Annotated in this window: 40 protein-coding genes (2 of these 40 running past the window's edge); 15 read left to right on the forward strand and 25 right to left on the reverse strand. The window is 44.8% G+C overall.

Annotated features, from left to right (window positions below; translation table 11 throughout):
* From EMP01_RS15650 to EMP01_RS02370, 3 genes are all read left to right on the forward strand, one after another.
* Nucleotides 1-258, forward strand: the 3' portion of a protein-coding gene (locus tag EMP01_RS15650; RefSeq protein WP_237559451.1) for a phage tail protein. The gene continues 387 nt to the left of window position 1, outside the view; only the last 258 of its 645 coding nucleotides appear in the window; its start codon lies beyond the left edge, outside the window; it ends in the stop codon at nucleotides 256-258.
* Nucleotides 259-451: 193 nt separating this feature from the next.
* Nucleotides 452-1,096, forward strand: a complete 645-nt coding sequence (locus tag EMP01_RS15655) for a phage tail protein (RefSeq protein ID WP_237559452.1) — start codon at nucleotides 452-454, stop codon at nucleotides 1,094-1,096.
* Between the two features lie 17 nt (nucleotides 1,097-1,113).
* Complete coding sequence (locus EMP01_RS02370) at nucleotides 1,114-2,535, forward strand: T9SS type A sorting domain-containing protein (RefSeq protein ID WP_129019886.1); 1,422 nt, start codon at nucleotides 1,114-1,116, stop codon at nucleotides 2,533-2,535.
* Nucleotides 2,536-2,599: 64 nt separating this feature from the next.
* Here EMP01_RS02370 and EMP01_RS02375 read toward each other — a convergent pair whose 3' ends face one another.
* The 5 genes from EMP01_RS02375 to EMP01_RS02395 form a co-directional block, all read right to left on the reverse strand.
* Nucleotides 2,600-5,737: an efflux RND transporter permease subunit gene (locus tag EMP01_RS02375; RefSeq protein ID WP_129019887.1), complete on the reverse strand. Its 3,138-nt coding sequence runs from the start codon at nucleotides 5,735-5,737 to the stop codon at nucleotides 2,600-2,602.
* A 72-nt stretch (nucleotides 5,738-5,809) separates the two neighbouring features.
* Nucleotides 5,810-6,913 carry an efflux RND transporter periplasmic adaptor subunit gene (locus EMP01_RS02380; protein ID WP_129019888.1) on the reverse strand — a complete coding sequence of 368 codons (1,104 nt, stop codon included), beginning with the start codon at nucleotides 6,911-6,913 and terminating at the stop codon, nucleotides 5,810-5,812.
* Between the two features lie 29 nt (nucleotides 6,914-6,942).
* Complete coding sequence (locus EMP01_RS02385) at nucleotides 6,943-8,226, reverse strand: TolC family protein (RefSeq protein ID WP_129019889.1); 1,284 nt, start codon at nucleotides 8,224-8,226, stop codon at nucleotides 6,943-6,945.
* Nucleotides 8,227-8,328: 102 nt separating this feature from the next.
* Nucleotides 8,329-8,709, reverse strand: a complete 381-nt coding sequence (locus EMP01_RS02390; protein ID WP_129019890.1) for a hypothetical protein — start codon at nucleotides 8,707-8,709, stop codon at nucleotides 8,329-8,331.
* A 463-nt stretch (nucleotides 8,710-9,172) separates the two neighbouring features.
* On the reverse strand, nucleotides 9,173-15,484 hold the full coding sequence (locus EMP01_RS02395; protein ID WP_129019891.1) for a T9SS type A sorting domain-containing protein: 6,312 nt from the start codon (nucleotides 15,482-15,484) through the stop codon (nucleotides 9,173-9,175).
* A 595-nt stretch (nucleotides 15,485-16,079) separates the two neighbouring features.
* Here EMP01_RS02395 and EMP01_RS02400 point away from each other — a divergent pair.
* Together EMP01_RS02400 and EMP01_RS02405 are read left to right on the forward strand one after the other, a co-directional pair.
* Complete coding sequence (locus tag EMP01_RS02400; RefSeq protein ID WP_129019892.1) at nucleotides 16,080-17,948, forward strand: sensor histidine kinase; 1,869 nt, start codon at nucleotides 16,080-16,082, stop codon at nucleotides 17,946-17,948.
* 51 nt (nucleotides 17,949-17,999) lie between these two features.
* Nucleotides 18,000-18,671, forward strand: a complete 672-nt coding sequence (locus tag EMP01_RS02405) for a response regulator (protein WP_129019893.1) — start codon at nucleotides 18,000-18,002, stop codon at nucleotides 18,669-18,671.
* A 74-nt stretch (nucleotides 18,672-18,745) separates the two neighbouring features.
* Here EMP01_RS02405 and gldC read toward each other — a convergent pair whose 3' ends face one another.
* From gldC to EMP01_RS02420, 3 genes are read right to left on the reverse strand one after another with little or no spacing between them, the layout of a single operon-like run.
* Nucleotides 18,746-19,102, reverse strand: coding sequence for a gliding motility protein GldC (gene gldC, locus EMP01_RS02410; protein ID WP_129019894.1), 357 nt, complete (start codon nucleotides 19,100-19,102; stop codon nucleotides 18,746-18,748).
* 47 nt (nucleotides 19,103-19,149) lie between these two features.
* On the reverse strand, nucleotides 19,150-19,902 hold the full coding sequence (locus EMP01_RS02415) for a tetratricopeptide repeat protein (protein ID WP_129019895.1): 753 nt from the start codon (nucleotides 19,900-19,902) through the stop codon (nucleotides 19,150-19,152).
* A complete protein-coding gene (locus EMP01_RS02420) occupies nucleotides 19,899-21,740 on the reverse strand; it encodes a BatD family protein (protein WP_129019896.1) in 1,842 nt (613 codons plus the stop codon). Before EMP01_RS02420 ends, EMP01_RS02415 begins: the two co-directional genes overlap by 4 nt.
* Before the next feature lie 183 nt (nucleotides 21,741-21,923).
* Between EMP01_RS02420 and EMP01_RS02425 the strand changes: the two genes are divergently transcribed.
* Nucleotides 21,924-23,084, forward strand: a complete 1,161-nt coding sequence (locus EMP01_RS02425) for a M28 family metallopeptidase (RefSeq protein WP_129019897.1) — start codon at nucleotides 21,924-21,926, stop codon at nucleotides 23,082-23,084.
* Between the two features lie 131 nt (nucleotides 23,085-23,215).
* Here the strand turns inward: EMP01_RS02425 and EMP01_RS02430 are convergent, their stop codons facing one another.
* The 6 genes from EMP01_RS02430 to EMP01_RS02455 all read right to left on the reverse strand — a co-directional run bounded on the left by EMP01_RS02430 (nucleotide 23,216) and on the right by EMP01_RS02455 (nucleotide 37,545).
* On the reverse strand, nucleotides 23,216-23,854 hold the full coding sequence (locus EMP01_RS02430; protein ID WP_129019898.1) for a hypothetical protein: 639 nt from the start codon (nucleotides 23,852-23,854) through the stop codon (nucleotides 23,216-23,218).
* A gap of 124 nt (nucleotides 23,855-23,978) precedes the next feature.
* The gene (gene smc, locus EMP01_RS02435) at nucleotides 23,979-27,506 is read right to left on the reverse strand and encodes a chromosome segregation protein SMC (protein WP_129019899.1); all 3,528 of its coding nucleotides are present in this window, start codon (nucleotides 27,504-27,506) and stop codon (nucleotides 23,979-23,981) included.
* Between the two features lie 704 nt (nucleotides 27,507-28,210).
* Nucleotides 28,211-30,844, reverse strand: a complete 2,634-nt coding sequence (locus tag EMP01_RS02440; protein ID WP_129019900.1) for a tetratricopeptide repeat-containing hybrid sensor histidine kinase/response regulator — start codon at nucleotides 30,842-30,844, stop codon at nucleotides 28,211-28,213.
* 155 nt (nucleotides 30,845-30,999) lie between these two features.
* Entirely contained in the window at nucleotides 31,000-35,184 is a 4,185-nt protein-coding gene (locus EMP01_RS02445) for a GEVED domain-containing protein (protein WP_129019901.1), read from the reverse strand.
* A 296-nt stretch (nucleotides 35,185-35,480) separates the two neighbouring features.
* Nucleotides 35,481-36,839, reverse strand: a complete 1,359-nt coding sequence (locus tag EMP01_RS02450; RefSeq protein ID WP_129019902.1) for a peptidylprolyl isomerase — start codon at nucleotides 36,837-36,839, stop codon at nucleotides 35,481-35,483.
* A 46-nt stretch (nucleotides 36,840-36,885) separates the two neighbouring features.
* Entirely contained in the window at nucleotides 36,886-37,545 is a 660-nt protein-coding gene (locus EMP01_RS02455) for a porin family protein (protein WP_161971192.1), read from the reverse strand.
* Between the two features lie 114 nt (nucleotides 37,546-37,659).
* Here EMP01_RS02455 and EMP01_RS02460 point away from each other — a divergent pair, with 114 nt between their 5' ends.
* From EMP01_RS02460 to EMP01_RS02475, 4 genes are all read left to right on the forward strand, one after another.
* Nucleotides 37,660-40,278 carry a valine--tRNA ligase gene (locus EMP01_RS02460; protein ID WP_129019904.1) on the forward strand — a complete coding sequence of 873 codons (2,619 nt, stop codon included), beginning with the start codon at nucleotides 37,660-37,662 and terminating at the stop codon, nucleotides 40,276-40,278.
* Between the two features lie 102 nt (nucleotides 40,279-40,380).
* On the forward strand, nucleotides 40,381-40,863 hold the full coding sequence (locus tag EMP01_RS02465) for a hypothetical protein (RefSeq protein ID WP_129019905.1): 483 nt from the start codon (nucleotides 40,381-40,383) through the stop codon (nucleotides 40,861-40,863).
* A 7-nt stretch (nucleotides 40,864-40,870) separates the two neighbouring features.
* Nucleotides 40,871-41,326, forward strand: coding sequence for a protein-disulfide reductase DsbD domain-containing protein (locus tag EMP01_RS02470; RefSeq protein WP_129019906.1), 456 nt, complete (start codon nucleotides 40,871-40,873; stop codon nucleotides 41,324-41,326).
* A 162-nt stretch (nucleotides 41,327-41,488) separates the two neighbouring features.
* Complete coding sequence (locus EMP01_RS02475) at nucleotides 41,489-43,315, forward strand: T9SS type A sorting domain-containing protein (protein WP_161971193.1); 1,827 nt, start codon at nucleotides 41,489-41,491, stop codon at nucleotides 43,313-43,315.
* A 50-nt stretch (nucleotides 43,316-43,365) separates the two neighbouring features.
* On the opposite strand, the gene EMP01_RS02480 is transcribed toward EMP01_RS02475, so the two are convergent.
* Together EMP01_RS02480 and EMP01_RS02485 are read right to left on the reverse strand one after the other, a co-directional pair.
* Nucleotides 43,366-44,211 carry an isoaspartyl peptidase/L-asparaginase gene (locus EMP01_RS02480; RefSeq protein ID WP_129019908.1) on the reverse strand — a complete coding sequence of 282 codons (846 nt, stop codon included), beginning with the start codon at nucleotides 44,209-44,211 and terminating at the stop codon, nucleotides 43,366-43,368.
* 3 nt (nucleotides 44,212-44,214) lie between these two features.
* On the reverse strand, nucleotides 44,215-45,123 hold the full coding sequence (locus EMP01_RS02485) for a cyanophycinase (RefSeq protein WP_129019909.1): 909 nt from the start codon (nucleotides 45,121-45,123) through the stop codon (nucleotides 44,215-44,217).
* Nucleotides 45,124-45,343: 220 nt separating this feature from the next.
* Here EMP01_RS02485 and cphA point away from each other — a divergent pair, with 220 nt between their 5' ends.
* Nucleotides 45,344-47,974: a cyanophycin synthetase gene (gene cphA, locus EMP01_RS02490; protein WP_129019910.1), complete on the forward strand. Its 2,631-nt coding sequence runs from the start codon at nucleotides 45,344-45,346 to the stop codon at nucleotides 47,972-47,974.
* Nucleotides 47,975-48,018: 44 nt separating this feature from the next.
* On the opposite strand, the gene EMP01_RS02495 is transcribed toward cphA, so the two are convergent.
* Together EMP01_RS02495 and EMP01_RS02500 are read right to left on the reverse strand one after the other, a co-directional pair.
* A complete protein-coding gene (locus tag EMP01_RS02495) occupies nucleotides 48,019-48,279 on the reverse strand; it encodes a hypothetical protein (RefSeq protein WP_129019911.1) in 261 nt (86 codons plus the stop codon).
* A gap of 3 nt (nucleotides 48,280-48,282) precedes the next feature.
* Nucleotides 48,283-49,494, reverse strand: a complete 1,212-nt coding sequence (locus tag EMP01_RS02500) for a DegT/DnrJ/EryC1/StrS family aminotransferase (protein ID WP_129019912.1) — start codon at nucleotides 49,492-49,494, stop codon at nucleotides 48,283-48,285.
* A 132-nt stretch (nucleotides 49,495-49,626) separates the two neighbouring features.
* Here EMP01_RS02500 and EMP01_RS02505 point away from each other — a divergent pair, with 132 nt between their 5' ends.
* Complete coding sequence (locus EMP01_RS02505; RefSeq protein ID WP_129019913.1) at nucleotides 49,627-51,084, forward strand: aldehyde dehydrogenase; 1,458 nt, start codon at nucleotides 49,627-49,629, stop codon at nucleotides 51,082-51,084.
* A gap of 71 nt (nucleotides 51,085-51,155) precedes the next feature.
* Here EMP01_RS02505 and EMP01_RS02510 read toward each other — a convergent pair whose 3' ends face one another.
* A complete protein-coding gene (locus EMP01_RS02510; RefSeq protein WP_129019914.1) occupies nucleotides 51,156-51,644 on the reverse strand; it encodes an FKBP-type peptidyl-prolyl cis-trans isomerase in 489 nt (162 codons plus the stop codon).
* 3 nt (nucleotides 51,645-51,647) lie between these two features.
* A complete protein-coding gene (locus tag EMP01_RS02515) occupies nucleotides 51,648-52,133 on the reverse strand; it encodes an FKBP-type peptidyl-prolyl cis-trans isomerase (protein WP_129019915.1) in 486 nt (161 codons plus the stop codon).
* Nucleotides 52,134-52,277: 144 nt separating this feature from the next.
* Here EMP01_RS02515 and lptB point away from each other — a divergent pair, with 144 nt between their 5' ends.
* Nucleotides 52,278-53,039 carry an LPS export ABC transporter ATP-binding protein gene (gene lptB, locus EMP01_RS02520; RefSeq protein ID WP_129019916.1) on the forward strand — a complete coding sequence of 254 codons (762 nt, stop codon included), beginning with the start codon at nucleotides 52,278-52,280 and terminating at the stop codon, nucleotides 53,037-53,039.
* A 3-nt stretch (nucleotides 53,040-53,042) separates the two neighbouring features.
* Here the strand turns inward: lptB and EMP01_RS02525 are convergent, their stop codons facing one another.
* The 4 genes from EMP01_RS02525 to ccsA all read right to left on the reverse strand — a co-directional run bounded on the left by EMP01_RS02525 (nucleotide 53,043) and on the right by ccsA (nucleotide 56,123).
* On the reverse strand, nucleotides 53,043-53,600 hold the full coding sequence (locus EMP01_RS02525; protein ID WP_129019917.1) for an OmpA family protein: 558 nt from the start codon (nucleotides 53,598-53,600) through the stop codon (nucleotides 53,043-53,045).
* Between the two features lie 114 nt (nucleotides 53,601-53,714).
* The gene (locus tag EMP01_RS02530) at nucleotides 53,715-55,136 is read right to left on the reverse strand and encodes a Glu/Leu/Phe/Val family dehydrogenase (RefSeq protein ID WP_129019918.1); all 1,422 of its coding nucleotides are present in this window, start codon (nucleotides 55,134-55,136) and stop codon (nucleotides 53,715-53,717) included.
* 28 nt (nucleotides 55,137-55,164) lie between these two features.
* On the reverse strand, nucleotides 55,165-55,404 hold the full coding sequence (locus EMP01_RS02535; RefSeq protein ID WP_202615972.1) for a CcmD family protein: 240 nt from the start codon (nucleotides 55,402-55,404) through the stop codon (nucleotides 55,165-55,167).
* 50 nt (nucleotides 55,405-55,454) lie between these two features.
* Nucleotides 55,455-56,123, reverse strand: a complete 669-nt coding sequence (gene ccsA, locus EMP01_RS02540; protein WP_129019919.1) for a cytochrome c biogenesis protein CcsA — start codon at nucleotides 56,121-56,123, stop codon at nucleotides 55,455-55,457.
* 168 nt (nucleotides 56,124-56,291) lie between these two features.
* Between ccsA and EMP01_RS02545 the strand changes: the two genes are divergently transcribed.
* Nucleotides 56,292-56,792 carry an NADPH-dependent FMN reductase gene (locus EMP01_RS02545; protein WP_129019920.1) on the forward strand — a complete coding sequence of 167 codons (501 nt, stop codon included), beginning with the start codon at nucleotides 56,292-56,294 and terminating at the stop codon, nucleotides 56,790-56,792.
* Nucleotides 56,793-56,896: 104 nt separating this feature from the next.
* On the opposite strand, the gene EMP01_RS02550 is transcribed toward EMP01_RS02545, so the two are convergent.
* Nucleotides 56,897-57,361: a hypothetical protein gene (locus tag EMP01_RS02550; RefSeq protein ID WP_129019921.1), complete on the reverse strand. Its 465-nt coding sequence runs from the start codon at nucleotides 57,359-57,361 to the stop codon at nucleotides 56,897-56,899.
* Between the two features lie 242 nt (nucleotides 57,362-57,603).
* Between EMP01_RS02550 and EMP01_RS02555 the strand changes: the two genes are divergently transcribed.
* Nucleotides 57,604-57,671, forward strand: the 5' end (the start) of a protein-coding gene (locus EMP01_RS02555) for a hypothetical protein (RefSeq protein WP_129019922.1). Its footprint extends 229 nt past the window's final position; the window shows 68 of its 297 coding nt (coding positions 1-68); its start codon is at nucleotides 57,604-57,606; the stop codon falls past the right edge of the window.

Genomic DNA, 57,671 nt, shown 5'->3' on the forward strand with positions numbered 1-57,671 from the left:
TTTTACATTTGTGTAGCAGGTATTTTTCCAACTTATGACGACCTGGCTTATGAATCTCATTCTATGGGTGAAATCATTATGCATGGCGGCAGCTTTAACAGCACCGGAAGCTGGTTGCCTTGTAACGGACAGATCCTGAGCATTGCACAGAATCAAGCACTGTTTGCTATCCTGGGCACAACATATGGTGGTAACGGACAAACTACTTTTGCCCTGCCTAATCTGAATAACCCATCTAAGATCCCTACTGGTCGATAACCTTATACAAAAGAACCTATGAATTTCAAATCTAAACAAACACTGGACCTTGGTATTGTCGGTGCGGATATGCCCATACAATTACAGCCTTTGCAGGTTAGGTTTTACAGGCATCATCAAAGCAACTGTTTCGTCTGATTCAGTGCTTGTCCATCTTCATCAGGTCTTTTTCACTAATTAAACTTAAAACAAAATGAACAAAACAAATACGCTCATCAAGCAGATAATCTGCACACTGGTATTTATGCTGAGCGCATGGACCATCCAGGCACAAGATAACGTTGGTATCGGTACCACAAGTCCGTCAAGCAGTGCGAAGCTGGAAGTAAACAGTACCACACAAGGTATGCTGATTCCACGCATGACTGCTGCACAAAGAGTCGCTATCAGCAGTCCGGCAACCGGATTGATGGTATATCAGACCGATGGTACTGCAGGCTTTTATTTCTACAACGGTGGTAGCTGGGTTTCTCTGAGTACTTATACACTGCCTTCTCAACCAGGTAATGCCGGCAAAGTGCTGAAAACAGATGGCGCCAATGCAAGCTGGCAGAATGCTGTAGCTACTGAGGGTGTTAAATTCTACATTTGTGTACAAGGTATTTTCCCAAGCTATGATCACCTGGGCGGAGAATATCATTCCATAGGTCAAATTATCATGCATGGCGGCAACTTTAACAGCACCGGTAGTTGGTTACCTTGTAACGGACAGATCATGAGCATTGCACAGAATACAGCACTGTTCTCTGTCCTGGGTACCACTTATGGTGGTAACGGACAAACTACTTTTGCCCTGCCCAATCTGAATAACCCATCTAAAATCCCTACCGGTCGATAATCTTAAAAAAAGAAATTATGAACTCCAAATCTATAAAAACATTGGGCCTTGGCCTTACGGGTGTATGTATGGCACTTACTGCATCGGCTCAGGTGTTCTATAACAACGGTGCAGAAATATTCGTCAACACCGGCGGTGCTATGCAGGTAAATGGTGATATGACCAATGCCTCCGGCAGTACCTTTACCAACAATGGTACGGTTACCGTAACCGGCATCCTGACCAATAACCAGACGATGGTTGCACCAACTACAGGTACACTTACCTTTAATGGTACCGGTGCACAAACCGTAAACGGAAGTGCACCCTACCTGGCCAAAGATGTGGTGATCAATAACCCTGCAGGGGTAACCCTGAATACACCATTGGTAGTATCGGGTAATATGACCTTTACCTCCGGTGATATCGTTGCTGCCAGTACAACTACGCCAGTAACCTTTACCAGTACAGGAACGTACTCGGGTGCCTCTAACAGCAGCCACGTAAATGGCTATGTGGTTAAAGAAGGTACGGGTACCTTCAGCTATCCGGTAGGAAATGGTACAAATCTGCAAAAAGTAGATTTAAATCTTTCTGCCAACGGAACGGGTATGCGTGTTAAATACAACACGGGCAGCGCCGGTGGTAATAACTACACTACTACAGGAACAGATGCCACTCCCCTGGCGGTTTACAATACTGGTGAATACTGGGATATGACTCCGCTGACTACCGCAACCGGTGCAGTAACTATTTACTGGGATAATGTAAATAATATTACCATCACCAGCACTTCAAGCCTGCGTGTAGCACATAAAAGTGGTGCAAACTGGCTGAATGAAGGTGGCCTGAATATTACGGGTAATACTACTGCAGGTAGTGTTACGAGTAACCCTGTAAGCACCTGGAGTCCGTTTACTTTAGGCGCGACTTCTATTACTGCCCTGCCGGTACACTTACTGGATTTCACCGCAAAAGCAACGGATAAAGGTAGCCTGCTGGAATGGAATACTGTTTCTGAAGAGGAACAAACCCGCTATACTGTTGAACGCAGTGCTGATGCAAAAACATACAGCAGCATCGGAACGGTACAAGGTCTGGGAGAAAGCAAGAACAGCTATTCTTTCCTGGATGAACAACCGTTAAGCCCGGTTAACTATTATCGTCTGCGCATTACAGAACCTGGTGCTGATGCAACATACAGCCCGGTACGCCTGGTTCGTAATGAAGGAAAAGGCAGCTTAACTGTTAGCCCCGTTCCTGCACATGACTACATTATGCTGACGAACAGCAATACAGCACTCAATGGCAAAGCTGCCTGGATCAGTGACCTGCAAGGTAGATCTGTATTGAACTTTACAATAGCAGAGCAGGTACGTCTGTCTACAGATCACCTGGCTGCAGGTATGTACATTGTACATCTTCCTGATGGTCAGAATCTGAAGATTATTAAAGATTAGTCCACTAAAATTCAAAACAAAAAAGGCCATGCATCATTGCATGGCCTTTACTTTTATAATCAGATTATCCCTGTATCAATCCTGCTTTTTTGAGCAGTTTACGATTCTTGCGTTTATGGATTAAGTTATAGGCATAGCTATAAATAATCGGTAGAATCAACAGGGTAAGGATGGTGGAGGTCACCAGACCACCGATCACTACAATAGCCAATGGCTTCTGTGTTTCAGAACCCACTCCGGTGCTGATCGCAGCTGGTATCAGACCAATAGCCGCCATCAGGGCAGTCATTACAACCGGACGTATACGTGAGGCCACGCCCTGATGTATTGCTTCGTCCAGGTGCATTTTAGCCTCCAGGTTTTTACGGAATTCGGTAATCAGGATTACCCCGTTCTGTATACATACCCCAAACAGGGCAATGAAACCGATGCCGGCAGAGATACTGAAGTTCATATGGGTAACATGCAGGGCCAGTATACCTCCGATCAATGCGAATGGTACATTCATAATCGTCAGCAAGGCATCTTTTGCATTACCGAAAGTGACGAACAGGATCATAAAAATAGCGAGTAAGCAGAGTGGTACTACATTACTCAATGTATTGCCTGCTCTTTGTGCATTTTCAAATTCACCATTCCAGGTCATAGTATAGCCCTGTGGTAGTTTAATGTTTTTAGCCACAAGTGCCTGTGCTTCTTTAATCGTACTACCCAGATCACGACCACGGATAGAGAACTTAACCGGAATATAGCGGGAGTTATTATCACGATACACGAAACTCGCACCAATCAAGGATTTGGAGGTACTGATCTCGCTGATCGGGATCTTGGCACCATCCTGTGTTGGTACCATCAGGCGGGCAATTTTATCATCCGCATCACGGAACTCTTTGGCATAGCGTACCCGGATATCAAACTTACGTTCTCCCTCATACAGTTGGGTAGCGGCTTTACCCCCGATTGCCATTTCAATCACCGAGTTGGCATCCTGGATATTCACACCATACATGGCCATTTTTTGCTGATCCAGTTCTATGCGGTACTCGGGCTGTCCGAGGTTACGCAATACGCCCAGGTCTTCGATACCTTGTACCTTCTTTAACTGATCCATTACCTTATTGGATAAGGAGTCGAGTGTATTGAAATCCTGACCGAATATTTTAACTGCAAGAGAAGCCGGAACACCCGCCACTGCCTCATCTACGTTATCACGGATCGGCTGAGAATAGTTGTATAATACGCCCGGGATTTTGCTGAGCTGATCATTCATCTTATCTACCAGCTTATCGGTAGTTACCCCTTTAGGCCAGTCTTCTTTTTGTTTAAGGTCTACGGCAATCTCTACATTGAAAAACCCTTTGGGATCGGTACCATCTACGGTACGGCCTACCTGTGCCAGAGTGTGATTTACTTCCGGAAATTTCTCAATAATTTCCATCATTTTACGTGCCACCTCATTGCTCTGATCTAATGACGAGCTCATGGGCAACTGTGCTTTTACCCACAAGGCACCTTCATCCAGCTCCGGCAGGAACTCAGAACCCAGGAATTTGGCAGACCCAAAAGACAGGGCCATAAATACCAGTGCGGACAGGAAGCTCACTTTTGGATGCGAATAGGTCCAGCGGAAGGCACGTCCTATATACTTTTCAAAGAAATGTACAACCACATTATGCTTCTCTTTTACATTCTTACGCAGCAGTACACTGGACAATGCAGGTACCAGGGTAAGGGTGTACAAAAGCGCACCCAGCAGGGCAAAGCCCAGGGTAAAGGCTAATGGAGAGAACATCTTACCTTCTACTTTCTGAAAGGCGAAAATCGGAATCAGACAGGTAATGATAATCAGTTTGGAGAAGAAGATGGACTTACCCATTTCTGTACCCACCTGCTTGAACAAACCTAGCTTAGCCAGTTTATTAAAGCGTTCCATACCGACTTCTCTCGACTTATGATCGAGGGCTACAAATATACCTTCGACCATAACGACGGCACCATCGATAATAATACCAAAGTCTACCGCTCCCATCGATAGTAAGTTTGCAGACATGCCCCGCATGCGCATGAGCATAAACGCAAATAATAAAGAAAGCGGTACAATGATGCCTACAATAAGCGTAGTGCGCCAGTCGGCCATAAAGATGAGTACAATCAGCGTTACCAGTACAATACCCTCTACGAGGTTATGCAGCACCGTATGTGTTGCATACTCCATCAGATGGGTACGATCATAGAAGGGTACGATCTTTACATCTTTGGGCAGGATATTATTATTCAGTTCATCTACTTTGGCATGGATCAGGTCCAGTACCTCTTTTGCGTTTTCACCTTTACGCATCACAACAATACCTTCTACGACATCGTCATTATTATCGAGATGAACCTGCCCCAGGCGCGGCTTTTCGGTCTCTACAACCTTAGCCACATTCTTTACCAGGATAGGTACACCATTGGCTTTGGTGACAATAATATTATTGATCTCATCAATATTGTTCAGCAAACCAATACCACGTACGATATAGCTCTGTCCGTTCTTTTCGATGACATCGCCACCGACATTGATATTACTTTTATTCACCGCTTCATACACATCCAGGGCAGATAAACCATAGTTGGCAATATCCTGCGGGTCTACCCTTACTTCGTAAATTTTCTCTCCGCCACTGAATGTATTTACATCAGCAACACCTGGTATGGATTTGAATTTGCGGTCCAGTACCCATTCCTGTATGGTGTTGAGCTCACGGATGTTGCGTGTTTTGCTCTTCAGTATATAACGGTATACCTCTCCTGTAGGACCGTATGGCGGCTGCACATCCGGCGACGCGCCATCGGGCAGATCGGCCCCTCCTATGCGGCTCATGACCTGCTGACGGGCAAAGGCATCATCTACATGATCATCAAAGATGAGGCGGATATAGCTCAGACCAAAGGAAGAGGTGGAACGCAGGTTGATCTTGCTTTGCACCGAATTTAACTGTGTTTCCAGTGGTATGGTTACGAAGCGCTCTACCTCTTCTGCACTGCGGCCGGGCCACTGTGTGATGATAATGATCTGGGTATTGGTGACATCGGGAAATGTCTCGATGGGTGTTTTGGTATAACTTACATACCCGATTACAGCCATGACTGCTGTCAGGAAAAACACCAGGTATCTGTGTCTGAGGGAAAAGTGTATGACCCCCTTAATTACTTTATTCATGTGGAAAATATTTTTAAACTGCCGCAGGACTCATGTACCGGGCATTGTTTGTGATAGATACTATATGGTACCTTAATATTTCTGTAGTTCTTCAAAAAGCAGGGACTGGTATTTAGTCACTACTTTCTGTCCTAATTTCAGGTCTTCTGCCTGGATGAATGTGAGATCATCTGCCTTCTTGATCACATGCACTTCTACAATCTGCAGGTCATCTTTGGCATTAAATACCACGACATAGTTTTTACTGTCGACAGATATCAGGGAACTGGTAGGAATACAGGTAGCCATACTGCCTTCTGTATTTTCCACAATTACTTTTACAAACATTTCCGGTTTCAGCAACAGGTCTTTATTGGCCAGGCTTATTCTTACCGCCATAGATTTATTTTCGGGGTCCAGCACATCGCCTACTTTTTCAATCTTGCCTTCAAACACTTTATCCGGGTAAGACATCGGTATGATCTTTACGCTATAGCCTTGTTTTACTTTCGGAATGTCGGACTCATACACATTCGCATTTACCCAAACATTGCTCAAGTTTGATACGGTGAAAATATTCTTACCATCATCAGAACGGATGAAAGCACCTGTGGTAGCGTTTTTAGCCACTACATAACCGTCAATCGGGGAGGTCAGAGTATAGTTACCACTCTGCGTAGCACCGCTACCGCCGTTAATGCTGATCTCCGCTTTGATGCGATTGGCCTGTGCCAGTGTTTTCTGGTAGTTTTGCTTTGCTTCTACATACTCCCGTTCGCTGCTGATGCCGTTTTTATACAGGTTCTCTGCACTTTCCATTTCTCTTTTAGCAATCGATATATCGGCATTGGCGCTGTTCAGGTCACTATAGCTACCGGCTACATCGGCACTTTTGATTACGGCCAGTACCTGGCCTCTGTGTACAAAATCGCCCAGAGAAACCGTAGTAGAAACGATCTGCCCGCTGCTGCGGGGAAATATATTCACTACATTATTCTCATTGAAACTTACGCTACCGGTAAGGGCCAGCTGATCCACTTCCGTACTGGTGCGTACAGAGTCCAGCGTTATCATGTTCATCATCGTATCACTGATGACGTATTTTTTATTGGAATTATCCTGTGGTTGTTCTTTACTGCCGCAGGCGGTAGCCCATACCAGCATGCATAATACGGGAATGCTTATCTTAAAATTCATGGTTATTATTTTGTTTTGGGGGAAATAAATTATTTAACAAGATCCGCACCGGACTGGAAGTTCAATTCTTCCTTGGCCAGTTGCAATTGCAGGGCCAGATTGGATTTCTGGCTCATTACATCCAGGTATGCCTGGTGGTAATCGATAAACTCTACAAGGCTCAGTTGACGCTGCTTATAGCTCTGCACGATATTGTCATACAAGGCATCATAGTCTTTGTAGAATACATCCTGGTTATCGGCATTCATCTTCTGTACCGCGACCAGTTTGTTGTATGCTGCTGCAACGTTGTTCTGCAGTGCAATACGCTTATTATCGACCACTGCCTGCTGAGACCTGATCTGGAATTGAGCGGCCTTGATATTACCCTGGTTACGGTTGAATACCGGTATAGGAATACTCAGTCCCAGCCCCCAGTAATTAGGTGTATAGTTACTATTCTGATCAAAATTGGGAGAGATGGTCAGATCCGGTACCGCCATGGCTTTCTGTACTGCCAGGTTTTGAGTAGCACCGGTCAGCCGGTAGTTCTCGATTTTATACTCCGGATTATACTCGATTGCAGTAGTCATGGCATCCTGTAGCGGAGGGAGTACCACCTTATTATTCATCTGCTCAGATGGGATCAGTACGCTTTGCGGGCCGGTCTGCAGTAAGGTGCGCAGACTAGCCTCCAGGTCTTCGATCTGCTGGTGGTTATCTGCTATTTTCTGGTGCAGTGTCAGTTGTAAAGCCTGCAGCCGAAGCAAGTCTTTACGGGCAATATTACCCGCCTGTAATTGTGCCTGCATCCCTTTGACCAGCTGGTCCAGGTGGCCATCTTCTTCTGCATATAAACGGGAGAGGTTCAGTGCCTGAATCAGTGTATAATAGTTATTCCGTAACTCCAGTTTCAGCGTACGCATAAGGTCGATGAACTGCCAGTAGGTAATTGTTGCATTGGTACCTGCCAGCGCTACATTTTTGGATCTTTTACCACCCAGTTGTATCAGCTGCTCTACCTGTACCAGGAACTGGCCTCTTGGTGTACCATCGGGGTTGACACCATGCTCGAAAAAGCGGCGATTGGCATATACATTCTGGTCTGTGCTCAGCACCGGATTATCCCATAGCCTGGCCTGTGTGATCAGGGCGCTGTCCGCATTAACCTGGTAATGCTGTGCCAGCAGTAATAAGTTTTTTTCTAAGAAGGTCTGCTCAACCTCGTTCAGGTTGACGCGAAGGGTATCGCTGGTTTGGGCATAGGTACGCGCACTGCATACCCACAGAATGAACATTGCTATAGCAAAGCTCATAAATGATGTGTGTTTCATTTAATTTAATCGTATTAATACAGAATACTGGCCTGCCTCTGGTTGGAGACAAACATGAACAGAAAGGCATACGCAATGCGCGGCCTTCAATATCAGATTAAATTAAGCTTTGGGAGGGGGAGGATTGATCTCTTTGTAGTAAAGGAAATCGTATTTATCGGTATACTCTGTATATTTTACAGGAGCATGTTCCGGTATAGATTGTAATTCAAATTTTCGGATTTCCTGTATGGCTACATCAAAGAACTTGGCTGTCTTGGTGATGTGCTTGATAGGATGATGGTGGCCCGTATCTTGTTCAGGAAAAGCATTGACCTGACCGAAAGTGATCTCCACAAGATACTCCAGTACAGAGTCGATCTGGTTGAACATAGATACCTTATGTCCTTTGCCGTCTTTGACTTTAATATAAAACCCAGAACTATAGACGCTCATATTCATGATCTGAAGCGCCAATAGCATCACGATGAACTTCTTGCTCAATATGTGGAATTTCCTGGTCAAGTTCGGAATGGGCTTTTGGTAATTTTGGTACAAATGTAGAAACAGTTCGGGCTAATTCCTAGTTAACACACTGTTATGTAACATTTTGATTTTTTTAATAGTCAGCAAATATAACAGTTTAACTCAAGTATGCATACAGAATGCTCTTTTTAACAAAAAAAATATATGGGCAGGCTAAAAACAAACAGGCCAGATGCGCTGCTCTGGCCTGTTAAGGTACACTCCTCTACTATTTGAAACAAATCAAACACTAAAACTAGAATCCTCCTTGTTTTAATCTTTATGTAAAAAAAAGATTTATTTATACCGGCGCCAAAAAGTACCGTATTACATGAATATAGCATAAGAACTTTCCGCAGTGCTGTCCATAACAAACCCGCCTGCGATACGCAGGCGGGTTGTCTTTGTGTGCATTAAAGTATGTGCAATCTCAATGTATAGCTTATTCTTTAATCACTTTATAACTGCTCCTCATACCATTCTCTTTCACTACGGAGATGATGTATAAGCCTGGTGCATAGTGACCCATGTTGACCATATGGCTGGCTACATTATCCGTTTTAATTGTTACCATAACCTGTCCGGTAGCATTGGTAATTACAATCTTGTTGCTGCCATTCAGTCCCTGAATCCATAACTCGCTGCGTACAGGGTTAGGCAGGATGCGGATCGCACTTTCGGTTTGTGCAAAGCCGACCATTCTAACCGGGCTGTATACATAGTTACCATCAAAGTCTGTTTGCTTCAGGCGATAGAAGTTATTACCGTTCACCGGTTCTTTGTGCGTGAACGCATAGTTTAAGGTTATGTCACTGTTACCAGAAGCAGCCAGACTATTTACAAAACCGATAGTATTCCAGTTGCGGGCATCAGTACTGTGCTCTACAGCAAAACCTTTGTTATGTTGCTCGCTGGCAGTAGTCCAGTCTAATAAAACCTTACCTTGCCCTTTGGTTGCCGTAAAGGTAGTGAGCTGAACCGGTAACACAGTCTGTACATTTTCTGTAGAAGACAGGTATACAAAGCTGGAGAAAGAATTGATGTTATGGAACTCTACATAATTCACGCCATTTTCTACCCCGGTTGCATCAGGTGTAATCGCAATGGCTTTACCCGCCAGGAATACACCATCATTATATACATCTGCCAGAACAGAATCGGCATTACCTTCATACTTAAACCAGCTGTTGGTTACAGCACCCGGTACAATAGTTGCATTCATTTCACTGGTACTGTAGTAAACCCTTACTTTACCTGTTGATATTGCTCCGGCATTACCGTTTAAGACGGTAGTGATACGAGGCATCAGGTTGGTTGTGCGGGTACCATCGTCGTAGCCTATACCTTCTGGCGTAATCACTACATCAAAATTGTTCAATTCTGTAGTGGTATATCCTGCCATACCCAGCAGTCTCTGTGTTGGATTACCCATCTGGTTAAACATTACCCACTCTCCTACGCCACAGTTATTGTTATACTGGTCTGTAGTTTCAGTTACCGCAGGCAGGTATACCACGCCGTTAGCCAGTGGAGTCAGTTTCGCAAATGTAAAGAAGCTGGTTCCGTTAGGGAAAGCATGCGTTACATCATAATCTGTTCCGTTTACCGTAAGTGGCACAACCGTCAGGTTGCTGGTGAATGTACTATCGCTGGCAAATAAGATTGCATAGCTGCCGCAAGCATCACCTAATGGCAGTGTAGTGGTACCTACTGAAGCCACAGGGAAGCGGATCAGCATTTCGTTAGCCACATTGGTATTCTGTACTTTCCATACACGGTTCATGCGACGGGCATTATTGGTACCACCTGAATAGTTAAATGCAGTATAGGTACTTGCAGTATTAGTCATCGCTTGCGTATTGCCATTGTCACCCCATAACAGGAACTGACCATCTGCAAGTGTTGCCGGGTTCAGATCATTAGTTGAATCAATTTCACCCAGACCCATGATCACCTGTCCGTTGGCATTGGCCATCTGACTGCGGCTTTGTTTCTGCAGCAGCGCTGAGATATAATCATAACCCACACCAGCCACATTGTTGTAATAAGTCGCATTAGTTGCTGCATTCCATACCACTACATTCTGTGAAGTAGTATAGTTGTTGCTGTTGTTCAGGGTAATACCATACTTGATAGCCAGATAAGATTCTACTTTGTTTCTTTCTGCCGGGCTGATATTTCCGTTACCATAAATGATTACCTCACCCAGGTCGCCGGTAAAGCCGGCATTATCACTACCATTGCTGGAGAATTGTGTAGAACCGAATGCATGACCACCGTTGAACTGGCCTCTTGTCGTGTTGGTACCGGCAGTACCATTTGCGGCTCCGTTCAATCCTTTGGACACATCGAGATCACTGAATTTATTGTACATGATACTCGGATTATTCGTAGCATACAGGATATTGCCCGGATTAGCAAGGTATCTGTTGTTATATGCAGTATTCATACGCTCGATGCGCTGATCTGCCATGATACCAATACCATCCCAATAGTTAATGCTTCCACTCTGGTCTGCATTATTCACCAGGGAGCTGAAGATCCTGCCATTACCTCCTGCTACTACCCCTTCCTTGGTCAGGGTGAAGATATCGTAGTTCAGGTTGGTAACGGTTTGCACATTCAGGTTACCCAGTGATTGGTTTGCGTTAGTAAACTTGATACCAGGGTTGTAGTTAAAATATGTACTGCTTCCTTGTGCAGAAACAGGTTGTGCATTATCTCCTAATTGTGCAGAAACCGTACCGGAAGTAAAGTCGGTCCATGAAGTCACACTTGAGCCTACCGCATTTGCTTCTGCAAATTTATCGGCTCTGTACCAGTAGCTAAGGTTATTGGTCACCCCACCCGGTGCCTGAATGAAGGCAGCAAAAGTGAAGTATTCGCCATTGGCAAGTGTAACATCTGCATAGTTATATTCTACGCCATTCACTACCTGGCTGTTGGTCATATCCGTGATCACATCAGAAGAAGTGATGGTCGCATCAGTACTCTGGATCAGCTTCAGGTTGGCGTATCCTTTAGGCCATGCCACACGTACAGTTCCTACAGCACCAGTATTCTGTACTTTCCAGATCGATCCGAAACGATAGTTAATGCCTGAGATACCGGCAATAGATACAGTTGGCGCTTTAGCCAGGTTGTTATCGCCCCAGATCAGGAATTGACCGTTGGTCATTAATCCGGTATTAGCTGCGTTGGTACTTTCCAGACCGGTAGTACTTACCAGTACCTGCTGACCTGCATTGACACTTTTCGATTGTTTTTGGTTTAAAGAACCCACGTCATCTCTACCAATACCGGCAATATTAGAATTATAGCCAGCATTTGCAGTAGTAGCATCCCATATTACTGCACTGGAAGAGTTCACATAATTCTGTGCAGTAGTCTGATCCAGCGTAATACCATACTTAAGTGCCAGATAACTATGAATTCTGGACAGATCTGCATTGGTCATATCACCACCGGTAGGGTTATGATACAATACGACTTCTGCAATATCACCGTTGAAGTTATCTCCGGTAGTACCGTCTGCCCCCATATACGCACCGGTAGTCGGCAGCGAATAGTTACCTCCGGTATAAGGATATGGTGATGGGTACACTTTCATCAGGCCATTGTAGAACCCTCTCTGATTGGCAGGGCTGCCGGTCTTTGGTAATATTGCTGAATAGATACCAAAGTTATTCGGAGTGGCTATCGCTGCAGCGGCTGTATTGTAGTTGTTACCGATTGCAGGGATTGCTGTATTGCCACCTGCTCCGGAATAGAAGAAGCCATCATCATTACCTGCTACAGCAAAAAGACTGCGGGTAACCGTATTACGCTGAGGATTTCTGGCCACCACAATATAGTGCACAGAGCCGGCAGTATTTAAGTAAGCAGTAGTATTGTTACGTAAGTAATTGTTTGTACCATCAAAAGTAACGGTAGGGTTAAAGTTCCAGGTGCTGGTATAAGTTGTCTGATCATTGTAAGGCAGTACCGCAGTACCACTTGGTGTCAGATTCACCGCATTGGTAGTGGTGGTAGCCCATTCAGTAACCATTTTATTCGCATCTGTGGTCACACCGTTATCGGCTTTATACCATAAAGACAGATCAGTACCAACGCCACCCGGACCAGCGATATAGCCTCCGAAAGTGAAGTACTGACCATTGGCAAGGGTTACGTCTGCATAGTTATATACCACACCGTTTATGGTCTGTGTATTCACGCTCATGTCCGTACTTACATCACTTGCATCGAATACGGCATCTGTACTTTGTATCAGTGACAGGTTTACAATACCAGCAGGCCATGCTACACGCACAGTACCTACAGCATTGGTGTTCTGTACCTTCCAGATGGCCGCAAAACGCAGGTTTAGTCCTGATATGCCGGTCAGTGGTGCCGACAGTGCTTTAGTCAATCCATTGTCTCCCCATACCAGGTATTGACCATTGGTCAGGGCTGTATTGTTCGATGTATTAGTATTGGCCAGACCTGTAGTACCGATCAGGACTTGCTGTCCGCTAACGTTACTGCGCGATTGCTTCTGGTTTAAGGCACTATTCTCATCATTAACCAGACCGGCAATACTGTTGTTATACCCATTATTAATAGTGGTATCCCAAACTACTACAGAAGTACTGCTCAGGTAATTTGTAGTACTGGTACCGGCATCATTTTTTAAAGTAATACCATATTTAAGCGCGAGATAAGAATTGATTCTCTGCTTTTCATCACCACCCGAATTCTGATGGTCTGTACTGTAGGCAAATACTTCAGACATGGCCCCCTGGTATTGCTCATACCCGGTTGCAGTAAGGTTATACCCTTCTGAGCCGATTGAAAAACTCGCCGCAGTGTTAATACCCCCAACATTGTATGCAGTAGTAGAGAACAGCTGTCCGTCTATGTTCATATACATACCATTGGTACTGCCACGCCAGGACATACCACCGATATGGGCTGGTTTGGTATTCAGGGTAACGGTACCATTGGTAACCAGTACGGTTCCGTTATCGCGGGTCAGATAGTAGGCATTATCTCCTCTTACCAGATTAGGATCATCATCGCCCCAACCGTATGGTGTACGCCATCCGCCTACTGTGGAGTTGAACATTACCCCATAAACCGAACCCGGGCTATTGGTCGCCGGGAAATAGTTATCATTAAGTCTGTAGAAGAAATCATTGGTTCCGTCGAAATAGTAGAACGGATTGAAGTTAAAGTTATAATCTTTGTTATTAGCCGTATAGCTGGCATTGGTTACCAGTGCAGGTTGGTAAGCAGTATTATTGGTCTGTATCACATCTCTGCCATTACCAGATATATCTTTCCAGATATTTTTCTGTCCTGCAGTAGCCGTGCCATCATCTGCTTTATGCCACATGAGCAGTCCGGTAGTCACCCCACCAGGTCCGGCCAGTTTTGCACCGAAGGTAAAGTACTGACCGTTGGTCAGGGTTACATCTGCATAATTGTACACCACCCCGTTTATAGTAGTGGTATTAGCCGTCATACCGGTAATCGTATTGCCGGTAGCAAACGTTGCATCTGTACTCTGGATCAGGCTCAGGTTAGTCAAGCCTTGAGGCCATGCTACTCTTACTGTTCCTACAGTGCCCGTATTCTGCACCTGCCATACGGCCGCAAAGCGATGACTGAGGCTACTAGCGGTAAAGGAAACCGTAGGCACCTTGGCCAGTCCGTTATCGCCCCAGATCAGGTATTGACCATTACTCAGTCCGCTTGCATTAGCAACGTTGGTATTGGCCAGGCCGGTAGTACCAATCAGCACCTGTGTACCGGTATTAGTGCTCCACGATTGCTTTTGATGCAATGCACCATTATCGTCACGGGCTATACCGGCAATATTGCTTTTATAACCAGTGTGAGCTGCCGCAGTCCATACGGTAGCACCCGCTGCATTTTTATAATCTTTCGTACCACTTGCATAGGTAGTACCGTATTTGATAGCCAGGTAAGTCTCCAGCTGATCCATCTGAGCAGTGGTAAGCCTGTCTTCAAAAACCAAAATCTCATTCAGCTGACCGCTGAATGAACCATAGTTATCGTCGGCGCCGATACGCAGATTGCGCGCGCCGGTACTCTGGTTGGCATTATTCAATTGAGATCCTACATAATCGGCACGATCCCCGTTCATAGAGACCGTAGCAGCAGCATAGTTGACATTGGTGCCTCCACCGTTCTGCCATCCGGATCCTGCATTAAAATACATATTTGCTTTCAGGGCATTGGGACTCAGCCCCTGGTATCCAGGCCCTCCGGTAAAGAACAATACCTGATTCGTGTTGGCGAATAGGTGCAAGCCCGGATAGTCCATAGAAGAATGGAACCCGAGGAAACCATTTCTTTTCAGGACATTTACATAACCGGCGGCATACAAGGTTCCGTTGACCCGGTCAATAACATTTACACCGGTACCGGCATTGAACTGCATCCAGTCATTACTGCCGTCAAAGGTAACCGTAGGGTTAAAGTTGGCCAGTGTGGTGGATGAGGAAAATACCGGTCGGCTCCCGGCTGTAGACTGAATCAGGTTAAACCCTGTGCCCTGGAATTCGTTCCATTGCTGTACGGTCGCGTTATTCCCGGCAGTGGTGATGCCGGCATCCGAAAACAGGCTGGATGTTACATCCGCACGATACCATGCCGTAACCGGTACGCCACCAGGATTCTGCGCCAGTGCCGGCAAACCGAATGCGAGGTTAGCCGCCAGTACGCTCCAAAGTAGATTTTGTTTCATAGAAAAAAATTTGAGTAATGCGTAAAAGGTGAATACAAGCACAGCAGCGGTTTACTGATACATAGATGCAGTCTGAAAAGACGGTTATCATCACATTTTTATGCGGAGCCACTGTGTATTTTTCAAGGTGTTATACATCAAAAGTAGAGCGGGAAACGAAGGCGGTTAAAAACTTACGGACAAGTCGAATTAACTTATTGAACATTCCGCACCCAGCTATTGACCCTATACGCAAAACCACTTGTCCGGCATTTAGAGCAGACTAAAACAGGCACCGGATCAGTAGGAATATGATTAGTACATAATATTTTAATTATTGAATCAGATCGAATTATTATACTTTCGGACATTACAATATGGAGAAAATGCTTCGGATTTGTATCTTTCGTCCACTATTAGCCTAAATCATACTGTACTTGTTCAATAATTATATTCAGAAAACACAATCGGATTCTTCGGAAAAACCCCGAGTGCTTACCTTTAGTGTCTGAATGTGAGTTTGAATAGTTACCATACTTCAATTCATATACACGATTTTATGTTTGCAATAGCAAGAATAACTCAAAACAAAAAAAACGAAAGCGGAAATGTCTATATGCGTACCAGTAGGTTCACATGTATCCTTAAAATCTTACTGGCAAGCCTTATATGCCTTATTGCAGATACCGACAAGGCATTCGGCAAAAGTGTAGAAGATTCTGCAACACAGGTTATTGCTGGTTTTTACACCCGCTATAAGCAAGGTACACTGACAGAAAAAGCCTACCTGGATACTATGGGTAAGACGATGCGGCGGCTACTGTCAAAACATATTTTCTTCGAAAACAAGGACCTCCTGGTAATGCTTAGCCCTTACCGGAAAGTAATCTGGGATCATCATCATGGTGAATTATACAAACAGGAATATTATGCAATCCTGAGTAACCAGGCCAAAATGTCGGGCAGAGACGGGGAGATGTTATTCTATGCTGAAAAAATGATGAGCGAGGTAAAAGGACACAAAGGCAATAGCTTTATAACGCCGCTTACTTTTCTTGTTGATTACTATAACAGTAAAAATGCCTTTGATCGCACACTGGAATTATACCGTAAAAACAGAGCATCTATACTAAGCTTGCCGGAAGCTGTAAAAAACCGTGAGCTGGATAGTGTGCTGTTGACAAGAACGAGCAATTTATTGACTTACATTGGCAATGCTGCTTATCGTAACAAAGATATGGCTATTGCTGCTGAAATAGATTCCACTGTTGCAAGGGAACTAGCGTATGCACAGGTGATAAACAGTACTAACCTGGATGCCATTTACCGCCTTAAGGACACACGTATACAGTTGCTTTACAGGAAAGGAATAGCGCTGAATTCGCCTTCTGTCATATGGGATGCGATTAGGCAAATGGAAGCCTTATCTCAGGATCCTAAAACCCCGGAGTACCTTAGGGATTATATGAAATTTTCATTGATTGATTATAAAACCATTTTCTTCCTGGAACAGCGTAATATAGACAGTGCCAATTATTATGTAAACCTTATAGCACAACAGTTCAACCAAACCACGAATCCTTATGATGCGTACATGGTTACTAAATATAAGGCGCGAGCTCTGTACAACCAGGGAAAATACAAGGAGAGCACAGATACGCTGCGCAAGGCAATTGAACTTATTGAGGAATTTGTGGGTAATTCTGCATCAGATGCCAGCGATATGATGTATGCCCGGGCCAAAGTAGAGGATCAGCAGATTGTGCTGGCTGAAGCTGAGGCTAAGCAAAAGAGAACAGATCAGCTACTATTATTGATCGGGGCCGGCGCTGTACTGCTGCTGCTGGCAGGTGTTTCTGCTTTTGTGATTATACGCCAGCGCCAACAGGCCAGGTTCCTGGAGTTTAAACTTAACCTCGCACGGAATATACATGATGAGGCTAATCCTGCACTGCTTTATGCCAAAACTCTGGCCAAGGCAAAGCGCGCGGGAGAAGGACTTACAGACAAGAGCGAACTGGAAGAACATATAGATCATACGATGGAACTGATACGCAGCCTGGCACATGATCTGAAATCGGATAAGCAGTATTCGGTTGCTGATCTGATCAGCAATATAAGACAGACACTGGAAAAGCTGAGCCTGATTGGTGAGTTTCACTTCCAGATACATGAGAAGGTAGATGATAAAAGGTTTCTGAGTCACTATCAGTACACCCAGCTTAAAGCAGTATTGCAGGAGTGCATTACCAACACGCTGAAGCATGCGCAGTTCAGCAGGATCGACCTCTTTTTCAGTAATCTGAAAGATAAACTGAATATCATTTATAAAGACAATGGAAGCGGCTGGTCGGAACAATCATCCAATGATGGTATCGGGCTTGACAATATGACGCAGCGCATTCAAAAACTGAATGCAGATGTTACGATAGACAATCAGTATCCTGAAGGATATCAGATTGACCTTTCCGTGAAATTACATTAAACAGACCGGAGCTCCGCAGGGGATCATGACCGGGACCGTAAACAATAGACAATGGAACCCTCAAAATATAATAAAGTGCTGGTGATCGATGATCACAAAATGGTAGCTAATGGTATAAAGCTGGTGATCGGCGACTTGTATAATCATTTTTATATGGCGTACGAAGGGGCCACAGGTATGAGCCTGGCCCTGCAACATTTTCCTGACCTCGTTATCGTTGACTATAGCCTGCCGGATACGACAGGTGATCTGCTGGTAAGAGAGCTGAAGTATAAATTACCCGAAACCAAGATACTGGCGTACTCTTTCTCATATGCCCCGGATGCAATCCTGCGCATGTTACAGGCTGGTGTAAACGGCTATGTGATCAAGAAAGAGGATGATGAGGAATTTATTAAAAGTGTGCACCTGCTCATGAGCGGCAGAGATTATTTCTGCAAAGAAGCCCGCAACCATATCATTAACCGTTTTTCGGATGCGAATGATGAGCTGGCGATGAAGCACCTGATTGCCAACACTAAGTTTTCCGGCAAGGAACTGGAACTGATCAAGCTGCTGTGCCGGCAGATGACGACAAAGGAAATAGGAAATCACCTGTTTTTATCAGAGCGAACAGTGGAGCAATACAGGAGTAATATCTCTAAACGTATAGGAGCCCGGAATCTGGCCGGCATCATTAAATTCGCACTGCAGAACGGTATTGTGCAACTGGACGAATTATAAAGAGCATCCTCCCCAAAAGAATAATGCTGTTGTAATATTAACCTTATGGTCTTATTACAACAGCATTAATTATTTTACTTATTCTTAGCCTCGTCGTCCATCAGGGCCTGGTCGGCTTTCTTCTTAAAGTTACGGGCAAATTCTTTGAATTCTGTAGCCAGCGCTTCGTTGCGTGTTGCACGGGTAAAGGTATCGGCCAGCGTCATCATTGTCTGGAAGAAGAAGTCATTCATCTCATCTACCATCATACGCTTGGTCCACAAGTCAATGCGCATTGCCGTTTTCTCCTGGCCATCCCATAAAGACAGGAACATGGCTTTGGCCGGGGTAGGCTCTCCGCTTGTACCAGATGCATGCCATTCTATATGCTCCGGCATTTTCTCATTATCCAATACTACATTTATATTGATGTTGTGCTTGTTGTTACTCATAATTTACTGTGTTTTGCGCTGCAAAGTTGCTATTTTTTTTTCAGTTTTCAGACAATTTCTACATCCGCCTGATCAATCCAGCCTTCCGTACCATTTGCCAGGCGCACCAGCACCTTACCTTCTTTGGGCTGGCCTATTAGGTTCAGTATGGTACCTTCCGGCACACTCATCCGGGGTTTGGTCATATCGCCTGATTCATACAGGAATGCCTGTGAGGAGAGTACTACCGCTTCGGTATTCACTTTTCCCTGACGATAGCCGGTGAAAGCAAAGCTGATGATCAGTAACCATACAATGGCACTGAGGCTTAACCAGCGGTAACCAAAGCGGATCTTGCCTGTAATCATGCGATAGATCACAAAGAGTACAAGAAGGAAGCCGATCAGGGCAGCAATAGCCCAGGTATTGGCCGGGATCTTATACAGTATGGCATGATACCAGCGCATAAAAAAGATATCTTTTAATACAACCGGTGCGCCCGGTGTTTTGCTGTGGATAAAGGATATGTTTTCCCTGGCCTGCTTATTTGAGGCATTCAGTTTTAAAGCCCTTTTATAGTTCAGTACGGCCTTGCCCCGTTCACCGTTTTTATAATACGCATTTCCGAGGTTGTAATACACGACATCACTGGCCTCATGCTTTTTTACAATGGCTTCATAATGTTCCGCAGCATTACGGTACTGATGTGCCGCGTAAGACCTTGTCGCTTCATTCCAGTCCTGCACAGCAGCCTCATCCTGCGCCCATCCTATGATACAACCTAATAGCAGCAGTACAGATAATATTGCTTTCCTCATCATTTCTTTTTAAAATAGGTTTCATAAATACCAATCAGGTTTCCGGCTTCGTCTAATGTAGCCTGTCTTTGCTGTTGCCCACCTTCAGGACTATACAGGGCCATTTCACATTCGGTAATCAAGGCAAGTGTTTTTTGCACCTGCTCTTCTGCAATACCCCTAAAACGCAGTTTCTGTACTATATTCTCTTTGCTGAGGCTGCTGATCGGCATGGCTAGTTTATCGCTCAGGTATAGCCATATAGCTTTCGACACCTCTTCGTAGAATATGGTATTGCTGCTATGCTGCAGGGCATTTCTGGCTGCGGCCAGGCGCTTCCAGGCTTCTTTATTGGCCTGTCGGGAGCGAAAGACATCTGCGTGCTGTAGCCTATGCTGTTTGCGGCGATGCTGTACGGCCAGGAAACCAAACCCGATCAGTACTGCTATATACAACAACCAGTAGTAAGGCTGTTGCCATAGCAGCGTATGCTTATCTTTAAACGCCGGCATTTGACTAACCGGTCCATGTATATCTTTCATCTGCTCCACACCGCTGCCCTGGCTGCCTGCAGTTTTTGTACCCTGCGATACCGATAGGGTAAACGATCCGGTCTGCAATGTTTTATAAGTACCCGAACCGATGTCAAAATAACTGATCTGAATAGGGGCAATGGTATAATTACCGGCACTGTCGGCACTGATCTGGTACAGAAATTTTCTGGAACCCAGCAGTTTCGGCATGAGGTCTGAAATAGAATCGCGGGACTCCGGATCGGTTGTATGTAATCCAGAAGGAAGGTTCAGCACCGGGGCATTGATCAGTCCTATGTTTCCACTACCATTTATCGTTAACACCAGTTGGGCCACATCATCGGTTGACATGCTGCTGCGGCTGAGTGATGCAGATAAGACAAACTGCCCTACACCACCAGAGAAATCTGCAGGTTTACCGGCAGGCAGCGGCTTTACATCAATATCTACAGCGGGGCTTTCAATCTCGGCTTGTATGGTCTGTGGTATATAACGGTTACCGCCAACTGCAGCAGCCACTTCTACCATACCTTCTGCCTTGGCAGGGTCCAGTCGCAGGAGGCCACTCTGCTGGGGAAACAAAGCTGTTTTCCGCAGCACAAATACATTATATCGCTTCCCGTTAAAGTTTTCCTGTACCGGATTCATATCCGGTTCTCTCTGCTGATCCTGAGACCAGAAGCCATTCAATACCGGCAGGGAGGTTGGTGACAGTGACATACGCAGGCGGGTATATAGTTTATACACCACATTGATCTGTTGACCCAAATAAGGGTTTTTATTATCTACTTCTGCACGGATAAAAATATTGTCTTTAAGGTGCGCTTCTGTCAATCCGGCTACATCTACGGAAGGGAGCTCCTGCCGTGGCTCCTCCTCTTCTCCGAATGACTGCTGTAACATTTGCTGTCGTCGGCTGCCTTGAGAGGCGACCAATATACGTACAGGGCTCGTCCTCATCTCCTGGCCGCGCTGTGTGCGGATGCCTGCAGAGCCGATGGTAAAGGTTCCTTGCCTCAAAGGTTGCAGCACATAGGTATAGCTCACCATATTTTCCTGGGTGGTATGCCCGTTAATGGTGACTACATTGTTACTATAGCTTTCTCCGGGCCCATCCAGCACCCTAAAATCCCTGAGGGACGGCTCCAGGAACGTAAACCGCTCTGTAGGATTAGAGATCGTAATTGTGAGCAGGAACTGCTCCTGAACCCCTACAGTATTACTGCTTACCTGTGCGGAGACGGTGGTGCCCTGAGCAACAGCATTAATACTGCTGAGCAACAGCAACATAAGACCCGCAAATACTCTTTTATATTTACACCAATACATATTCAATCTTAATACTCCCTTTTTGGATTAGCAAATGTAAAAAAACTGTACTGTACACGCATGGGTATTTACTAAATCTTCCGGTAATTTTTCCTTAAGGCGTCTCAGTCTCTTTATTATGAAGAATCTGTTTCTTTATCTATATTTATATATTTATATCTCTATCAGGATAACGTGATTTTTATGAAAAAATTGAATGCTATACTATTTTTAGCTATTACTTTAATCCTGGGCACACAGGAAACTGCACACAGCCAGCAAAAGGCCTATTCCCGTGCGGTGGTTGATACCCTTTGCAGTCCTTACTTCTACGGAAGGGGTTATGTCAAAAACGGCATGGAAAGAGCCGCACAGTATATAGCCGCCGTATTTAAAGAAAACGGGCTGAAACCGCTTTCCGGGCAAAGTTATTTTCAGTCATTCACATATCCGGTCAATACCTTTCCGGGTATGGTAAAGGTAAGTATTGACGGGCAGGAGCTCGTAGCCGGCAGGGATTACCTTGTTGGTCCGGAAAGCCGTGCCAATAAAGGCTCTTTTACCCTGGAACAGAGAGATAGTAATATTTATGTAGCACAAGCTAATGTTCCGGTCGTGATAGAACAGGTCAAAAAACTGGTCTGGAGTCCCTCACCTAAAGTAGCTAAGTATACCCTTATTCAATTGCTGGACACTACGGGAAACAAACATCCGCAAACGGTGCAGCTGCATATTGAACAGGAGTTTATACCGGAATTTAAAACGGCGAATGTCTGTGCGATGATCAAGGGAACACAATACCCGGACAGCTTCCTTGTTGTGACGGCTCACTACGATCACCTGGGTGGTATGGGTAGCCAGGTGTATTTTCCCGGGGCCAATGACAATGCCAGTGGCGTAGCTTTATTGCTGAACCTGGCACAGTACTATGCCCGTAATCCGCAGAAATACACTATGGTTTTTATTGCCTTTGCGGGTGAAGAGATCGGACTGAAAGGATCTAAATACTTTACGGAACATCCACTCATGCCTTTGTCCCGGATCAAATTCCTGATCAACACAGACCTCGCCGGTACTGGTGTGGAGGGCATTACTGTAGTCAATGCTACGGAGTTTCCCCGCGCTTTTGCACAGCTGCAGGAGATCAATACAAAACAAAAGCTGTTTACTGCGGTGCACTCAAGGGGCAAAGCTGCCAACAGCGATCATTATTTCTTTACGGAAAAAGGAGTACCTGCATTCTTTATCTATACCCAGGGGGGTATTGCGGCCTATCATGATATTTATGACCAGGCCCGCACACTGCCCCTGGATCATCAGGAGCAGTTGTTTCAGCTGATTGTTCAGTTCTTTAAAGGCTTATAAAAGCGGACTATTGCTTGGTGATTTTATGCACTTTTAGCAAGGCGCCGCTGTACATCGATAATGTATTACTGATTAGAACAAAACGGGCTGCCAGAAGGCAGCCCGTTATTAATATTTATTGCTTGATAAGATTACCATTTCGGAACGAAATTACCGAAGCGATAGGTAACACCAAGCTTGATCATAGCCGGTAACTTCACTTCGATAGCATAGCCATTCACCTCATTGGCAGGCAGATCTGCTTTCAGCTCCACACCCAGGTTACCCGGACCGGCTGCAAATTCATAACCCAGCATTAATCCTATGAAAGGATGTTTGATGGTCTCTTCTGCATTCTGAAAGGTTGTCTGATATATTCCGGTATTATAATCACCTACAGTCTGGTTGTATTTGAACATTTTATAAGAGAAGCCCATACCGATATAGAAACCGTTATATGCATACTCACGTTCTTTACCGAAATATCTTTTTACATACAGCTCAGGACTGAAGGTAAAATACTTAAGAGTTGTGGTAGTGGTTTCTTCAGCTGGCATCATGTCCTCTTTATAGAACAGTTGTGTTTCTGTTCTCTCGGTACTGGGCATCAATACATCAGCATTGATCCCTACACGGATGGTACGCAGGAAGCCAAATTCTACAGCGGCTCCGAAATAAGGTTTTTTATAATAAGAGCCGTGTGCATAACCGGCATTAAGGCCGCCCATAAATTGTGCCTGAGCTACAGTGCATCCAACCAGGCATAATATGGTGATTAGAAATTTCTTCATACTGATTTTGAATTTGCGGCTAAAAATATAATTTATTGTTAAGAAAACCAAGTATTCAAAAGCCCCGGTAAGCGAATTTAGTTTTACGCATTACCGGGGCTGATGATTTATATTTTCGGATCTGTTAGTTCAGGCTTCTGAAATCGACCGGAACCAGTTTGCTTACACCTGCCTCCTGCATCGTTACCCCATAGATTACATCTACCGCAGACATGGTTTGCTTATTGTGCGTTACAATAATAAACTGTGAGTTATCGCTGAATTTGCGGATCATCTGGGTGAATTTACCCACGTTGGCATCATCCAGCGGGGCATCTACCTCATCCAGGATACAGAATGGTGCTGGCTTGATCAGGTAAATGGCAAACAGGAAGGCTGTTGAAGTCAGTGTTTTTTCACCACCAGACAACTGCGTTAATGTGCTCGGGCGTTTACCTTTTGGCTGCGCATAGATCTCAATTCCGCTATCGGCAAGATTGCTCTCATCCGTAAGGCGCAGATCTGCATTATCTTCTTCTGTAAACAGGGCTTTGAACACCTGTACAAAGTTCTCTCTTACTTTATCAAACGTTTCTTTGAAACGGGCATTGGCCGTATTTTCCACCTCTTCGATAGTAGCCAGCAAGGTATCACGGGCATGCTCCAGATCAGACTTCTGATCGGCGATAAAATCGTGGCGCACTTTCATTTCCTGGTATGCTTCTATCGCAGTCGGGTTGATCTCTCCAATATTATCCAGTCGTTTTTTTAGTTTCTCTGCTTCTGCATTCAGCTCATCGATACTCAGCTCATTTGCTCTTGGTTGCTCCAGCACCTCATCCAGGTCTACTTTGAATTCTACATGCAGGCGTTCTTTCATTCCTGCAACCTGCAGCTTCATTTCGCTCAGCTTTTCTTTGATGGAAGAGAGCAGGGTATCGGACTGATCTCTTTCTCTACGCTGGCGGCTGATGCGGCTTTCATGCTCGCTGATGCTATTGCGCAGCTCATAATACAAGCGATCTTTCTCACTCAGTGATTTTTCATCCGTCTCTTTCTGCTTCAGCAAATCGTACAATTCATTATCTCCAAAGTGCAGCTTACCACTGGTATCGCTGATCATCTGCGAGGTCTCTTTGAGTTGCACCCGGTTGTTCTCTACCTGGGTAGCCAGATCTTTTAACTGATTGGATTTAAAATTCAGCTCCTGCTTCAGGTTTTCGATCTTACTCTGCTGACGGGTATATTGCAGATTCTGGTTATTATATTGCTGAGAAGCCATATTAAAATCGGCCTCTACCATCTGGAAGTCACTCTCTGCAGCCTTTATCTGGTCCAGCAATTGCTGTAACTGATCATTGATATCATCCAGTTCGTTCTGCTTATCACTTACATTCTCCCGCGTATCTTCCAGCTGCTGTTCTGCATCCTGTATACGGGTGGTACTGTTCTGATCCAGCTGTTCCAGGTGCTCGGCTTTATTGCCCAGTGCATAGATCTGGTTCTGCAACTGGTTCAGCGCCACTTTAGCCTGGTCAATCGCTTTATCATTCAGGGTAGCATTAAAGCCCGCAATCTCGCTGCGTTTCTGTTCTATAGAAGCTTTCAGGGCTTCGGTACTCTTGGTTAATACTGCTATTTCCTGCTCCAGTCGTTCCAGGTTTTTGGCCCGACCGATCTTATTCCCCTCAAACTTGCCTATTGAACCACCGGTCAGGGAGTAAGCGCCTTTAAGGATATTGCCCTGCTTATTGATCAGCACGGCTCCTGCAGGTACCTCAATGTCTTCTACAACTACTTCTTCTGCCACATATACATTCCGCAACAGGTGCTCTGCCAGCGACTGGAACGGCTTGTCTACGGTTACCACAGACAATGCCGGTGTGAGCCCTTCCTGTCTCCATTGCACGGGTTTGCCGTCTGTCTGGAGTGCATCCAGGATGAAGAAGCTGGCCTTTCCTTTTTTATGGGTATCCAGCAAGCTTATGGCTCTTTGCGCTTCCGCAATATCCTTCACTACATAATAGCTCAGATAGGCATCCAGTACATTCTCCAGTGCGGCGCGATAGGCATCATTCACCAGGAATACATCAGATAAAATAGGTGCTTTACTACCCCACTCTTTATTTTTATTCAGGAATTTAATGCTTTCCGGATAGCCTTCCAGGCTGTTGACCAGGGATTGCAATAAATCGTGTTCATTCTTTTTGGCATCCAGCTTACGGGTTTCTTCTACAGAAGTCACTCTTAGTGACTCCAGCGATTCCTGGCTCTGGAAAATATGTTCTTTTGTTTCTTCCTGCTTTGCAATCAGTTCCTGCAAGGCATCCTGCTGATCAACCAACTGATCTTCCAGCATTTTCTTTTCAGTATGAATCGCCTGCAACTGCGACTGGCGCTGTGTTTTATCTTCCAGCAGTTGCTGCAGACTGCGCTGCAGGTTTGCAATAGAAGTATCGGCTACAGCAACTATTTTCTCGGCATCGAACTGACGGCGCTGATTTTGCTGAAATGTACTGCGATGCGTTTCCAGCACTTTCTTCTTTTCATCAAAAGTGTGGCGTTTATCATCTACCGTATCCCGGAGGTTTTCCAGTTGCTCTTTCAGGTCTTCCAGCGATTCCTGTTCTTCATCGAGCTGTTGTGTGGTAAAGGCTATACTCTCTTTGAGCTGTGCCACCTGTGCATCTGCTCCGGACAGGAATTCGTTTAAATTCTTTTCCCGGTCCTGCAGGTGGTCCAGTCTTTGCGCAGCCAGCTTTTTTTCTCCTTCCAGCTGGCGTATACTCGCCAGCAAGTCATTAAAACGTTTTTGCAGGCCATGTAATTCATGTTCCTGCTGGGTCAGTTTTACTTTATTGGCTTCGATCTCTGCCTCATCTCCCGCCAGGGATGCGTCTACCTGTAACTTACGGTCACTTTCACGCTCCAGCTGGTCGTTCAGTTCCTGGTATTGTCCGTTAAAGGTTTCGAGAGATGCTTTGGCCAGCTCTACACTGACTTCGCGATATTCATTCTTAATCTGGTAGTATCGTTCTGCTTTTTTCGCCTGGTTTTCCAGGGTACGCAGGTTATTGGTGATTTCGAACAGCAGGTCTTCGATACGATCTACATCCTGCTGGGTGGCTTCCAGCTTGGCCTTGGCCTCTTTCTTTCTGGTCTTGTATATAGAGATACCGGCTGCCTGCTCCAGCATTCTGCGGCGGCTGCCTTCCTTATCTTTAATAATATCATCGACCATGCCCAGCTCAATGATGGCGTAAGAATCATTACTTACACCGGTATCAAGGAAGAGGTTATGGATATCTTTCAGGCGGCAGGCCACATCGTTCAGGCGATACTCACTCTCCCCACTGCGGTAAAATTTACGGGTAATGGTTACCGTAGTAAATTCAGTGGGCAGCAGGTTACGGGTATTCTCGAAGGTCAGCGACACCTCGGCCATACCACTGGTGGCACGGCTGCGCGACCCGTTAAATATCAGGTCTTCCAGGTTATCGGAGCGCAGGGCTTTGATCTTATGCTCTCCGATAACCCAGCGGATGGCATCAATGATGTTGGACTTGCCGCAACCATTAGGACCTACGATCCCGGTTATCGGATTATCCAGTATGATCTGGGTTTTATCGGCAAATGATTTGAACCCCTTTATCTCAAGTGACTTTAACTTCACGTACAGAACTGATTTATGCGGACAAAAGAAGTTGGTATGGCGAACAGGCTGTAAATATCTTATATATAACCATAGCCATGATACATTATGGATGCAAATATATCATATTTACCCCTATATAGCTATACATCAATCAAACCTCGGCAAAATTTCCGGTTTCAGCAAATCGGGATTTCAACAATAAAAAATGCCCGTCTCTTCGGACCGGCATTAGGATACACTCACTATTTCAATCTTATTTTATCATGCCTATACCTGATTCTCCGGCCTAATAGGTTACCTCCAGGATATATTAATCCTAAAAAAAACTTCAGGACCCTGAAAAGAATCCTGAAAGGGTGTCCCTCCCTAATACTAAACAAACATCTTAAGCATGGACATTGTAGTCAGATTTTCTTATTGTAACAAAAGAGGTACGGGCTTTCACTCCTTTACTCTTTTATTTAGTAATCCTTCCCAGATTTATTGCGTTATAATTTATTTTATCATGATTAATTCTGTAACAAATATCTGAAACAAAGCAGATTGATACAATAAGCAGCAACTAACTAAAGTATGGGATTTGAGGTATAAGACAGGCTTTTTTACATCAATTCCCATACTTTAGTTGTGGCAAGCATCGCTAAGGCATAAAAATGGCATAGCCGGTATACCCGCTATGCCATTGACGATTATAAAGTGTATAATTATCGGAGTAATAAAAATTATTGTTGCAGCAACAGGTTCAGCTCTTCAAAGGCTTTGGAGCAGACCTTATTAAGGTGCAGTACCAGACGCGGCAGTACCTCCTGCTGCGCTTCTGCAGCCGAATGCTCGATCAGGTATATATTACTCACCTCTTCCTTAACACCCATATAGCCCAGTTGCGGCTTGAGGGAGTGCGCCGTTATTTTCATAGTAGCATAATCTTTGTTTTCCAGGGCTGTATTCAGCTGCTGTAAGAGCTTTGGACAGTTTTCGAGGAACATGGAAATATATTTGTTGCGCTTTTCAGGATTGCTTCCGGTAAACTGTTTCAAAAACTGCATATCGGTTACCTGGTCTGGTAATTGCAATGTTTTTGAAGCACTGTTTTCCTTTTCTGTCACCGATGGCTCTACAGATTCCTGCTGAAGGTTCAGCTGATTGCTCATCTTCAACAACAGCTCTTCTGTATTGAAGGGTTTGGAGATATAGGCATCCATACCTTCTTTAAAATAAGTGCGCACATCGTCCTGCAATACATTGGCCGTCATAGCTATGATCTTTGTAGAGCGTTTAGGCTCCTGCATTTCATTGCGTATATAACGGGTGGTACTGATTCCGTCACGGACCGGCATCTGTATGTCCATCAGGATCATATCATAATCTTTTTCATGCAGGCGCTCTATCGCTACATCTCCGTTCTCGGCAATATCGATACGCACTTCCGGCAATAATGATTTCAGGGTCTCTACTGCCACGATACGGTTAAACTCATTATCCTCTACCAGGAGTACACGCGATTTATTCAGCGCAACCTTCATCTCTTCGGTCACCGCTTCTTTTTTAATAACCGCGGTCTGGTTTTCTGAAATATCGAATGGCAGGTAAACGGAAAATACAGTACCATGCCCCAATTCGCTTTCTACTTCTATTCTCCCCTTCATCATATCCACCAATTGTTTGGAAATGGTGAGGCCTAAGCCTGTACCCCCATACTTACGGGCCATATCACTGCCCGCCTGGGTAAAGCTTTCAAATATGGAGTTGATATACTGCTTGGAGATGCCTATACCGGTATCCGCTATATCAAAACGGATCAGCACTTTATGCTGCTTCAGATAGGATGCGCTGAGCCTGATCTGCACACTGCCTTTTTCGGTAAATTTTATGGCATTGCCCACAAGATTGACCAGGATCTGGTTCAGGCGCGTAGGATCACCCACCAGCCGATCCGGGATATTGGCAGCAATGTCCAGGTTGAAAGCAAGGTCTTTTTCCTGTGCTTTCAGGATCATCATTTCCTTGGTGCTTTGCACCAGGTCTTTCACCGAAAAATCGATTTGCTCGATCTCGATTTTATTGGCTTCGATCTTGGTGAGGTCCAGAATATCATTGATAATAACCAGCAGGTTATCGGCACTCTGCTGAATAACATTCAGGTATTTCTTCTGCTCATCAGAAGGTTGCTTATCCAGCAACAGGCGTGTGATGCCCACAATGGCATTCATTGGTGTACGAATCTCATGGCTCATATTGGCCATGAACTGCTGCTTCAATGCTGCAGTACGTTCGGCAACTTCTTTTTCTTTCTTGGCGACTTCAATTTTATTTTTGATCTGCAGGTTACGCAGTTTGTTGAATGTATTCTGATGAAAAATCTCTTCCTTGAGTTTTTCATATGCTTTCATATGCTGGTATGCTCTTGGAATATCATTGAGGGCATCGAACAGCTCAGACATTTTCTCATGGATACCCAGGATATCCTGACGGCGCAGAAACTCTTCTGCAAGCTGCAGGCTACGCTCCAGATAGGCCTGCGCCTTGGAATACAGAGATTGCTCTTTGTACATGCAACCCAGATAATATTCTGATAGGATCTCGCACTCTACATTACTAAACACTTTTGATTGCTCCAGCGCTATGTTGAGGAAATGGGACGCTTTTTCAAAATCATTCATTTTGAAATATACCTTCCCTACACCGCTATTGGCCAGGGCCTTTGCAGGAGAATGTTCATCGGTAAGGGCCTGTGTGCGTTTGAAATATTCCAGGGCCTCGGGAAACATTTCTTTTTTGAAGTAAATATTACCCAGGGTGTTATAAATACTGACCAGCCGGGTCTTATCATCATCTTTTTCGAATATCGGCAGGCATTTGAGTGCATATTCCAGGGCAGGATCATAATCTGCCATATCGAGGTACAGGTTGGCAATATTCGTGAGGTTGATAGACTGATTGATTACATCATCCAGGAATTCATTGATCTCCAGGGCCTCTTCAAAATGCACCAGCGCATTGGAAATATCGCCCAGCTCGCGATATATGCGGCCGTAATTATTCAGGGCTTTTGCCTCGAGCGATTTATCATTGATCTCTCTTGCTATAGAGTACGCTTCGGCCAGCTCATCCAGGCCATCTTCATACTCACCTTTTATCCAGTAACAGGCACCTTTATGATTATAGGCGGCACCTATACCTTTGGCGTAACCAATCTTCTCAGAACGTTCCATAATCTCATCTGCCAGTACAAGCGCGCGCTCTACATCCTCTGTCCTGATCTCTAACGCGATATCCGAAAGAATATCAATACGGTCTTCTTCGGTTGCTGCATTTTTATATTTCTCCTGTAACTGGGAAAGCTTTACGGTATCCATTATCTCTCTTTATCAAACTTTTAAAAACAATAGCCCTAAAGTTAATCGAAAAGAATGATTTTTTCTAATATTAGTATTGCCTATACGATTGAGTATCTGTATTAAAAAAGCCCCTGCTTTGCAGCAGGGGCTTCAACTATTATGCTTTAAGTATATTACTTCAGGATTTCAAACTTGCGTTCGGCAGTGCCTTCTGCAAATCTGATACGCATATGATACATACCATTAGCCAGGTTGCTCACATTGATCACCTGTTTGCCATTAGGATGTGTTGCTTTATGCGTAGCAACCAACTGACCTAATACATTATAAACCTGTATTTCCTGTAGGTGCATGCTGCTTACATTTTCCACAACGATGCTTTGATTTGCAGGGTTAGGATAAAGTTTCAGCGCTGCCTCATCCAGATCCAGATCATGCACACCATTACCTTGTACCGTTACTTGTTTGGTCAGGGTAGTGCTGCCGCAATCATTGGTCAGGGTTACCGTTACAGTGTATGTACCCGCTGCAGCATAACTGTGTACCGGGCTGGCACTGGTTGAGGTTGAGGTATTATCACCGAAGTTCCATAAGTAAGAAAGTACATTCTGTCCATTGGTTACGGTAAATGTAAAGCTTGGCGACGTTCCGGTTACCGTAATCGCATCTGCAGAAGGCAATGGATTAGTCGTCAGGTTCATCGTATCCGAAGCAGAACAACCTGCAGTATTGGTTACCATTACATGGTAGCTGCCTGCGGCATTTACACCAATGGTCTGTGTAGTAGCACTGTTGCTCCACAAATAAGTAGCACCTGCATTACCGGCATCCAGGGTCAGGGTATCGTCGGCACATATCACCGTATCATTACCCAGAGCAACTACCGGCAGGGCATTAATGCTGATATTAATCGTATCTGCTTTGCTACATCCTGTAGAATTGGTTACAGTAACCGAATACGCACCTTGTGCACTTGCTGTAATGGTTTGGGTTGTCGCACCATTATTCCATAAGTATGTAGATCCTGCATTACCCGCATTTAAAGTAATACTGGCATTGGCACAGATTCCGGTGTCATTGCCCAGAGATACGGTTGGTAAAGTACCAGTGGTCAGTACAATGGTATCGGTAGACCAGCAACCGTAGATGTTGGTAACTTTAGCCCAATACGTACCCGGTGTGGTTACGCTGATGGTTTGTGTAGTGGCGCCGGTACTCCACAGATAGGTATTACCCGGATTACCTGCATTCAGGGTTTTACTGCCTCCGCTACAGATAGGAGCATCTGGTCCCAGGGCTACTGTTGGTAAAGCGCTGAAGGCAACGGCAATGGTATCAGATTTAGCACAACCATTGGCTATGGTTACCGTCACAGAATAGTTACCGCCGATTGATGGGGATATTGTCTGTGTAGTGGCACCATTGCTCCAGAGATAAGTTGCACCTGCATTCGCCGCATTCAGGGTAATTGATCCCGATCCGCAGATCGTTGTATCATTACCTAAACTTACAGCAAGACCCGCGCAGGATACCACATTAAGGGTATAGTCTTCGATGGTACCATAAGCACCGGTATAACAAGGAGACGGTGTGGCTGCATCAGCACCACCGATGCGCATACGATGTGCACCTAAGGTAGCTGTAGCCGGCACCAGGAACGATGCATTTACCGTATCTGTACCTCCCGATCCGGCAGACAGGCCTGTAAACACGGTTTCATCCGGATCATTAAAGTCAAAATCATTATTCCAGTCTACATAGATCACGGCATTATAGTCATAGGTAAGCGTGCTGAATACGATCTTCATATTCTTCTGCTGACCCTGCGGACCATTAATGCTCAGGTTAGTATAGTTACCATAGTTATTGGTTTCTGCAGTAGTAGGATTACTAAAGCTGCCGGCGATCACATTAATGATACCCTGATCATCTACAGAAACAGGTGCCGGTGTACAGTAGCTGGTCGTTACAGAAGCCATATTAGACCATGGACTTTTGTCAGTACCAGAACATACAGATCTAACCCAGAAGTAATAGGTAGTATTTGCAGCCAGCGGACTCACGCTTGCTGTAGTACCGGTAGGTACATTGTAAACTGGTGTAGATGTTGCTGTAGGGGCTACACCGGTTGTATTGTAATAATACTGGTACCCTTGTGCCGGTGCTGGTGTTGGCGCAGTCCAGGAAAGGTTTGCAGAAGTAGCTGTGGTGAGGTTTGCCGTTAAGGACTGAGGATCGAAACAGGTTGGTGTTTGTCTCAGCTCAAAGTTATCAAAGCCAAGATACCACGGTGCACCAGTCGACTCGTTCACACGAATTGCGAAATAGTATGTGCCGCTGGTAGTCGGGATAAACGTTCTGGTTACTTTCTGATACGTCATATTGGTAGTCGTACCGGTAGTCACAAAAGAAGCGCCCATAGTTACAGCACCAGTACTGTCCTGTATTCCATTACGATACACATCTCCCTGCCATCCGGAATAGTTATCTCCGGCCCAGTAGAAGCTAAAGTCGTAAGAGGTACCGGCAGTCAGCTGGAAGCCTGGAGTCCACATAAACTCTTTATCAGCAGACCATCTGTTGCGCAGCGCATTGGCTCCTGAATATGGTCCTGCAAAATAAGTACCGGCGACTTCGTTGGTCGTTTCCCAGTCACCATTCTGTTTTTTCCAGCAGGATGGGAAAGCGGTAGCACCAACAGAACTCAGCGCATCGAAGTTTTCTGTCCATGGCAGTACTGTTACTGGCAGACAAGGAGTAGTAAAGCTGCCTATAGTAGACCAGCCGCTCTTCGCACCACCGGAGCATAAAGAACGCACCCAGTAATAGTGTGTTGCATTTGGCGTAATACCGGTAGTTACATTTACCGTAGTGATACCCGTACCTACAGAACCTGTTGCAGTAGTAGCTGCAGTAGGTGGTGTGTTGGACAGGTTGATGTAATATTCATAACCATTTGCAGCACTCGCAGCGGCAGCCCATGAGAGGGTTACACTTTGAGCGGCTACATTGGAAAAAGTTGTCGTTGCTGGTTGTATACAAGCCGGAGCAGCAGTGATATTTACCTTGTAGTCCAAACCCATACCATATGAAGAGCCGGAAGCATTACAAGGTTGTGCACTGGTTGGCTGTGCATCATCTCCTCCTCTTATACGCATGTAGACATTACCCAGAGATGCAGTAGCCGGTATGGTAATTACGACACTGGCAGTACCAGATGATCCGGGATTAGAGTTGGAGGTAAAGAATTCGGTAGTCTCGAAGTTACCGTTGTTATTGAAATCTATCCACACACCGTTATACTGGTTACCATCTGATCCGAACGTAAGACTCAGTGTAGTCGGTACCGTTTGCGGAATATCCGGAATGGCATTCTGCACACCAGATCTGTCAAAGTAGTACGGGCTGTTATTGGTTGGAGGAACATCGCTCAAAGTACCAAGTGTAACCTGTGCGATGTTATCCGTAGTACCACCATTGGCATAAGTAGGTACACAAGTCAGAATAGAAGTTGTAAATGATCGTACAGTACATCCTGCTGCAGAACCTAAGCTATTTTTAGGAACTACTTTCCAGTAGTAAGTAGTGTTTGCTGCAAGACTGCCTAAGCTATAAGTGGTATCAGAAACCGTACCTGCCAGTGTAGTCGGGTTAGAGGTTGTGCCATAATAGACATCATACCCGGTAGCACCCAGAGCAGTGTTCCATCTCAGGGCCACGGGAGAATATAATCCAGTTGCGGCATTGGCAGGAGCGACATAAGTTGCGCAGGGAGGAGGTGCAGTAGGAACCGTATAGGTAATACTTAAAGACGGAGTGGCTCCGTTACCGCCAGCATAACCGGCAATATTATACGTATTGGTAGAACCTCGCACAAAGCCCAGACATAATTGGGTACTGGTAAGATTGGATGCCAGGAAACTAATACCGGCTGCATTCAGACTAAGGGTATTGCTGGCATTAGCTGTCCAGGCAACTGAAGAGAATGCCGTACCCGAACCACAATTGGTATAAAGGGTTGCACCTGCTATGGTTGCCGGGTCGCCCGTAAAGCCATAAATGTTGTTAGCTGCGCTGGAGGAGGTACTGCTGTAGGTAACGAAAGTTACACTTGCTGCACTGATTACAGCACCGGCAGGAATGGAGGAAAGGTTAAATTTTGCAAAGCCGCGGTTGGCACTTGAGTTGATCGTAACCATGTTACTGTCATACTTTGTTCCGGCAGCACTCACACTGCCCACATTGTAGGAGCCGGTAGTACCCGTGGCCTGAATGGTAACGGTAGTTTGAGCTTGTGATCGCCAGCTACCCATCAACAATAGCAAAGCGAATAATGATTGAATAAAAAATGTTCTCATACAGTTTTTGTTTGAACGTTTAAGTGATTCATAATGTAAGCTTGTACTCTATCCTATATGTTTACTTCTATTTTAGTTTTTTGCGATACCCCTCCTCGGCATTATATATGTTTTAAATCAAATATTGTCATTTGTTAAACTATTAGCTTTATAAAATTATTTTTTTATTAAATAAAACCAAAGGATATATGACAAACTAATTGCCAATAACATTTCTTTAACCAAAAATTACCAACCAAAAAGAAGGCCCCCGGTTATAACCGGGGGCCTTCTTTTTAAATCTTATATAGTTTATATTATTTTACATACATTTTCAACTCATCACAAGAGGTCATATAATTCGGATCTATTTTGATATAATAGCCTTTAGACTTCTCTCCCAGCCACTTTCTCAGGTGCATCAACTGCTTCATCTGCAATGCATTTTTTTGTAAGATATTGTAGTCATCCTTCAGGTTTAACTGATGCGGATCTGTCTTCGACTTTACATACAGGATACGGCATTTCATACCACCATACGGATCACTGTATTGTTTTGGCTTACTGTATTCACCTACTTTCAGCTCTGCTGCAGCAATAACCAGATCTTCGGATTGGATATTATCAACGCTCAGGATGGTAGAACCGGTACGCGGGTCAATAACCATACCCCCGCTGTTTTTAGAATTTTCATCGTTACCTACTTTCGACAGGGCTTCATTAAAGGTAAGCTTACCGGTACTCAGCAGGTTATAGGTACTATCCAGTACGGCCAGGGCTTTGGCAATATCACCGGAAGTAAACTGCGGGATGATAACGATATAACGGATATTCGCATCATCGCCATTTCTGCTCACCATTTTGATAATATGATATCCAAAGCTGGAGCGGAACACCGGAGAAATCTCACCCGGCTGTAATTTAAATGCCGCAGCAATAAAGCGGTTATCAATATTGTTGGATTTACGGTTCAGGTTCATTTCACCACCCGTTTCTTTTCCGGCATCTTCTGTATACAGCTGTGCCATCAGTTCGAAGCTTTTACCTTCTTCTACAATCTGGCGGCGGATATCAGCTACTTTATCGTAAGTATACTTTTCCACTTCCGGATCTACCGAAGGTTTCAGCACGATCTCACCAAACTCTACTGTAGCCGGGATGTTGGTACGCTTATCTTCAGGAATGGTATTGTAATAGTCTTCTACTTCTTTAGGAGTAATAGTAATATTTTTGATCACCTCCTGCTTCATGCGTTCAGAGATCATCTGGTCTTTGATCGGCTCACGATAATCTTCCTTGATCTGGTAAATGGAGCGGCCGGTTGCTTTTTCCAGTGCTTCTTTATTTCCACCAAACTCGTAGTTCAGGATGTCAGAGATACGGCCTTCCAGTGCAGATTCTACCTCATCTTTCGTTACCATAACACTATCCCTTGCGGCCTGTTCTACCAGTACCTTTTCGGCGATCATGTCTCTTAAAAAACCGCATTTTTCACTTTCGGGAAGTTCCAGGCCGGAAAGATCTTTCTTTTGACCCAGGTAACGTGCACCAATATCAGATTGCAGGATAATTTTATCACCCACTACCGCCGTGATTTTATCGGCATACTGGGTCTGCGCCTGGGCTGTATAAGCACCCAGCACCGCACATAAAATTAACATTGATTTCTTAACCATAAGGTTGCAAAGATAATTTTTGTATTTTGAAATAAATAATAAAAAATCACAGGTAATAACCGATTCTTAAAGCGAAAAGATTATTGCGCTGTGCTTTATATCCGCTAAAGTCCTGCGGTATATCTGCGACTGCCCGAACCGGTGTTATGGAATACTGGTAGCGCAGCTCTGCGATGACTTTGTTACTTAAACGGAAACTGGCACTGCCAACGTATTCCCATTCATTTTTTTTGTACGGATATTTTTCCGGATCAAAATCATTCCAGGCATACAGACCTCTATAGCGCTCCTGCGATTGCACCAGGCGGTTGTACGACACGCCGGCACCGATTACCCATCTCGGAGCCAGTTCATAATGCAGCAGCAGCGGTACTTCTATGTAATTCAGCTTCATCTGGTATACCATCAGGTACGGCCCGGCATAGCTTTGCCATTCCCTGGCATATCTCGATCCTTTCTGGGAAAACAGAAGTTCCAGGTTCAGGTATACATTCGGTGCCAGCATGGTATAAGATGAAAATCCGGCATTCAGCCCCACTTTATGTACGCCCGCATCAAGGTCTCCGTCTACCTGAGAGAAATTACCACCGGCTATGATCCCGGCCTGAAACCTTGGCTGTGGCTGGCTTAATGCCGGCTGCGCGCTAACGTAAAACGGGAGCAGGAACAGGCATAGCAGGCAGGATATAAGGGTGACATTTTTCATTACATATATCATTTTTAGATCTGTCGCAAATTTACACATTCATTTATCGCCCCGAAATCTTTATTTTTGCATACTTTTCATATACGTTAAACACAACCATATTATTATATATCGATGGAATTGAGTAAGAATTTTCAGCATATTGCCAGCGAAACCAAGTGGTACGAGCACTGGAACAGCAAGGGGTATTTTAACTCCACCCCGGACGACAGACCGGCCTATACAATTGTAATGCCTCCACCAAATGTAACCGGGGTCTTACACATGGGTCATGCGCTGAACAACAGTGTGCAGGATATCCTGATACGCCGTGCCAAATCGCAGGGATACAATACCTGTTGGGTACCGGGCACCGACCATGCTTCTATTGCTACAGAAGCTAAGGTAGTGGCCATGCTGGCAGAGCAGGGCATCGATAAAAATGCTTTATCCCGAGAAGAATTCCTGAAATATGCCTGGGAATGGAAGGAAAAATATGGTGGCATCATCCTGCAGCAGCTGAAAAAACTGGGCTGTGCACTGGACTGGAACCGTACTCATTTCACCATGGATGATGCTTACTACAAAGCGGTAATCAATGTATTTGTAGACCTGCATCAGAAAGGTTATATCTATCGCGGTGCGAAGATGATCAACTGGGATCCGCAGGCCAAAACTGCCTTGAGCGATGAAGAGGTACTGCATAAGGATACGCAGTCTAAACTGACGTACCTGCGCTATAAAATAGAAGACAGCGACGAATATATCACTATAGCAACCGTACGTCCGGAAACAATTATGGGCGATACCGCAATCTGTGTACACCCTGAAGATCCGCGCTACGCGCACCTTCGCGGCCAGTACGCTATTGTACCGCTGATCAACAAACGCATCCCGATCATATTTGATGATTATATAGATATGGAATTCGGTACCGGTGCCCTGAAGGTAACTCCGGCACATGATGTGAATGACTACAACCTGGGCCAGAAACACCGCCTGGAAGTAGTTGATACTTTGAATGAAGATGGTACTTTAAGCGCTGCTGCGCAGATCTTCGTTGGTGAAGATCGTTTTGCCGTACGCAAAAAAATCATCCCGGAACTGGAAGCCGCAGGCGCACTGGTTAAACAGGAGGATTATAAAAACCAGGTTGGTGTAAGTGAGCGTACCGGTGCAGTAGTAGAGCCACGCCTGTCTATGCAATGGTGGTGTAAGATGGAAGATATGGCCTTACCGGCACTGAATGCGGTGATGAACGATGATATCGAATTCGTACCGGCTAAGTTCAAAAACCTGTACCGCCACTGGATGAGCAATATCAAGGACTGGTGCGTAAGCCGTCAGCTGCGCTGGGGACACCGCATCCCGGCATGGTATGCTCCTGAAGGAAATATTTATGTAGCGGTTGACGAAGCCGGTGCATTTGCCCAATATAACAAAGATTATCCTGAAGCGAAACGCAGCGACCTGAAACAGGACAATGATGTACTGGATACCTGGTTCAGCAGCTGGTTATGGCCTATGGAAGTATTCGGATGGGATGCCAATAAGGAAAATAATGCCGAACTGGATTATTACTACCCTACCAATACACTGGTAACGGCTCCGGAGATCATCTTCTTCTGGGTAGCCCGTATGATTATGGCTGGTTATGAGTACAAACAGCAGAAACCGTTCCAGCACGTATACTTTACCGGTATTGTACGCGATAAGCAGGGTCGTAAAATGAGTAAATCATTAGGCAACTCTCCTGATCTGTTGAAACTGATCGAAGATTATGGTGCAGATGCGGTACGCTTTGGGGTAATGATCGCATCTCCTGCAGGTAATGATATCCTATTTGATGAGGCCTTCCTGGAGCAGGGACGCAACTTCTCCAACAAAATGTGGAATGCCCTGAAGCTGATCAAGATGTGGGAAGCTAATGCAGTTGCTACTGATCATAAAGCTCCTCATTTTGCTACTTTATGGATGCGCGAGCGCATTAAAGAAGTGGCTGCTGAAATTGAAGATTTATTCAAAGATTTCCGCCTAAGCGAAGCCCTGAAAACAATCTACTCCCTGATCTGGGATGACTTCTGTTCCTGGTATCTGGAATGGATCAAACCACCATACGGCGAGTCTATCAGTCCACAAACACTTAACGATGCTATCGGTATTTTCGAGCAATTGTTACAACAGCTGCATCCGTTTATGCCATTCGTTACGGAAGAATTATATCATTTACTGCGTGAGCAGGACCAGGACCTGATGACCCGCCAGTTACCGGATTACGGTACTGCCGATAAAGCGATACTGGACCAGGCGGCATTGCTGAAGCAACTGATCTCCAGCATACGCGATACCCGTAACAAAAACCAGTTGAAACCAAAGGATACTGTAGAACTGGTGATCAATTCTACTGATCCTGAATTTTATAGCAAAGCAGGCCAGATCCTGCAGCGTCAAATAAATGCTACCAGCATTGAATTGTCTGAAACAGTACCTCAAAGCGGCATTGCACTGGTTGTAAATACAGAAAAAGTATTTGTGATCACTTCTGTTGCAGTAGATGCTTCTGTTCAGAAAGATAAAATGGCTGAAGAGCTGGCTTACCTGAAAGGATTCCTGGTGAGCATTGAGAAGAAACTGGGTAATGAGCGTTTTGTACAAAATGCGAAACCGGAGATTATCGCTACCGAGCAGAAGAAAAAATCAGATGCCGAAGCCAAAATCAGAACACTGGAAGAAAGCCTGGCTAATCTTAACTAAAAAATTGAACTAAAGATTATGTTAATCTGTAAGGGTTTAGTCGATATTGACTAAACCCTTATGTATATTTGGTATCCTATTAAGGTTAAATCTCTTCGGAATATGAAACAAAACAGGTGGAAACAATGGGGCATTACCGCAGTTTTAATTGCTGGTACTGCTGGAGTGTTATGGGCACAGAAGCAAAAAGCTCCGGTAAAAGACGACCGGAAAGGGCAAACATATCTTTCTGATAAAGCGACGGCAACGGGCAATATCAGCGTAGACAATTTTCATAAATTGATCAGCGAACCGGTTTGGGTTAAAGATTCTGCCGGCAATTTCTACCCCGTACAAACCTTTACCTATACCTATGCCGAAAGAGGAATATATGAAGATGAAACCGGAAAGGAATTTATCAGCACCGACTACCTCAGCAGCCATTGTAAAGACAAGCTGGACAAAGGCATGGCCAGTGACATGCAGTACCGTGCCAAAGCCGGAGATACGGCATATATTGAACAGGTTATGTATATGCTGCCGAATAAAGAGGGCAAGCAGACAGCAGTACAGGCTCAGGGCATAAAATTGATTCTTACCAAATAAACAATACATGAAACATATACTGTTTTTCATACTCGGCATCTTCCTGACTTCTGCTTCCTTTGCACAGCAAACAGAAAAAATAGTCTCCTGGACAGTAACGGTTAAATCGACTAATGCAGACCAGGCAGAATATGAATTATCGGCAAAAGCAACTATGCAGAAAGGATACCATATCTGGGCTATGGATGCGGGTGGTGACGGTTCCCTGATCGCGACCAGCATTACGATTACCCCTGATCTGAACTGGAAAAATAAATGGATGGCCGATCAGAGACCTCATGAGGAGAACCTGGATTTTATTGATGGCACTGTTTTTTCCTATAATAATACAGTCACCCTGAGCCGGAAATTTACAGCGGATAAAGGCACCAAAAAAATAAAGGGTATCATAACTTATCAAAGCTGTAACGAGAGCATGTGTCTTCCACCGGACGATGTTTCATTCGAAGTTACACTACCATAAAACGAGAGCGGGTTTCTTAGGAAACCCGCTCTCGTTTTATCTCCACTAAGTGACCTAAAGCCCAATCCTGACAGATATATCATTGGCATTCAGCAATTTAATTTGATTCCCCTCCAACTAATGGGCTGTTTCTACCTGTCTATAAGTGAAACCCTGTTAAACATGAGAAAACTTTTATTATTGCTTACCGGTAGCCTGTTCTTTATGGCAGAAAACACGGAAGCCGCAACACAAATCACTACGGCTACGGTCAGCGGTAACTGGACGCTCGAAGGCTCACCTTACTATATCCATAATGACATTTCAGTTTCGTACAACAACCTGTTGACGATACAACCAGGTGTACAGGTGGTATTTATGGGTAATTACCAGATGATTGTACAGGGTAAATTATCCGCAGTCGGTACCATGGAGCAGAAGATTACTTTCCGGGCCAATGATACCACAGGATGGTCCAATCCTGCATTAAATACTGCGGGAGGATGGCGCGGTATGGTACTATTGAACAGCATAGGTACCAGCATGAATACCCCTACCCTGGAGTACTGTATTTTCAAAGATATGAAGAATGGCAGCATTCAGTCCAGCGGTGAAAACCTGTATATCAACCAGTGCGAATTCTACCATAACCATACGAACGGAAATGTAATCAATCTGGCGAACTTTCCCAGCACGGGCAATGCCAAATTGAAATTCACCAATTCTGTATTTCATGATAACCTTGCGGGCGGCGCCATGCTGTTTACACTGTATGCAGACAGTACATACGTCACCAATAATAAATTCTATAATAATACCAATAACGCGAGTCAGGGCATTTACTGTAATGCTGCCTTTGCAGACACCTCTACCGGTGTGCTGATATTTAAGAATAATGAACTGTATAACAATACTGTAACTGCCGGCGGAGCGGTAGTCAGCTGCCTGCAGGGAGGCATTGTCAATATCCAGAACAATAAGGTGCACCATAACCAGACGACATTTCAGGGATCAGTATCGGTGCAGTCAAAAAAGGCAGTAATCGAGCAAAATCTTATCGCCAATAATCAGCAAATACTGGGCGATGGTGTTTTCTGTGGCATCAATGATGGTGGCGGCGGCCTGCATCTGCTGGGACAGATCCTGATGAGTGATGTGCCGGGTAAGAATGAATATACCGTGCGCAACAATATTATTGCCAATAACTATTCCTCAACCAGTGGAGCTGCTATCTGGGCACAACACTGCAAGGCAACGATTATCAATAATACGATCATGAATAATACGGTGAAGGACGCTACAGGCTCGGCAGCGGTGCATGGCTGGGGTACTTACTGCCGTTTAAAAATCAGTAATAACATCATTCTGAACAATAAGCAGAATGCTATTCCTGCAGATACAGTTTATAACAATTTCAGATACTGGGGGCCAGAAATCAGCTTCTCCAAAAATCTTATTGACTACTTACCTACCAGCAGTATTATAGCCGGTGCGCAGGGGATCAATACTAATATCTACAAACCGAGTGCTTACCTGGCGGCGGCTCCTCAGGGTGTAGGCCCGGCGGTGAATGCGGTTAATGCAAACTTCAGCCTGACCGCAGCTTCTGCAGACTGCATCAATAAAGGCAGCATGGCAATGAATACCTATGGTACGCTGGATTACCTGGGCAATGAAAGGGTATTTGAACAACTGGTAGATATCGGGGCCATCGAATACCAGAAAACCACTACAGATACTTCTACGGCACTGAATACCATCGCAGCAGAGCAGTATTTTAAAGTATATCCTAATCCGACTAAAGGGGTTTTATACCTGGAGTATGATGCGCAGCTGCATAAATTAGTACAGGCAGACATCTTTACCATTACCGGTCAGCTGGTACAGCAGGTATCACTTAAAGGTGGCAGCACCATTGATGTAAATGCGCTCGCAGAGGGCATGTACATGATGCGCCTGATTACCGACAAGCAGGAAATTGCCTATAAAAAATTCATCATCAGTAAATAAACATTCCTGATAAAAAAATGGGTTGAGCGCTTGCTCAACCCATTTTTTTATCAGGAAAATACTTCTGTATCGATCCCGTCAAAACTGGCATACACCATGCTGGGGTGCGAGTCCTGGTGGTATATATTACCGGCGGCATCGATTGCGATCGCTCCGGCAAAACCATCGTACGGTTTTAATTCTTCAAATGTGCGGGCAAAGGCCTCTTTAATATGCATACCATCTGTAACCCGGGTCACAATTTTGGATGCTACAGCACCACTGACGATATCCTCTCCTACTCCGGTACAACTTACCCCGCAAAAAGCATTGGCATAATTGCCTGCCACTGTTGCCGAATCGGAAATACGGCCGGGTATTTCAAAACCCTTACCGCCTGTTGAAGTTGCTGCGGCTATGCGACCGGCTGCATCTAAAACCACACAGCCTACTGTTCCGGTACCTGTAGAGGCCGTTTTTGCTTCATATTCTGCTCTGCGTTGCGGAATCTCGGTATCGAATTCCTCATAACCATGTGCGCGTGCATAACTGGTAGCTCCTGAGCCTCCCAGAATACGGTCATCTTCACCTTGCAGGTCCAGTGCCACTTTGATCGGGTTTTTCACCGCTTCAATATTAATGACCCCACTCATTTTCTGTGTAGTGCCATCCATCACCGCGGCGCTCATCCTGATCTTACCATCACGCTGTATCTGCGATCCGATCCCGGCATTGAACAAAGCATCATCTTCCAGCAGGCTAACGGCATATACTACTGTTTCTGTAGCAGTATGTCCCGATGCCATATACTGGTAGGCCTTTTGTGCAATTGCTGTCAGTGCATCCTGCTTGGCTTTCTTGGTAGCTGCACTAGTTGACGATTCTGAAAAGAAACCGCCATGTATGATTACTTTCATTGCTTAATTATTATCTACCCCAAACTTGCCAATAGAGGTATATTGTGAAGAGTGTATGAAGAGGCGACGTGTCTCCAGGTCATAGGTATCAAACATGCTCATGACATGCGTCACCAGGTGATTGATAGAGATGGGCTGACCCAGGTCTACGCTGGTCAGGTTGGTATCTTTAATCTCGTTGCCATCTACCAGTATCACCAGGCCGGAACCCAGTGCTTCCATTTGTTTATTGTTCTTGATCAGCAGGCCGGTATCTTCTCCCAATCCTATGCCCAGCACCCATGGGTTACCCACTACTGCCTGGAATAAGCGACCGATACGGCCTCTTTCCACGAAATGGGTATCAATGATCACATCATCGATAAGCCCCAGTCCGCCGGTCATTTTTACCTCGCCTTTAAGCATTGCTTCAGTGCTGGATCCCTGGTAGATCATATTGTCTGATGCTGCAGCTGCACCGGCTGAGGTACCGGCATATAAAAATTCTTCTGTACGGTATTTTTTGAGTAATAGCCTGTGGAATTGTGTGCCTCCGAGAATGGAAGATAAACGCAGCTGATCACCACCGGTAAACAGTACTACATCTGCTTTTTCGAGGCGGCTGATCACTTCGGGATCATTCGCATTTTCCCGTGTAAGGATATTCAGCACACCAGTATTTTTAGCATTCAGGTATTCAAACGTGCGTACATATTCCGCACCAACCTCACCCGGAATCTGAGAAGCCGTAGGTACAATCTCGATACGGGAATCTTCACCGTGTTTAGATTCTTTGATAATACGCTTCAGAATGCCTCTTTCAAAAAAATTGAGGTTATTCGCTACATTCTCGTCGTAGCTGACTTCTGTAAAACTGCCCTTGTTCACTGCACCACCTATGATCACTAGTTTTCCCACAACATCTCCGTCCATTAATTTTACTATTTTATCATTTACAATGAAACAAATGTATAAAATATTTCCAAACTGGTACATACCAAAAGGCCCTTAAAACACAAATCAGCCTTCTTTAACCAACAGTAAACAAGTTCCTGTAACATACCCGTCACAAACTATTTTGCATTTGTATATAAAAAAAACTTTAACTTGGAAGGGATATTAAAAGCAGTTCCCTTTAAACATAGTTTCCTAAATGAAAATCTTGAAAATACAAGCCCTGAGAGGCCCAAATATATGGAGCATCAGAAGAACCAAACTCATACAGATGAGGCTTGATCTTGAAGAGCTGGAGCAACAACCGACGAACCTGATACCGGGATTCCGGGAGCGAATAGAAACCATGTTTCCTACCATGATCAGCCATCGCTGTTCTGAAGGTGTAGAAGGTGGTTTTTTCTATCGGGTAGAAAAAGGCACCTGGATGGGCCATGTCATTGAGCACATTGCACTGGAGATCCAAACCCTTGCGGGCATGGAGACAGGCTTTGGCCGTACACGCCAGACCAAAACGGATGGTATATACAATGTAGTGTTCAGTTATATAGAAGAGAATGTAGGTCTGTATGCTGCCGAAAGTGCAGTGCGCATTGCCGAAGCCCTTATTACAGATACCCCTTATGATGTCGAGGCAGACATTATGGAAATGCGCCGCATCCGTGAGCGGGTACGTCTGGGCCCAAGTACTGCCAGCATTGTGGAAGAGGCTGTTGCCAGAGACATCCCCTGGATAAGACTGGGCACCAACTCGCTGATCCAGCTGGGTTACGGCATCAACCAGATGCGCTTCCAGGCCACCATTACCTGTAAGACCAGCAATATAGCGGTAGATATCGCCTGTAATAAGGAAGAGACCAAACGAATGCTGGATATGGCCTCCATACCGGTTGCGAAAGGAAGTATCTGTGTTGATGAGGAAGGCCTGAAACAGATTATAGATCAGATTGGTTTTCCGATCGTGTTAAAACCATTGAATGGTAATCATGGCAAAGGCGCTTCTATTAATGTAATGAATTGGGAAGATGCGGCCTCCGGCCTGGTACATGCACAGCAATACAGCCGTAAGGTTATTGTAGAAAGATTCATTACCGGTCATGACTTCCGCGTGCTGGTGATAGATAACAAAGTGGTCGCTGCGGCCCGCAGGGAACCGGCACACGTTATCGGAGATGGGAGCAGTAGCATACAGCAACTGATTGACCTCACCAACCAGGACCCGCGCCGTGGCTACGGACACGAGAATGTATTGACCGAGATTACGGTAGACCGTGACACCGAAGACATCCTGGCTAAAAGGGAATACAACCTGGATTCCATACCCCAGAAAGGTGAAATTGTGCCCCTGAAATCTACAGCCAACCTGAGCACCGGTGGTACTTCTGTTGATGTAACGGAAATGATGCACCCGGAAAATATTTTCTTATGCGAACGCATATCCCGTGTTATTGGACTGGATGTATGTGGTATTGACATCATGGCTCAGAACCTGACCCAGCCGCTGAAAGAGAGCGGTGGTGCAATTCTGGAAGTGAATGCGGCACCGGGTTTCCGTATGCACCTGGCGCCATCGGAAGGTTTACCGCGCAATGTAGCGGCACCGATCATAGATATGCTCTACCCTCCGGGTAAGCCCAGCCGTATTCCTATTATTGCCGTAACGGGTACCAATGGTAAAACGACGACTACCCGACTGATCGCACATATCATTAAAAACAACGGTTACAAAGTCGGATTCACAACATCAGATGGTATCTACATACAGAACCATATGATGGAGAAAGGGGACACAACCGGACCGCTGAGTGCTGAATATATTCTTAAAGATCCTACGGTAGAGTTTGCGGTACTGGAGGCTGCCCGTGGTGGTATACTCCGCGCAGGGCTTGGATTTAGCCGCTGCGACATCGGGGTGATCACTAATATACAGGAAGACCACCTGGGCCTTAATGATATTGAAACACTGAAGGATCTCGCCAATGTAAAAATGGTGGTGGCCCGCAGCATCAGAAAAGATGGCTGGGCCATCCTGAATGCAGAGGATGAGATGTGTGTGAAAGTAGCCAAGGAACTGGATTGTAATATTGCTTATTTCAGCATGACCGAAGACACTCCTTTTGTACAGAAACTGGCGAAAGAAGGTAAAATTGTGGCCGTATACGAAAACGGTTATATAACGATCAAAAAAGGCTCCTGGAAGATAAGGGTGGAAAAAGCCAGCCTGGTGCCACTGACCATGGGCGGCAAGGCGCGGTTTATGATAGCCAATGCACTGGCGGCTACACTGGCGGCTTATCTATGGGGCTTTAAAACGGAAGACATCAGCCTGTCATTACAGACTTTTATACCAGGTGCGGCTCAGACTCCGGGCCGTATGAATATTTTTGAATTTAAACGCTTCAAGGTCCTGATCGATTTTGCACATAATCCTGCAGGGTATCGGGGTATTGAAGAGTTTATGCAGAATATTGATGCCAGCCGTAAGATCGGTATTATTGCCGGTGTGGGCGACCGCAGGGACGAAGACATCAGGGAGTGTGCGAAGATTGCGGCAAGGATGTTTGACCACATTATTATACGCCAGGAGAAACACCTGAGGGGCAGACAGGAGGAGGAAATTCTGCAACTGCTGCTGGAGGGTATAAATGATTCCGGCAGAACAGTAACCTGGGAAACCATTCCTAAAGAGATAGAGGCCCTGAAACATGCGATCAGCATTGCACAGGACGGCACTTATATTGTAGCCTTAAGCGATGTGATCACCAATGCGATACAGGTAGTACAACAATACCTGGACAAGGAAAATGAAGAAGACATTATTCTATCATAACATAAAAAAGGGCTGAACAAATTGTTCAGCCCTTTTACTTAAAATTAATCATTATTGCTCTTAGGTGCCAATGCTGTTACACGCTGGTAACGGAAGATTACGATCCCGATCAGGGCAACAATACCGCTCATTCCGGCAATTAAGATGTCTTGGGTAAACAGGAACGAGAGTGCCGCTACCATGCCTTCTGCAAAGATGCAGGCCATAACATGGCGAAAGCGCCACATATACACATCATATCCTTTCTCTCCGACACGCTTACCCAGAAAATAAGTGGATAATATTATTATTAAAAGATCTATCATTTTTTACTTTACATATTGACTCATAAAGGCCGTAATACTTTCTTTCATATGGTCGATCTGCATGGCATCCAGACCATGGTGACAAGCGATCAACATACCGCCACGCATTACTTTATCGGCCTCAGGATAACCTGCTGCGCTGGCTTTATGTGCTACATTTTTAAATCCTGGCTGACGCAGAATATTACCGGTAAATACGGTACGCGTCTGGATATTTCTTTTCTCCAGGAAGATCTGCAGATCTCTGCGGATGAAAGGAGCATTTTCTCTTACCGTAACAGCAAATGCCAGCCATCCTGTACGGGAATCCGGTAACTGCTGTGGCAGGATAAAGAACTCTTCGTATTGCTCGAAGAAGCTGCGCATCGTTGTATAATTAGCAGTACGCTTATCTATATTATCGCCCAGTTTATTTACCTGGATCAGACCGAATGCAGCACCCAGTTCTGAAGGTTCAATGTTGTAACCTGGCTCTTCGAATACAAATTTTGCATCGTAAGGGATACCGTCTACTTCTACATTGAAACGGTTTTCGATTTTCTCTGATTCTACGAACAGGGAAGAACTGCGTCCCCAGCTTCTCAGCAGGCGACCACGATCATAAAAGGCATCTGTATTCACACACAGCATACCACCGTTACCGGCACAGTTTACAATATGAGAACCATAGAAACTTGTTGTGCTCATATCGGTATAACGACCGCTGGATGCACCTCCAATCTCAGCACCTAAAGTATCAGCACTGTCTTCCAGTACAAACAGGTTATGTTTGTCTGCAATCTCACGCAACACTTTCCAGTCCGGCAGGTTACCGATCAGGTTAGGGATGATCATTGCTTTGGTTTTAGAAGTAATCATTTCTTCTACCTTAGACACATCTGTATTATAAGTACCCTCAGCCACATCAACAAAAGACGGAATCCATCCTTTCTTAACGATTGGCGCTACCGTCGTGGAAAAAGTCAGAGCAGGAGTAAGTATCTCCGCACCGGCTTCAAAGTTCAGCAGATCAGCTGCCAGGTATAAAGCAGATGAACCCGAGTTTACACCAATACCATATTTTTTTGCATAAAGCCCTGCCACTCTTTCTTCCAGCGCACGTACATTTTTACCCATTTGTGTAGAGGTCTTTAAGACTTCTACTACCGCATCGATTTCTTCCTGACCATGAACCGTCTTACCATAAGGTACATGAGGATACTGATTGGTACTCATAAAATATTTGATTTATAAAATTTACAAGACAGCGAAGGTACAATTTAAATTGATGTTCTATTTTAATTTCCTGCAGATTATTGTTAAAACCCGGGGAATGATTTTACGCCTGATTAGTTCTATATTTGTGGCATGAATTTAAGTATACCAGCCACTATACAGAACTATATCGGGGGCAGATTTCAAGACCCTGTAAAAGGCATTTATCTTGACAATATCAACCCGGCAACAGGTGCTGTATATGGTCAAATACCCAACAGTACCACAGAAGATGTAGACCTTGCCGTTGCTGCTGCAGAAAAGGCCTTCCCTTCCTGGGCGGCCACCAGTCCGGAGCACCGCTTCCGTATTATGAACCGCATGGCCGAACTGATCGAAGCTAACCTGGATGCACTGGCGCTGGCCGAGACTAATGACAATGGTAAGCCCCTGAGCCTGAGCAAGCGTGTGGATATACCCCGTGCTGCGGAGAACTTCCGCTTCTTTGCTACGGCTATTATGCACTTCGCATCGGAAAGCCATAATATGGAAAACCGGGCCATTAACTATACTTTACGCAAACCAATAGGTGTCGTGGCCTGTATTTCGCCATGGAACCTGCCTTTATATCTTTTTACCTGGAAGATCGCACCGGCACTGGCTGCAGGTAACTGTGTCATTGCCAAACCATCTGAGGTAACGCCTATGACGGCTTACCTGCTCTGCCATATAGCGGCAGAAGCCGGCCTGCCGGAAGGGGTATTAAATATCCTGCATGGTGATGGTCTGCATTGCGGATCTGCGATGGTGGTTCATCCTAAGGTGAAAGCCGTTTCCTTCACAGGAAGTACCCGTGCGGGCAAGGATATCGCTGCACAGGCTGGAGCTGTGCTCAAAAAGACTTCCTTAGAGCTGGGTGGCAAAAACCCTAATATCATTTTTGCTGATTGCGACTGGGAGAAAATGATGAAGACTACAGTGCAGTCCTCTTTTGCAAATCAGGGCCAGATCTGCCTTTGCGGTTCCCGAATCCTGGTAGAAGAAAGTATTTATGAGCGCTTTAAAACAGAATTCATCGCAGCGGTACAGCAACTGACAATCGGGGATCCGCTGGAAGCAACTTCCAAACAAGGTGCGGTGGTAAGCAAAGTTCATTTTGATAAGGTAATGAGCTGTATCGAGCTGGCACAATCCGAGGGAGGCCGCATACTCCTGGGCGGCAATGCCGTTCAACCGGAGGGCCGTTGTGCCAATGGTTACTTCATCGAACCTACTATTATTGAAGGTCTGGGACCGGATTGTAAAACCAATATGGAAGAAATCTTCGGACCTGTTGTGACCCTGCAGTCCTTTAAAGATGAGGCAGAAGCCTTAGCCCTCGCCAATTGCAGTGACTACGGACTGGCGGCCACTATCTGGACACAGGACGTAAGCCGTGCACAACGTATGGCCAGCCAGGTACACAGTGGTATTATATGGGTAAACTGCTGGTTGCTGCGCGACCTGCGCACGCCTTTCGGTGGTTTTAAAAATTCGGGTATGGGTCGCGAGGGTGGCTGGGAAGCCTTACGCTTCTTTACCGAGCCCAAAAATGTTTGTATCGAATATTAGAAGAACATACGCTTATATAAAAAAGCAACCGGATGATGATCATCCGGTTGCTTTTTTATATAAGGTTTCAATTAATTATAGCGCACTAAACGAATAGTATATACCAGTATTTTATCAGAAGGTACATAGCTTGGCTCTAATATTGTATGGTTTCCTTTTCCTAATGATGGTGGCAGGTACAATTTCATTTCTCCTCCCATACCAATCAGCGGCAAAGCATATCTCCAGCCATATATGTATTTCGACAAGTCGTGGTACATAGCGGTAGAGTTATTATTGGTTTTCACAAAATAATCTTCGTTGTCATAAGCACGACCTTCAAAGTTGGCATATATATCAGAGCATATACCAGGATGATTGGCTGTACCTGGTTTAACGATCTGGTAGAAAAAGCCTCTGTTATCATACACTGCATTTGCATTTACAGATTCAACATATGCCTTCAGCGCCGTTATTTCCTCCTGGGGTACCGTCACACTTACATCCTCACATACATCCTTTTTAAAGCAGGAAGAAAGGCTCACACAGGCCATCAGGGCCACAAATATTTTTTTCAGCATAAATTAATCTTTTGTAATGCTATGAAGCTTAATGGTAAAAATAGTGATAGAACCTCCGGGAATAGGCCCGTTATCCTCATCACCGTATCCCAATGCAGGTGGCAGGTACAGGATAATCTCTCCACCTTCTCCTACTAATGGCATACCCATTCTCCATCCCGAAATCAATGATAAAAGGGAGAAAGTCTGGTTATTATTGGAATCGAACACCGTACCGTTCACCAGCTTACCGGAGTAATCGATCATAATGGTAGCGCATTGCGATGGCTTTTTGCTCGATCCCGGGTTCTGGATTTTATAATAAAAACCCCTGCTGTCATATTCAGCGTTAATACTGTTATTGGTTATATAATTCTTCAGGGCAACAGAATCGCGTTCCGGAATACTTATATTAACATCCACACAGGTACTGCTGCTTTTATCCTTGCAGGAAACGGCAGTGGACAGAATAGCAGCGGACAGAATAGTATACAATACGGATTTCATCATCGTCAGTTCAAAAAAAGTAAACGCAAATTTATGCTATTTCATTCAGATTCCGCTCCGGAATCCCTAAACATAACTTAATTTGTTATCTTTTTATTGTGAGCCTATACGGTTCTTTTTTTACTATTTTTGCGCAAACACTATCAGATGAAGGATCAGGTCCATCAAAAAATACATACGACTGAACTGGTTAAAAAGTACGGTAAGCGTACTGTAGTAAATCATGTATCTATAGAGGTGCAACAGGGCGAAATTGTTGGGCTGCTGGGTCCGAATGGTGCGGGTAAAACGACCTCTTTCTATATGACTGTGGGCCTGGTAAAACCGGATGAAGGACAGGTATTCCTGAATGATATGGATATCACGAAACTGCCTATGTATAAACGTGCGCAGCTGGGCATTGGCTACCTGCCGCAGGAGGCTTCTATCTTCCGTAAATTATCTGTGGAAGATAATATTGCTGCAGTACTGGAAATGACAAAATTATCCCGTCAGGAACAGAAAGACAAACTGGAAAGCTTGCTGGAAGAGTTTCGCCTGACGCATGTACGTAAAAGTATGGGCGATGTACTGAGTGGTGGAGAACGTCGTCGTACAGAGATAGCAAGGGCACTGGCGGTAGATCCTAAATTCATCCTGCTGGATGAGCCATTTGCCGGTATCGACCCTATTGCGGTGGAAGACATTCAGGCGATTGTGGCCAAACTGAAATTCAAAAACATCGGTATCCTGATTACGGATCACAATGTAAACGAAACCCTGTCGATTACAGACAGGGCTTACTTAATGTTTGAAGGTAAATTATTAAAATCGGGAACTGCAGAAGATCTGGCTGCAGACGAAGAGGTGCGCAGAGTGTACCTTGGTAAACATTTTGAGCTACGCCGCAAGAAGTACGACGTAAACTAACGACTAGCCCTTCTCCTTACCCGGATACTCATCCTGATAGTTATATAATATCACGAACTCTACTCTCCTGTTTTGCTGGCGGCCTTCAAATGTTTCATTGCTGGCAACAGGATTTTTAGGACCGAATCCCCAGGTATAGATACGTTTATTTTTCACTTCACTTTGCAGTAATGCTGCTTTCGCGCTTTCTGCACGCTCCCAGGACAGTTTTTCATTCATCTCCAGGCTGCCTGATATATCGGTATAACCGGTTACCAGTACGCTTGTTTTGGGATATTTGTTCAAAACTGCTGCCAGTTTTCCCAGAGAAGGCAGATAACTGGTATTTACGATTGAGGAGTTGACCTCAAAAAGTAATGCCTCCGGCAATACTACTTTTACTTTATCATCTTCATAAGTAACCTTCGCCTCTGGTAAGGATTTGGATAATGTCTCATACACATCCTTCATATCCTTACGCTGCTTTGCAGTAACGTGTTTTTTGGTTTTACAGGATGTAGTGGTGGTCATCAATGCTGTGCCAGAACCCAATGCCAGGAATAAAAACAAATACTTCTTCATCTCAAATACATATTTATATCGCAAATATAGGCAATACAGTCTTATAAAAGTATTGCGCGCCGCAAGCGGCGCGCAATACTTTGGATATCAATAAAAAAACTACTTAATTTTCTGTTAAGGGAAGATACCTAACTCTTCGTATGCCACACCAACTTTGTTGATAGCACAGATGAAGGCTGCAGTACGCATATCTTCAACTCCCTGATTCATTTTCAGTGCTTCACGGATCTCGTGGTAAGAACCGATCATAGTGTCTTCCAGACCGGAGTATACCAGATCAACTTCTTCTGGTCCACGCAGGATCATTTTACGCTCTACAGCGCCGAATGATTTACCGGTAATGCTTTCTACACCTCTAACGATTTCCGCATTCATATTTTCGCTGAAACGTTTTTCCAGACGACCATAACGAACGTGGCTCAGGTTTTTCAACCACTCGAAGTAAGAAACGGTTACACCACCAGCATTCAGGTACATATCCGGTACGATCAGTACACCTTTTTTGTTCAGGATCTCATCTGCTTCCGGAGTCAGCGGACCATTTGCCGCTTCACCAATAATTTTAGCCTGAATTTTCGCTGCATTATCACCATTAATAACGGCTTCCAGAGCGGCTGGGATCAGGATATCACATGGTTTTTCCAGTGTTTCTGCGCTTTGCGCAATATTCTGTGCACCAGGGAAGTTCAGGATAGAACCTGTTTCCTTACGGTGTGTCATTACTGCTTCCAGGTCAAGACCTTTCTCGTTGTAAATACCACCTTCATATTCTGCCAGACCTACCAGTAAACAACCTGATTCCTGGAAGAATTTAGCGGCGTGGTAACCCACATTACCTAAACCTTGCACGACAACACGTTTACCATCCAGACCAGGAGTCAGGCCGATAGCGTGCATATCTTCTGCAACATTTACCAGTTCGCGGATACCGTAGAATACACCCAGACCGGTTGCTTCTGTACGGCCTCTTACACCACCCTGTGCAATTGGTTTACCGGTAACACAAGCTTGTGCATTCAGCTCACCAGGATTTAAGGAAGAGTACGTATCTACGATCCAGCTCATCTCACGGGCACCTGTACCATAATCCGGAGCAGGAACGTCGATACCAGGACCGATAAAGTTTTTCTTAGCCAGCTCTGAAGTATAACGACGGGTAATTTTTTCTAATTCAAACGGAGTGTATTTTTTAGGATCAATCTTGATACCACCTTTACCCCCACCAAATGGTACGTTTACCATAGCACATTTGTAGGTCATCAGTGCTGCCAGCGCCATAACCTCATCCTGGTTTACATCCATGCTGTAACGAATACCTCCTTTACAAGGTAATTTGTGGTGAGAGTGCTGTACACGGTAGGCTTCAATTACCTCTACTTCATTGCCGATTTTTACCGGGAATTTGATTTTCAATATCGAGTTACAAGCTTTAATCTGCTCTAAGATACCTTTTTCAAAACGAGTAAATTTAGCTGCCTTATCAAAATTACGCTCCACTCCCTGAAAGAAGCTGTATTCGCTGTGTGATGCTGACATACTTTTTAGTTGATTTTGGTTATTAAAATTATGGTTGATTTTGCTCTATCTTTTTAATTTTCTTTTCGATAGTAAACAAATATAAAATTATTCCTAAAAAAATAGTAAAAATTACGGTTACAACTACATATATTTTTCCGTCACCTCTCATTTGGTCTGCCATGGCCACCTTGCCGGTATCCTGGGCATTAGTGATCAGCGGTAACAGTACAGCTGACAGACACAAGATCAGCTTAGCCAGATATGATTGTATGTGTTTTAAACGCATAGTATAAAAAGTGTTTTTTCTTTATTACTTACTTTATTGAGTACATCTATTTATTTTCCGCCGCCAGTCAGCAAATCTTTCTTGGCCACCAGCTGGTAACGTATACCCAGTGTTGCAATCCAGCATCCTAACAGGAACCAGCCTAGTACTGCTGTATAGAATACCGGGCGCATGGAAGGCGCCAGATCACCAAATCCTGGATTACCACCATTTCCCGGGTGCAAAGAAGCGGTAAGGCGTGGAAGGATCATGATCAGAGGGATCATGATAAAATAGGCGAAGACATTGTATACTGCCGATATTTTGGCTTTTTTGTCGTAATCCGGTACTGCTCCGCGCAACGCCATATACGCAAAATAGATGAGTAAGCTCAGCGCAGATGCCAGTTGCTTAGGATCATTACTCCAGAAATCTCCCCAGGTAAAACGAGCCCACTCCATACCGGTAACCATACCTAAAGAGCCGTACAGGATACCCACTTTGGCAAACTGTTCGGTATAAATATCAAACTTCAGATTTTGTGTGTTCAGGAAACGGATAGCATAAACGAGACTAACTGTAAAAAGAAGCATCATACCGAACCACATCGGTACGTGGAAATACAGGTTACGAATCGTTTCATTGAGAATGTTCAGCGCCGGTACCGGCATCAGGAGTCCTACAATAATGGTTACAGAGAGTAAAAGGACACAGACAACTTTCCACCAGATTTTTCGCATAATAAGAATAGCAGAGGCTATATTAATTTATTATTAATCCGACAAAGGTAATAACATTTATGCCATTTCAGATACCAAACTGCTGTAATTATTTTTTGTGACAGATTCCTGATCATATGTCTTTTATGGCATTTGGAGACAAAGCGGTTCAGGAGCTATATTTGCAGTATGATTACGATAATTTCCGGCACCAACAGAGCTGGTAGCAATACACTGAAAGTAGCTGAATATTACTATAACATAGTACGCCAACGCACGTCCGATGTACATTTGTTCTCTTTGAAGGATATGGATGTACATTACCGTAGCGAGGCATTTAAGCAGGTAGAATCTGAATGGCTGATCCCTTCAGAGAAGTTCATATTTGTGCTGCCGGAATATAATGGGAGCTTTCCGGGCATACTGAAAACGATGATGGACAGCTCCGACATCCGCAAATGCTGGTGGCATAAAAAAGCACTGCTGGTGGGCCTTGCAGATGGTCGTGGCGGCAATGCCCGTGGCCTGGATCATCTGTCCAATATCCTGCATTATCTGAAAATGCATGTGCACTATAACAAACTGCCCATCTCTAAAATCAATGAAGAACTGCTGGAAGACGGCAGCTTTAAGCATGACAGTACCCGCATAAACATTGACCAGCAGATCGATGCTTTTATGCAGTTTTAATGTAGCAATTATATATCTACATTAATCAAATTACGAAAGCCCCTGTATGAATTAATTCATACAGGGGCTTTATAGTTCATTGTCTGGTCTTGTAAATTGAACCATTATCGTATCCGCTGCATACCCCAGATACCCTGCTCATCCAGGAAGCGGACGATGGCCTCATGTACCTGCGGACTCAGGACTTTCTCCCGGCAGATGATATCATACCCTTTTGGGGTAAATAAAGTACTCTCGAAAAAAATCAGTGCAAAATCATCATCCATATGCACCCATTCCCATTTAGAGCGCATAAGTGTCAGTAGTCCTTTACCTCTCCATTCAAATTTGGTGCACTCTTTATTCATAGGCTTATCAAGGCCTCTTATACACTTTTGCTCCAGCCCTTTCATGTAGAAAACCGTGTCCTCCAGCTCGGGGCCATCCGTTCCGGCCACGATACGATAATGAAATGATGGATCTTTTTTATCTCCTTTCAGCCACATCGGAAAATCGGTATAGTGTACATACCAGGTTCCGGTCAGGGCATCCAGTGTATTAAACATGGTCTCGATCAGTTTTGTATGCATAGGCTTGACAAACAATTTAGTATACTAATATACAACCTGATTCTCTATTTACCAAGCAAAAAGCACCTTGTAATGCAGTACCAGCAATGGTTCTACGACGAACGCCCGGTTTTACCCGACGAATGTTCATCGAGTCGTATCCCCGACTGGTCGAAAAGTGCTGGCACACCGTGCAGGGGCGGAGTATGTTTGCATTAGAAAAACAAACAAATAATCTTAATCACTCCTCAAAAACTAATATTATGAAAAACTTATTCTTCGCAATCGTAGCTATCGCAACATTCTCTGGCTTTTCTGCACAGGCGCAATC

The organism is Edaphocola flava, from assembly GCF_004118155.1.
GTDB classification, from domain to species: Bacteria; Bacteroidota; Bacteroidia; order Chitinophagales; family Chitinophagaceae; genus Edaphocola; species Edaphocola flava.

What these genes read in the sequence shown, in the direction of transcription:
- EMP01_RS02415 (WP_129019895.1), bottom strand. Translation starts at nt 19,902, where the DNA reads ATGATGAGGAAAGCAATATTATCTGTACTGCTGCTATTAGGTTGTATC.
- EMP01_RS02465 (WP_129019905.1), top strand. Translation starts at nt 40,381, where the DNA reads ATGAAACAAAACAGGTGGAAACAATGGGGCATTACCGCAGTTTTAATT.
- EMP01_RS02385 (WP_129019889.1), bottom strand. Translation starts at nt 8,226, where the DNA reads ATGAAACACACATCATTTATGAGCTTTGCTATAGCAATGTTCATTCTG.
- EMP01_RS02470 (WP_129019906.1), top strand. Translation starts at nt 40,871, where the DNA reads ATGAAACATATACTGTTTTTCATACTCGGCATCTTCCTGACTTCTGCT.
- gldC (WP_129019894.1), bottom strand. Translation starts at nt 19,102, where the DNA reads ATGAGTAACAACAAGCACAACATCAATATAAATGTAGTATTGGATAAT.
- EMP01_RS02400 (WP_129019892.1), top strand. Translation starts at nt 16,080, where the DNA reads ATGCGTACCAGTAGGTTCACATGTATCCTTAAAATCTTACTGGCAAGC.
- EMP01_RS02460 (WP_129019904.1), top strand. Translation starts at nt 37,660, where the DNA reads ATGGAATTGAGTAAGAATTTTCAGCATATTGCCAGCGAAACCAAGTGG.
- EMP01_RS02500 (WP_129019912.1), bottom strand. Translation starts at nt 49,494, where the DNA reads ATGAGTACCAATCAGTATCCTCATGTACCTTATGGTAAGACGGTTCAT.
- EMP01_RS02395 (WP_129019891.1), bottom strand. Translation starts at nt 15,484, where the DNA reads ATGAAACAAAATCTACTTTGGAGCGTACTGGCGGCTAACCTCGCATTC.
- EMP01_RS02370 (WP_129019886.1), top strand. Translation starts at nt 1,114, where the DNA reads ATGAACTCCAAATCTATAAAAACATTGGGCCTTGGCCTTACGGGTGTA.
- EMP01_RS02485 (WP_129019909.1), bottom strand. Translation starts at nt 45,123, where the DNA reads ATGGACGGAGATGTTGTGGGAAAACTAGTGATCATAGGTGGTGCAGTG.
- EMP01_RS02405 (WP_129019893.1), top strand. Translation starts at nt 18,000, where the DNA reads ATGGAACCCTCAAAATATAATAAAGTGCTGGTGATCGATGATCACAAA.
- EMP01_RS02515 (WP_129019915.1), bottom strand. Translation starts at nt 52,133, where the DNA reads ATGATGAAATCCGTATTGTATACTATTCTGTCCGCTGCTATTCTGTCC.
- EMP01_RS02550 (WP_129019921.1), bottom strand. Translation starts at nt 57,361, where the DNA reads ATGCATACAAAACTGATCGAGACCATGTTTAATACACTGGATGCCCTG.
- EMP01_RS02380 (WP_129019888.1), bottom strand. Translation starts at nt 6,913, where the DNA reads ATGAATTTTAAGATAAGCATTCCCGTATTATGCATGCTGGTATGGGCT.
- ccsA (WP_129019919.1), bottom strand. Translation starts at nt 56,123, where the DNA reads ATGCGAAAAATCTGGTGGAAAGTTGTCTGTGTCCTTTTACTCTCTGTA.
- EMP01_RS02545 (WP_129019920.1), top strand. Translation starts at nt 56,292, where the DNA reads ATGATTACGATAATTTCCGGCACCAACAGAGCTGGTAGCAATACACTG.
- EMP01_RS02430 (WP_129019898.1), bottom strand. Translation starts at nt 23,854, where the DNA reads ATGAAGAAATTTCTAATCACCATATTATGCCTGGTTGGATGCACTGTA.
- EMP01_RS02440 (WP_129019900.1), bottom strand. Translation starts at nt 30,844, where the DNA reads ATGGATACCGTAAAGCTTTCCCAGTTACAGGAGAAATATAAAAATGCA.
- EMP01_RS15655 (WP_237559452.1), top strand. Translation starts at nt 452, where the DNA reads ATGAACAAAACAAATACGCTCATCAAGCAGATAATCTGCACACTGGTA.
- EMP01_RS02455 (WP_161971192.1), bottom strand. Translation starts at nt 37,545, where the DNA reads ATGAAAAATGTCACCCTTATATCCTGCCTGCTATGCCTGTTCCTGCTC.
- EMP01_RS02505 (WP_129019913.1), top strand. Translation starts at nt 49,627, where the DNA reads ATGAATTTAAGTATACCAGCCACTATACAGAACTATATCGGGGGCAGA.
- EMP01_RS02475 (WP_161971193.1), top strand. Translation starts at nt 41,489, where the DNA reads ATGAGAAAACTTTTATTATTGCTTACCGGTAGCCTGTTCTTTATGGCA.
- EMP01_RS02375 (WP_129019887.1), bottom strand. Translation starts at nt 5,737, where the DNA reads ATGAATAAAGTAATTAAGGGGGTCATACACTTTTCCCTCAGACACAGA.
- EMP01_RS02530 (WP_129019918.1), bottom strand. Translation starts at nt 55,136, where the DNA reads ATGTCAGCATCACACAGCGAATACAGCTTCTTTCAGGGAGTGGAGCGT.
- EMP01_RS02425 (WP_129019897.1), top strand. Translation starts at nt 21,924, where the DNA reads ATGAAAAAATTGAATGCTATACTATTTTTAGCTATTACTTTAATCCTG.
- EMP01_RS02495 (WP_129019911.1), bottom strand. Translation starts at nt 48,279, where the DNA reads ATGATAGATCTTTTAATAATAATATTATCCACTTATTTTCTGGGTAAG.
- EMP01_RS02525 (WP_129019917.1), bottom strand. Translation starts at nt 53,600, where the DNA reads ATGAAGAAGTATTTGTTTTTATTCCTGGCATTGGGTTCTGGCACAGCA.
- EMP01_RS02480 (WP_129019908.1), bottom strand. Translation starts at nt 44,211, where the DNA reads ATGAAAGTAATCATACATGGCGGTTTCTTTTCAGAATCGTCAACTAGT.
- EMP01_RS02420 (WP_129019896.1), bottom strand. Translation starts at nt 21,740, where the DNA reads ATGTATTGGTGTAAATATAAAAGAGTATTTGCGGGTCTTATGTTGCTG.
- EMP01_RS02510 (WP_129019914.1), bottom strand. Translation starts at nt 51,644, where the DNA reads ATGCTGAAAAAAATATTTGTGGCCCTGATGGCCTGTGTGAGCCTTTCT.
- lptB (WP_129019916.1), top strand. Translation starts at nt 52,278, where the DNA reads ATGAAGGATCAGGTCCATCAAAAAATACATACGACTGAACTGGTTAAA.
- EMP01_RS02450 (WP_129019902.1), bottom strand. Translation starts at nt 36,839, where the DNA reads ATGGTTAAGAAATCAATGTTAATTTTATGTGCGGTGCTGGGTGCTTAT.
- cphA (WP_129019910.1), top strand. Translation starts at nt 45,344, where the DNA reads ATGAAAATCTTGAAAATACAAGCCCTGAGAGGCCCAAATATATGGAGC.
- EMP01_RS02535 (WP_202615972.1), bottom strand. Translation starts at nt 55,404, where the DNA reads ATGCGTTTAAAACACATACAATCATATCTGGCTAAGCTGATCTTGTGT.
- EMP01_RS02445 (WP_129019901.1), bottom strand. Translation starts at nt 35,184, where the DNA reads ATGAGAACATTTTTTATTCAATCATTATTCGCTTTGCTATTGTTGATG.